The organism is Acidimicrobiales bacterium (genome assembly GCA_035316325.1).
In the GTDB taxonomy this organism is placed as follows: Bacteria; Actinomycetota; Acidimicrobiia; order Acidimicrobiales; family VFJN01; genus DASXTK01.
Genome location: DATHJB010000015.1, coordinates 1 through 56,611, shown reverse-complemented (window position 1 = coordinate 56,611; position 56,611 = coordinate 1). Strand labels below are relative to the sequence as shown.

The 56,611-nt window shown below is 73.4% G+C and carries 55 protein-coding genes (1 of these 55 cut by a window edge); 29 read left to right on the top strand and 26 right to left on the bottom strand.

Going from position 1 to position 56,611, the window contains the following annotated elements; all coding sequences use genetic code 11:
* The 3 genes in view from VK611_02105 to VK611_02095 are tightly spaced (at most 37 nt apart) and all read right to left on the bottom strand, a layout consistent with a single transcriptional unit that may run on beyond the window.
* Positions 1-1,009, bottom strand: partial view of an AMP-binding protein gene (locus tag VK611_02105; GenBank protein ID HMG40084.1) — the 5' portion only. Its footprint begins 635 nt before the window's first position; 1,009 of the gene's 1,644 nt are visible here — the first part of the coding sequence; the start codon lies at positions 1,007-1,009; its stop codon lies off the left edge, out of view.
* A 37-nt stretch (positions 1,010-1,046) separates the two neighbouring features.
* Positions 1,047-1,628, bottom strand: coding sequence for a nuclear transport factor 2 family protein (locus VK611_02100; GenBank protein HMG40083.1), 582 nt, complete (start codon positions 1,626-1,628; stop codon positions 1,047-1,049).
* Entirely contained in the window at positions 1,625-2,545 is a 921-nt protein-coding gene (locus tag VK611_02095) for a helix-turn-helix domain-containing protein (GenBank protein HMG40082.1), read from the bottom strand. The genes VK611_02100 and VK611_02095 overlap by 4 nt, the downstream gene beginning before the upstream one ends.
* 250 nt (positions 2,546-2,795) lie before the next feature.
* Here VK611_02095 and VK611_02090 point away from each other — a divergent pair, with 250 nt between their 5' ends.
* From VK611_02090 to VK611_02030, 13 genes are all read left to right on the top strand, one after another.
* Positions 2,796-4,058, top strand: a complete 1,263-nt coding sequence (locus tag VK611_02090; protein ID HMG40081.1) for a PLP-dependent aminotransferase family protein — start codon at positions 2,796-2,798, stop codon at positions 4,056-4,058.
* A gap of 53 nt (positions 4,059-4,111) precedes the next feature.
* Complete coding sequence (locus tag VK611_02085; GenBank protein ID HMG40080.1) at positions 4,112-5,308, top strand: amidohydrolase family protein; 1,197 nt, start codon at positions 4,112-4,114, stop codon at positions 5,306-5,308.
* On the top strand, positions 5,305-5,697 hold the full coding sequence (locus VK611_02080; protein ID HMG40079.1) for a RidA family protein: 393 nt from the start codon (positions 5,305-5,307) through the stop codon (positions 5,695-5,697). Before VK611_02085 ends, VK611_02080 begins: the two co-directional genes overlap by 4 nt.
* A complete protein-coding gene (locus tag VK611_02075; protein HMG40078.1) occupies positions 5,694-7,853 on the top strand; it encodes an acetate--CoA ligase family protein in 2,160 nt (719 codons plus the stop codon). The genes VK611_02080 and VK611_02075 overlap by 4 nt, the downstream gene beginning before the upstream one ends.
* The gene (locus tag VK611_02070) at positions 7,850-8,281 is read left to right on the top strand and encodes a nuclear transport factor 2 family protein (protein HMG40077.1); all 432 of its coding nucleotides are present in this window, start codon (positions 7,850-7,852) and stop codon (positions 8,279-8,281) included. Before VK611_02075 ends, VK611_02070 begins: the two co-directional genes overlap by 4 nt.
* A 53-nt stretch (positions 8,282-8,334) precedes the next feature.
* Positions 8,335-9,426, top strand: a complete 1,092-nt coding sequence (locus tag VK611_02065) for an ABC transporter permease (GenBank protein ID HMG40076.1) — start codon at positions 8,335-8,337, stop codon at positions 9,424-9,426.
* Positions 9,423-10,334, top strand: a complete 912-nt coding sequence (locus VK611_02060) for an ABC transporter permease (protein ID HMG40075.1) — start codon at positions 9,423-9,425, stop codon at positions 10,332-10,334. Before VK611_02065 ends, VK611_02060 begins: the two co-directional genes overlap by 4 nt.
* Positions 10,327-11,340 carry an ABC transporter ATP-binding protein gene (locus VK611_02055; GenBank protein HMG40074.1) on the top strand — a complete coding sequence of 338 codons (1,014 nt, stop codon included), beginning with the start codon at positions 10,327-10,329 and terminating at the stop codon, positions 11,338-11,340. Before VK611_02060 ends, VK611_02055 begins: the two co-directional genes overlap by 8 nt.
* Positions 11,337-12,131, top strand: coding sequence for an ATP-binding cassette domain-containing protein (locus tag VK611_02050; protein ID HMG40073.1), 795 nt, complete (start codon positions 11,337-11,339; stop codon positions 12,129-12,131). The genes VK611_02055 and VK611_02050 overlap by 4 nt, the downstream gene beginning before the upstream one ends.
* Complete coding sequence (locus tag VK611_02045; GenBank protein ID HMG40072.1) at positions 12,115-12,996, top strand: SMP-30/gluconolactonase/LRE family protein; 882 nt, start codon at positions 12,115-12,117, stop codon at positions 12,994-12,996. The genes VK611_02050 and VK611_02045 overlap by 17 nt, the downstream gene beginning before the upstream one ends.
* 29 nt (positions 12,997-13,025) lie before the next feature.
* Positions 13,026-13,946 (top strand): cyclase family protein, encoded by a 921-nt coding sequence (locus tag VK611_02040; GenBank protein ID HMG40071.1) that lies wholly within the window; start codon positions 13,026-13,028, stop codon positions 13,944-13,946.
* Positions 13,947-14,005: 59 nt separating this feature from the next.
* Positions 14,006-15,586, top strand: coding sequence for an ABC transporter substrate-binding protein (locus VK611_02035; protein ID HMG40070.1), 1,581 nt, complete (start codon positions 14,006-14,008; stop codon positions 15,584-15,586).
* Between the two features lie 87 nt (positions 15,587-15,673).
* Entirely contained in the window at positions 15,674-16,921 is a 1,248-nt protein-coding gene (locus VK611_02030) for a CaiB/BaiF CoA-transferase family protein (GenBank protein ID HMG40069.1), read from the top strand.
* Between the two features lie 31 nt (positions 16,922-16,952).
* On the opposite strand, the gene VK611_02025 is transcribed toward VK611_02030, so the two are convergent.
* Both VK611_02025 and VK611_02020 read right to left on the bottom strand, forming a co-directional pair.
* The gene (locus VK611_02025) at positions 16,953-17,639 is read right to left on the bottom strand and encodes a DUF4389 domain-containing protein (protein HMG40068.1); all 687 of its coding nucleotides are present in this window, start codon (positions 17,637-17,639) and stop codon (positions 16,953-16,955) included.
* 98 nt (positions 17,640-17,737) lie between these two features.
* Entirely contained in the window at positions 17,738-18,754 is a 1,017-nt protein-coding gene (locus VK611_02020; protein ID HMG40067.1) for a DUF3048 domain-containing protein, read from the bottom strand.
* A 99-nt stretch (positions 18,755-18,853) separates the two neighbouring features.
* Here VK611_02020 and VK611_02015 point away from each other — a divergent pair, with 99 nt between their 5' ends.
* Positions 18,854-19,414, top strand: coding sequence for an SRPBCC family protein (locus VK611_02015; GenBank protein HMG40066.1), 561 nt, complete (start codon positions 18,854-18,856; stop codon positions 19,412-19,414).
* Here the strand turns inward: VK611_02015 and VK611_02010 are convergent.
* Positions 19,348-19,719: a VOC family protein gene (locus tag VK611_02010; protein ID HMG40065.1), complete on the bottom strand. Its 372-nt coding sequence runs from the start codon at positions 19,717-19,719 to the stop codon at positions 19,348-19,350. The two genes, VK611_02015 and VK611_02010, sit on opposite strands and share 67 nt — an antisense overlap.
* A gap of 45 nt (positions 19,720-19,764) precedes the next feature.
* The gene (locus tag VK611_02005) at positions 19,765-20,358 is read right to left on the bottom strand and encodes a DUF1269 domain-containing protein (protein HMG40064.1); all 594 of its coding nucleotides are present in this window, start codon (positions 20,356-20,358) and stop codon (positions 19,765-19,767) included.
* Positions 20,359-20,483: 125 nt separating this feature from the next.
* Between VK611_02005 and VK611_02000 the strand changes: the two genes are divergently transcribed.
* Positions 20,484-20,915, top strand: a complete 432-nt coding sequence (locus VK611_02000; GenBank protein HMG40063.1) for a MarR family transcriptional regulator — start codon at positions 20,484-20,486, stop codon at positions 20,913-20,915.
* A complete protein-coding gene (locus VK611_01995; protein HMG40062.1) occupies positions 20,905-21,402 on the top strand; it encodes a hypothetical protein in 498 nt (165 codons plus the stop codon). Before VK611_02000 ends, VK611_01995 begins: the two co-directional genes overlap by 11 nt.
* Here the strand turns inward: VK611_01995 and VK611_01990 are convergent.
* The 11 genes from VK611_01990 to VK611_01940 form a co-directional block, all read right to left on the bottom strand.
* Positions 21,399-23,438 (bottom strand): copper-translocating P-type ATPase, encoded by a 2,040-nt coding sequence (locus VK611_01990; protein ID HMG40061.1) that lies wholly within the window; start codon positions 23,436-23,438, stop codon positions 21,399-21,401. The two genes, VK611_01995 and VK611_01990, sit on opposite strands and share 4 nt — an antisense overlap.
* Before the next feature lie 17 nt (positions 23,439-23,455).
* Positions 23,456-23,740, bottom strand: a complete 285-nt coding sequence (locus tag VK611_01985; protein ID HMG40060.1) for a metal-sensitive transcriptional regulator — start codon at positions 23,738-23,740, stop codon at positions 23,456-23,458.
* An 8-nt stretch (positions 23,741-23,748) separates the two neighbouring features.
* Complete coding sequence (locus VK611_01980) at positions 23,749-26,016, bottom strand: heavy metal translocating P-type ATPase (protein ID HMG40059.1); 2,268 nt, start codon at positions 26,014-26,016, stop codon at positions 23,749-23,751.
* On the bottom strand, positions 26,013-26,948 hold the full coding sequence (locus tag VK611_01975; GenBank protein ID HMG40058.1) for a hypothetical protein: 936 nt from the start codon (positions 26,946-26,948) through the stop codon (positions 26,013-26,015). The genes VK611_01980 and VK611_01975 overlap by 4 nt, the downstream gene beginning before the upstream one ends.
* Positions 26,945-27,151 (bottom strand): heavy-metal-associated domain-containing protein, encoded by a 207-nt coding sequence (locus tag VK611_01970; protein HMG40057.1) that lies wholly within the window; start codon positions 27,149-27,151, stop codon positions 26,945-26,947. Before VK611_01970 ends, VK611_01975 begins: the two co-directional genes overlap by 4 nt.
* A gap of 57 nt (positions 27,152-27,208) precedes the next feature.
* Entirely contained in the window at positions 27,209-28,744 is a 1,536-nt protein-coding gene (locus tag VK611_01965; protein ID HMG40056.1) for a cell wall-binding repeat-containing protein, read from the bottom strand.
* 46 nt (positions 28,745-28,790) lie between these two features.
* A complete protein-coding gene (locus tag VK611_01960; protein ID HMG40055.1) occupies positions 28,791-29,003 on the bottom strand; it encodes a hypothetical protein in 213 nt (70 codons plus the stop codon).
* A complete protein-coding gene (locus tag VK611_01955; GenBank protein HMG40054.1) occupies positions 29,000-30,229 on the bottom strand; it encodes an MFS transporter in 1,230 nt (409 codons plus the stop codon). The genes VK611_01960 and VK611_01955 overlap by 4 nt, the downstream gene beginning before the upstream one ends.
* 41 nt (positions 30,230-30,270) lie before the next feature.
* A complete protein-coding gene (locus VK611_01950) occupies positions 30,271-30,855 on the bottom strand; it encodes a hypothetical protein (protein ID HMG40053.1) in 585 nt (194 codons plus the stop codon).
* 7 nt (positions 30,856-30,862) lie between these two features.
* A complete protein-coding gene (locus tag VK611_01945) occupies positions 30,863-31,723 on the bottom strand; it encodes a hypothetical protein (GenBank protein HMG40052.1) in 861 nt (286 codons plus the stop codon).
* A 64-nt stretch (positions 31,724-31,787) separates the two neighbouring features.
* Complete coding sequence (locus VK611_01940) at positions 31,788-32,582, bottom strand: hypothetical protein (GenBank protein ID HMG40051.1); 795 nt, start codon at positions 32,580-32,582, stop codon at positions 31,788-31,790.
* Positions 32,583-32,701: 119 nt separating this feature from the next.
* Here VK611_01940 and VK611_01935 point away from each other — a divergent pair, with 119 nt between their 5' ends.
* Complete coding sequence (locus VK611_01935; GenBank protein HMG40050.1) at positions 32,702-33,238, top strand: hypothetical protein; 537 nt, start codon at positions 32,702-32,704, stop codon at positions 33,236-33,238.
* On the opposite strand, the gene VK611_01930 is transcribed toward VK611_01935, so the two are convergent.
* Positions 33,219-34,064, bottom strand: coding sequence for an amidohydrolase family protein (locus tag VK611_01930; protein HMG40049.1), 846 nt, complete (start codon positions 34,062-34,064; stop codon positions 33,219-33,221). The two genes, VK611_01935 and VK611_01930, sit on opposite strands and share 20 nt — an antisense overlap.
* A 133-nt stretch (positions 34,065-34,197) precedes the next feature.
* On the opposite strand from VK611_01930, the gene VK611_01925 reads away from it, so the two are divergent.
* The 4 genes from VK611_01925 to VK611_01910 all read left to right on the top strand — a co-directional run bounded on the left by VK611_01925 (position 34,198) and on the right by VK611_01910 (position 38,314).
* Positions 34,198-35,403 carry an amidohydrolase family protein gene (locus tag VK611_01925; GenBank protein HMG40048.1) on the top strand — a complete coding sequence of 402 codons (1,206 nt, stop codon included), beginning with the start codon at positions 34,198-34,200 and terminating at the stop codon, positions 35,401-35,403.
* On the top strand, positions 35,400-36,587 hold the full coding sequence (locus VK611_01920) for an amidohydrolase family protein (protein HMG40047.1): 1,188 nt from the start codon (positions 35,400-35,402) through the stop codon (positions 36,585-36,587). Before VK611_01925 ends, VK611_01920 begins: the two co-directional genes overlap by 4 nt.
* Positions 36,588-36,589: 2 nt before the next feature.
* Positions 36,590-36,787, top strand: a complete 198-nt coding sequence (locus tag VK611_01915) for a ferredoxin (GenBank protein ID HMG40046.1) — start codon at positions 36,590-36,592, stop codon at positions 36,785-36,787.
* 117 nt (positions 36,788-36,904) lie between these two features.
* Positions 36,905-38,314, top strand: coding sequence for a right-handed parallel beta-helix repeat-containing protein (locus VK611_01910; GenBank protein HMG40045.1), 1,410 nt, complete (start codon positions 36,905-36,907; stop codon positions 38,312-38,314).
* A 59-nt stretch (positions 38,315-38,373) separates the two neighbouring features.
* Here the strand turns inward: VK611_01910 and VK611_01905 are convergent, their stop codons facing one another.
* Together VK611_01905 and VK611_01900 are read right to left on the bottom strand one after the other, a co-directional pair.
* Positions 38,374-39,345, bottom strand: a complete 972-nt coding sequence (locus tag VK611_01905; protein HMG40044.1) for an NAD(P)-dependent oxidoreductase — start codon at positions 39,343-39,345, stop codon at positions 38,374-38,376.
* A 46-nt stretch (positions 39,346-39,391) separates the two neighbouring features.
* A complete protein-coding gene (locus VK611_01900) occupies positions 39,392-40,648 on the bottom strand; it encodes a zinc-binding dehydrogenase (protein ID HMG40043.1) in 1,257 nt (418 codons plus the stop codon).
* Between the two features lie 42 nt (positions 40,649-40,690).
* Here VK611_01900 and VK611_01895 point away from each other — a divergent pair, with 42 nt between their 5' ends.
* The 4 genes from VK611_01895 to VK611_01880 are packed head-to-tail and all read left to right on the top strand — an operon-like array spanning position 40,691 to position 45,765.
* The gene (locus tag VK611_01895) at positions 40,691-42,052 is read left to right on the top strand and encodes an FGGY-family carbohydrate kinase (protein HMG40042.1); all 1,362 of its coding nucleotides are present in this window, start codon (positions 40,691-40,693) and stop codon (positions 42,050-42,052) included.
* Positions 42,049-44,220, top strand: a complete 2,172-nt coding sequence (locus VK611_01890; GenBank protein HMG40041.1) for an acyl-CoA dehydrogenase — start codon at positions 42,049-42,051, stop codon at positions 44,218-44,220. Before VK611_01895 ends, VK611_01890 begins: the two co-directional genes overlap by 4 nt.
* Before the next feature lie 46 nt (positions 44,221-44,266).
* Positions 44,267-45,316: an alcohol dehydrogenase catalytic domain-containing protein gene (locus VK611_01885; GenBank protein ID HMG40040.1), complete on the top strand. Its 1,050-nt coding sequence runs from the start codon at positions 44,267-44,269 to the stop codon at positions 45,314-45,316.
* Positions 45,313-45,765 (top strand): hypothetical protein, encoded by a 453-nt coding sequence (locus VK611_01880; GenBank protein HMG40039.1) that lies wholly within the window; start codon positions 45,313-45,315, stop codon positions 45,763-45,765. The genes VK611_01885 and VK611_01880 overlap by 4 nt, the downstream gene beginning before the upstream one ends.
* 15 nt (positions 45,766-45,780) lie before the next feature.
* Here the strand turns inward: VK611_01880 and VK611_01875 are convergent, their stop codons facing one another.
* Positions 45,781-46,533, bottom strand: coding sequence for an SDR family oxidoreductase (locus VK611_01875; GenBank protein HMG40038.1), 753 nt, complete (start codon positions 46,531-46,533; stop codon positions 45,781-45,783).
* A gap of 112 nt (positions 46,534-46,645) precedes the next feature.
* Here VK611_01875 and VK611_01870 point away from each other — a divergent pair, with 112 nt between their 5' ends.
* Entirely contained in the window at positions 46,646-47,245 is a 600-nt protein-coding gene (locus VK611_01870) for a type IV toxin-antitoxin system AbiEi family antitoxin domain-containing protein (protein ID HMG40037.1), read from the top strand.
* Complete coding sequence (locus tag VK611_01865) at positions 47,242-48,135, top strand: nucleotidyl transferase AbiEii/AbiGii toxin family protein (GenBank protein HMG40036.1); 894 nt, start codon at positions 47,242-47,244, stop codon at positions 48,133-48,135. The genes VK611_01870 and VK611_01865 overlap by 4 nt, the downstream gene beginning before the upstream one ends.
* 12 nt (positions 48,136-48,147) lie before the next feature.
* On the opposite strand, the gene VK611_01860 is transcribed toward VK611_01865, so the two are convergent.
* Entirely contained in the window at positions 48,148-49,752 is a 1,605-nt protein-coding gene (locus VK611_01860) for a hypothetical protein (GenBank protein ID HMG40035.1), read from the bottom strand.
* Positions 49,745-50,686 (bottom strand): ABC transporter ATP-binding protein, encoded by a 942-nt coding sequence (locus VK611_01855; GenBank protein ID HMG40034.1) that lies wholly within the window; start codon positions 50,684-50,686, stop codon positions 49,745-49,747. Before VK611_01855 ends, VK611_01860 begins: the two co-directional genes overlap by 8 nt.
* A gap of 50 nt (positions 50,687-50,736) precedes the next feature.
* Here VK611_01855 and VK611_01850 point away from each other — a divergent pair, with 50 nt between their 5' ends.
* Positions 50,737-51,231: a helix-turn-helix domain-containing protein gene (locus VK611_01850; GenBank protein HMG40033.1), complete on the top strand. Its 495-nt coding sequence runs from the start codon at positions 50,737-50,739 to the stop codon at positions 51,229-51,231.
* Between the two features lie 16 nt (positions 51,232-51,247).
* Here VK611_01850 and VK611_01845 read toward each other — a convergent pair whose 3' ends face one another.
* Together VK611_01845 and VK611_01840 are read right to left on the bottom strand one after the other, a co-directional pair.
* Positions 51,248-51,832, bottom strand: coding sequence for a hypothetical protein (locus VK611_01845; GenBank protein HMG40032.1), 585 nt, complete (start codon positions 51,830-51,832; stop codon positions 51,248-51,250).
* Positions 51,833-51,935: 103 nt separating this feature from the next.
* The gene (locus VK611_01840) at positions 51,936-53,531 is read right to left on the bottom strand and encodes a serine/threonine-protein kinase (protein ID HMG40031.1); all 1,596 of its coding nucleotides are present in this window, start codon (positions 53,529-53,531) and stop codon (positions 51,936-51,938) included.
* Between the two features lie 95 nt (positions 53,532-53,626).
* On the opposite strand from VK611_01840, the gene VK611_01835 reads away from it, so the two are divergent.
* The coding region (locus VK611_01835; GenBank protein ID HMG40030.1) for a DUF6531 domain-containing protein at positions 53,627-56,611 on the top strand (2,985 nt) is incomplete at its 3' end.

Here is a 56,611-nt window from a genome sequence, read left to right as displayed (position 1 = left end):
AGGTCTCGGTCATGCCGTAACAGATGGTCACCTCGTCCATGTGCATCCGCTCGATGCACTGCTTCATCACCTCCACCGGGCACGGTGAGCCGGCCATGATCCCGGTGCGCAGCGTGCCCAGGTCGAACCGCTCGAAGTCCGGCAGGTCGAGCTCGGCGATGAACATGGTGGGAACGCCGTAGAGGCTCGTGCACCGCTCGGACTCGACCGCCTGGAGGGTGGCCACCGGCTCGAACGCCGGGGCCGGCACCACGATGGTGGCCCCGTGGGTGGTGCAGGCCAGGTTGCCCAGCACCATCCCGAAGCAGTGGTAGAAGGGCACGGGGATGCAGACGCGGTCGTGCTCGGTGTAGGCGCAGCCCTCGCCGACGAAGTAGCCGTTGTTGAGGATGTTGTGGTGGGTGAGCGTGGCGCCCTTGGGGAAGCCGGTGGTGCCGCTCGTGTACTGGATGTTGATGGGGTCGTCGAAGGCCAGCTCGGCCTCCCGGTCGCGCAGGGCCTGGTCGCCGACCGACTCGCCGCGGGCCAACAGGTCGTGCCAGCCGGGGGTGCCGAGGTAGACCACCTCTTCGAGCGCCGGCAGCTCGGGGCGGACCTCGTCGAGCATCGCCCGGTAGTCGCTGGTCTTGAAGTCGGTGGCGGCGATCACCGCCCGGCAACCGGACTGGCGCAGCGCGTACGCCACCTCCGACGTGCGGTACGCGGGGTTGAGGTTGACCAGGATCACGCCGACCTGGGCGGTGGCGTACTGGACCAGCACCCACTCGGCGTTGTTCGGGCTCCAGATGCCGACCCGGTCACCGCGCCGGAGGCCCGACGCCAGCAGGCCCCGGGCCACGCGCTCGACCTCGTGGGCCAGCTCGGCGTAGGTCAGCCGCACGTCCTGGAACGGCACCACCAGCGCCTCGCGGTCGCCGCACCGCTCGACGGTGGCGGCCAGGTTCTGACCGATGGTCTGGCCGAGCAGTGGCACGCTCGACGCACCGGATGCGTACGCGATCTCCGTCATGCTGCAGTTCCCCCTTGCCCGGAGTATCGCAGCTGAGTCAGGTGGGCGGCTCGGCCGCTCGGGGTGCGCCGACCAGGTCGGCGACCTCGGGGACCAGGGTCCACACCGGGTCGGTGGCGTCGCGGGTGCCGTGGCGCAGGCGGTCGGACACGGGCCACCGGCCGGCCTCGTCGTCGATCCGCGACCACTCGGTGGTGGCGACCCGGGCGGCGATCCGCCACTCGCCGGCGCGGCGCTCGAACCGGTCGACGAAGCGGAACCCGGTCATGAGGTTCCTGGTCGGGTCGAACCCGCCGTCGCGCCCCGGCGCCGAGCCCCGGTGGTAGGCGACCCCGTACGACTCCGCCAACGCCACGTCGCCGCGGTCGGCCACGTCGACCAGCTGGTTGGCCACCAGGTGGAACGTGGAGTCGTAGCGCTCCAGCAGCCCGAACACCCAGCTCACGTAGGCGTCGACCCCGCCCTCGAACGAGCCGTGCTCGTCGGTGGCGTCGGGGTGGTAGCAGGAGCTGACGAGCTCGGCGTCGAGCCGGTCGATCCCGCGGCAGTAGCGCAGCACCACCCGGCGGATCTCGCGCTCGTCGGCCAGCAGCCGCAGGATGTCGGACGGCGCGGTCACGGCGACAGCTGGATGGGGACGGGCGGGACGCCGAGCACCCGCTTGCTGACCGCCCGCGCCGTGCGGGTGACGGTCTCGGCGTACTCGACCACCACGGCGGCTTCGAGGTGCCGCGGCAGCCCCGCCAGCGTGATGGCCACCGCCACCCGGCCCTGGGGGTCGAACACCGGGGCGCTGATCATCGAGATGTCGTAGATCTCGCCGGAGCCCAGCGTCTCGAGCTGGTACTCGGCGTTGCCGAGCCGCTCGAAGAGGGCGTTGATGTCGCGCTTGAGGTCCTCGCGGCCGGGGGCGTCGGTGAGGCTCTCGGACATCCGGTTGACGTCGATGTGGGCGGACCCGAGGTCGAGCCCCACCGCGTAGCCCCGGGCCCGCACGGCGTCGAGTATCCCCAGCTGCTTGGTGCGCTGCTCCGGCGTCAGGACGGTCGGCGCGCCCTTGAGCCAGTCCTCGATCTCGTCGGGCGACGACCAGGCCATGTGCACGGTGCCGTAGGGCGGCACGCAGGGCACGCGCTGGCCGACCCGGAACTGGGGGGCGCTCAGCTGCGGGCGTCCGGCGCTGCCCACGTAGACCATGTCGGCGCCCACCAGCGCGGTGACCACCACCTCGAGGTCGAGCTGCTTGCTGAGGGCGTCGATCTCGGTGGTGGCCTCGGTGATCGCCCGGTGCTGGGAGAGCGCCGCCTGCCCGACCACCACCAGACCGGGACCGAGCCGGTAGGTGCGGTGCCGGGGGTGGCGCTCGACGTAGCCGGCCTTGGTGAGGGCCCCGAGGACGGCGTGCACGGAGGCGTTGTTGATGCCCAGCAGGCGGCTCAGCTCGCTCATCGAGAAGGCGTCGGTGGGGTGGGCGGCCAGGTAGTTGAGGATGTCGACGGCCCGGTCGACGGCCGGTGCCCGGCGCGGTCCACTCACGGGCGGGTGGCGGCGCGACGGGGCCGATCCGGTCGTCCCGGCAGTGGCTGTTGGCCCCTGTGCCTCATCGGATCGTCCTCCCCTGCCCGTGCGATCTGTCCGGGCTGCGCCTCCGAGAGGACCCTAACCTAGCTCCAGTGAGTTGTACATATACGTAAGAGATCGTCGTTATTGCGATGAACCCTTGCGCCAACGTGCACGTGGTGTTAGACCGCAGACCCGTCAGGCGTCGTTAAGAGGGGGGACCTCGATGGGCTTGCAGATCGCCAAGTTGACCTCGGAGCTGGCCGCCAACGGGCCGCCGCTGTTCTTCCCGGACCCGACCGTCCCGGTCACGTTCAACTTCGACCAGGGCCTCGCCGCCGAGGAGACCTTCCCCCTCGACGACTTCAAGGCGCTCGCCCCGGCGATCCTCGACCGCGACGGCGCCCGTGCCCTCGAGTACATCTCGTTCGACCACGACGCGGGCCGCCTCTTCTACTCACCCACCTACGTCGAGCTGGTGCTGGGCAACACCGACCTGCGCCACGAGATCGCCGCCTGGGTCGGCCGCCTCCAGCAGCGCCCCGACCTGCGTGCCGACAACGTGATCCTCTGCTCGGGCTCGGTCCAGGGGATCTCGCTGGCCGTCAACGCCTTCGTCGAGCCGGGCGACGGCGTGATCGTCGAAGCGGCGTCGTTCCCCTACGCGCTGCGCTACATCGAGATGCGCGGCGGCGACATCCGCACGGTGCCCGTCGACGACGACGGCATCGATGTCGACGCCGTCGAAGCGCAGCTCGTCGCGCTGCGCGACCAGGGCGTCCGCCCGAAGATGATCTACACGATCCCCACGTTCCAGCTGCCCACCGGGGTGTGCACCAGCCTGGAGCGCCGGCGCCGGCTGCTGGAGCTGGCCGAGGAGCACGACGTGATGGTCCTGGAGGACCACGTCTACGCCGACATCCGGGTCGAGGGCGAGCACATCCCCAGCCTCCTGCAGCTCGACACCACCGGCCGGGTGATCCAGGCCCACAGCTTCTCCAAGATCGTCGCCCCCGGCATCCGCCTCGGCTGGATGACCGCCGGCGCCGAGGCCATCGGGGCACTCGCCGCCGTCCGCCAGGACCTGGGCGTCAGCCAGTGGTTCGCCCGGATGATGACCGAGTTCATGCGGCAGGGGAAGCTCGACCCGCACATCGAGCGGGCCAACGTCGTCTACCGCCGCCGGCGCGACCTGGCGGTCGCCGCCATGCGCGAGCACTGCGGCGAGTTCGTCGACTTCCGGGTGCCCGACGGCGGCTTCTACCTGTGGATCGAGATGACCTCCGACCGGGTCGACTGGGAGCGGGCCGGCAACCAGGCCGCCGCCAACGGCGTGTTCTTCCGCCCCGGCGAGGTCTTCATGGGCGAGGAGCAAGGGCGCCGCTTCCTGCGCCTGGCCTTCAGTCACGTCGCCGAGGACGAGCTGGCCCGCGGCATCGAGGTGCTGGGCCAGGCCATGCGCGACGCCCGCCACGATCCCGTCCGCTGACGCCTTCCGCCCTCGACCGACCGTTCGACCGTCCGAGCCAAGGGGAGCACCGCATGACCGTCACCGAGCTACCGAAGATCGTCAGCGTCGACGACCACGTCATCGAGCCGGCGCACCTCTTCGACACCTGGCTGCCGGCCAAGTTCCGCGACCGCGGGCCGAAGATCCAGCGCAAGGGCATCGCCGGCACGAGGTTCGAGGGCGGCAGCACCTTCGTCTACGACTTCGACGACGCCGGCCCGCCCGCCGACATGTGGTTCTACGAGGACCTGATCTTCCCGTTGCGCCGCAACATCGCCGCCGTGGGCTACCCGCGGGAGGAGATGTCGATGCAGACGGTCACCTACGACCAGATGCGGCCCGGCTGCTTCGACCCCAAGGCCCGCCTCGAGGACATGGACGCCAACTGGGTGGAGGCGTCGCTGTGCTTCCCGACCTTCCCCCGCTTCTGCGGCCAGACCTTCTCCGAGGCCCAGGACAAGGAGCTCGCGCTGGCCTGCGTCCGGGCCTACAACGACTGGATGGTGGAGGAGTGGTGCGGCGACTCCGGCGGCCGCCTCATCCCGCTCACGATCATCCCGCTGTGGGACGTCGACCTCGCCGTCGAGGAGATCCACCGCAACGCCGCCCGGGGCGTCCGGGCCGTGTGCTTCAGCGAGATCCCGGCCAAGCTCGGCCTCCCCTCGATCCACACCGGCTACTGGGACCCGTTCTTCTCGGCCTGCGCGGACACCGGCACGGTGGTCAACCTGCACATCGGCTCGTCGTCGGCGATGACCAGCACGTCGGTCGACGCCCCGCCGGCGGTGCAGATCACGCTGAGCTTCAACTACGCGCTGGTGTCGATGTCGGACTACCTGTTCTCCGGCCTCTTCGTCCGCTTCCCGAACCTGACCATCGCCTACTCCGAGGGCCAGATGGGCTGGATCCCGTTCGTGCTCCAGCGGGCCGACGACGTGTGGGAGGAGCACCGGGGCTGGGCCGGGGTGGCCGACACCATCCCCGAGCCGCCCTCCACCTACTTCCACCGCAACATCTACGCCTGCTTCTTCCGTGACGCCTTCGGCATGCAGGTCATCGACGCCATCGGCCCCGACCGGGTGACTTTCGAGACCGACTACCCCCACACCGACTCGACGTGGCCGCACACCAAGGACGTCGCCACGTCGATGCTGGAGGGGGTCCCGGACGACATCGTCCACAAGGTGCTGCGGGGCAACGCCATCACGATGCTCGGGCTGGACCTGTGATCCGGATCGGCGCCACCACCGGGATGTCGCAGGCCACCGCCCGCTCCGGCGTGGTTCACGTGGCCGGCCAGGTGGCGTGGGGCGACGACGGCGAGGTGGTGGGCGAGGGCGACAGCCGGCGCCACGCCGACCAGGTGTTCGCCAACCTGCGGCGGGTGCTGGCCGAGGCGGGGTGCGGGTTCGACGACGTCGCCAAGCTCACCTGCTACCTCACCGACCCGGCCGACTTCCCCGGGTACGCGGCGGCCAAGGCCGCGGTGTTCGGCGACCAGGCACCGGCCAGCACCACCGTGGTCGTGGCCGCGCTGCTCGACCCGCGGCTGTCGATCGAGGTGGAGGCCGTGGCCATCCGCACCGCCGCCGGCTCGACCGCCGGGGTTGCGTCGTGACGGTGCTCGACCACGAGGCCGTCCACCAGCTGCTGCACCCGGTGGGGGTGGCGATCGTCGGCGGCATCGACCGGAGCGCCAGCGAGGCCGCCGCCCGCGCCCGCTACGACCCGCTCTACGGCGCCGGAAGCTGGCACCTCGTCAGCCCCCGGGGTGGCGCCATCGGGTCGCTGCCCGTGCACGAGACGCTCGACGCCGTGCCGGGTCGCCTCGACCTGGCCATCCTCACCACCCCGCCCGAGGCCTGCCCGGAGATCGTCGAGCAGTGCGGGGCCCGGGGCATCCGCCATGTGGTGGTGTTCAGCTCGGGCTTCCGCGAGGTCGGCGGCCGGGGCGTCGAGATCGAGGAGCAGCTGGCGGTGGCCGGTCGCCGTGCCGGCGTGCGGATCCTGGGGCCCAACACCAACACGAACGCCTTCGAGCCCCAGCCCGAGATCCCCGGCTACCGCTACGGGAAGATCGGCGTGGTCACGCAGTCGGGCCACAACGGCCGGCCCATCGTGCAGGGCGCCGAGGTCGGCATCGGGTTCAGCCGCCAGGTGCCGTGCGGCAACGAGGTCGACCTCGACGTCTGCGACTTCATCCACTACTACGCCCACGACCCCGACACCGCGGTGGTGGCCGGCTACATCGAGGGCTTCCGGTCGATCGACAAGCTGCGGGTCGCCCTGCAGGCCTGCAACGACGCCGGCAAGCCGGTCGTGCTGCTCAAGATCGGCTCGACCGACGCCGGGTCGACGATGGCCCAGTCGCACACCGGGCACCTCACCGGCGCCGATGCCGCCATCGACGGGCTGTTCGAGCAGTACGGGGTGGTGCGGGTGCGCGACCTCGACGAGCTGCTGGAGACCGCGGCGCTGCTGGCCAAGATCCCGCCCGGCACCGGCTCGAACGTGGCGCTGTACTCGATCTCCGGCGGCTCCGGCACCCTCATGGCCGAGCAGGCCCAGCTCGCCGGCCTGCCCATCCCCGAGCTGAGCGCCGCCACCCAGGCCAAGCTGCACGAGCACCTGCCGGGGTACCTCACAGTGCGCAACCCGGTCGACAACGGCGGCACCTTCATCATGCGGGCCGGGCCCGAGGCGCGGCGCGAGGTGCTCACCGCCATCCTCGACGACCCGGCCGTCGACATCCTCGTGGTCGGCATCACCGGCGCCATGGGCCTCACCGGCGACCCGCTGTGCGAGGACCTCCGTGACATGGCGGCCGAGGGGCTGGCCAAGCCGGTGGTCACCACCTGGAACTCGCCGAAGGTCGACGAGCGGGGCTACGACCTGCTGCTCGAGTCGCAGCTGCCGATGTTCCGCAGCTTCCGCAACTGCTTCGCCGCCATCCGCCGGCTCGGCGACCGGCGCGACCAGGTCACGCGGCTCCGCCCCCGCCCACCCCTCGGCAAATTGCGTTCGTCGGCCCGCTCCATGCGGGTTCTGGAACGCAATTTGGAGGGGTTGGAGGGGTTGGAGGGGCTGGAGGGGGTGCTCGGGGCGGATCGGAGCCGGGAGCTGCTGGAGGCCGCAGGTGTACCGGTCACCGCCGAGCGGGTGGCCGCCGACGCCGACGGCGCGGTCGCCGCGGCCACCGCCATCGGCTTCCCCGTGGCGCTCAAGGTCGCCTCGGCCGACATCCCCCACAAGTCCGACGAGGGGCTGGTGCGCCTCGACCTGGCCGATGCCGTGGAGGTCCGCCGGGCCCACGACGAGCTGCGGGCGCTGGTCGCCGCGGCCCGCCCCGATGCCCGGGTCGACGGCGTCCTCGTGCAGGCGATGGTCAGCGGCGCCCAGGAGATGATCGTCGGGATCTCCCGCGACCCCGCCCTCGGCCCCGCGCTGCTGGTCGGCCTGGGCGGCGTCTACGCCGAGGTGTTCGCCGACACCGCCGTGCGCCCGCTGCCGGTCGACGAGCAGGACGTGCGCGAGATGATCCGCAGCCTCGCCTGCTTCCCCCTGCTCGACGGCGCCCGGGGCCGGCCGAAGCTGGCCGTCGACGCCCTGGTCGCCACCGCCATGGCCACCGCCCGCCTGGCCTCCGAGCTGGGCGACCGCCTGGTCGAGCTCGACGTCAACCCCGTGGTCCTCACCGAGGACGCGGCGGTGGCCGTCGACTCGCTCGTCGTGCTGACCGAGACCGAGACCGAGAACCCGAGGAGAGAACCTTGACCACGATCGACCGCACGGTCGTCGACCGCTTCTGGCAGGGCATCGACACCCACGACTGGGACCTGGTCGCCTCGACCCTGGCCGACGACTTCACCCGCATCGGCATGCGCGACGACGAGGACGACACCGCCCGCAACAAGGCCGACTACCTCGACTTCGTCGCCAAGGTCACCGGGAAGATGGACCACCACGACCTGAAGGTCGAGCGGATCTTCTGGTCGGAGGACGGCCGGTCCGTGATCGCCGAGTGCATCGAGACGATCCGCCCGCCGGGTGAGGACACCCTGGTCATGCGGTTCATCAACGTGATGGAGGTCAACGACGCCGGGCTGTTCACCAAGCTCGACATCTTCTGGAAGACCCCGCCCCGCATGCCACCGGCGTGGATCACCCCCGAGGCGCTCAAGGACGACGGCCCGGCCGCCTGAGCCGGGGCACACGGACGCGCCCGCGGCGGGCCGCACACGAGGAAGGGGGGACCATGAGCTTGCACGACATGCGGGAGGACGCAGCCGACGTGGCTACGGTCGTCTCCCTCGTGCCCGAGGGGAACGACGGAGGCGCCGCCGTACCGGCACGCCCGGTGTCGCGCGGCGCGGCCGCCTGGCGGGTCGGCCGCTTCGTGGTGCTGCGGCTGGCCGCCGCGGTGCTGGTGCTCGTGCTGGTCTCGGTGATCGTCTTCGGGCTGGTGCTGCTCATCCCGGGCGACCCGGCGGTGACCCTCAGCGGCGAGCTCGCCTCCGAGACCACGGTCGCGGCCACCCAGGAGCGGCTCGGCCTCGACGAACCCCTGGTCGAGCAGTACCTGGACTGGGCGACGGCGGCGCTCCGCGGCGACCTCGGAACGTCGCTGCGGAGCGGCACGTCGGTGTCCGACGCACTCGGCAGCCGGCTCCCCGCCACCCTCTCGCTGGCGGTGGGCGGGCTGATCGTCACCGTGGTCCTCTCGGTGGGCCTGGGGACGCTCGCCGGGATGCGCCGCGGTACCTGGGTCGACCGGGTGGTCACGGCGGTGTCGTCGGCGGGCATCGCCATGCCCCCGTTCTGGGTGGCTCTGCTGCTGGTCGTGTTCGTGGCCGAGGGCAGCTCGTGGTTCCCCGCCACCCGCTACACGCCGGCCACCGAGGGCCTGGGGCCGTGGTTCCGGAGCCTGGTGCTGCCCTCGATCGCGCTCGGCCTGGCCCCGGCCGGGGAGGCGACCCGGCAGGTGCGGGGCGTCGTCGCCACCGTGGTCGACCGCGACTACGTGCGGGCCGCCCGGGCCAAGGGCCTGCGAGGCCGCACCGTGGTGGCCCGGCACGTGCTGCTCAACGCGGCCACCACGATCGTGGTGGTCATCGGCCTCCAGGCCACGATCCTGCTGGGCGGGACGGTGCTGGTCGAGCAGGTCTTCAACTTCCAGGGCATCGGGTCGTACGCCTTCCGGGCGGTGCAGGACCGCGACCTGCCCGCCATCCAGGCCGTGGTGCTCCTGCTGGCGGTGTGCGTGCTGCTGGTGAACCTCGTGGTCGACCTCGCCACCGTCGTGCTCGACCCCCGCCGCCGGGCGGCCCTCGTGGGAGGTGGGCGATGACCCTCGTCCCGGCGCCGGCCGAGATCCCCGTCCTGCCCGCTGCCGCTGACCGGGCCGTCGGCCCGGTGCGCCGGGTGGCGTCGGCGCTGTGGCGCCAGCGGCTGGCCCGGATCTCGGGTGCTGTGCTGCTGCTGATGATCGTGGTGGCGGTGCTGGCCCCGCTGGTGGCGCCGTCCGACCCGCTGGCGCAGGACCTCGACGCCAGCCTCGCCTCGCCCAGCTGGTCGCACCCGCTGGGCACCGACCAGCTGGGGCGCGACATCCTCAGCCGGCTGATCTTCGGGGCCCGGCTGTCGCTGGGCGCCGCCGCCATCGCCGTGGCCGTGGCCACGCTGCTGGGCGTGCTGCCGGGCCTGGTCGCCGGCTACGTGGGCGGGTGGGTCGACGCCGTGGTCATGCGGATCACCGACGCGCTGATGAGCTTCCCGCCGCTGATCCTGGCCCTGGCCATCACCGGCGTGCTCGGTCCGGGGCTGGGCAACGCCATGGTGGCGGTGGGTGTGGTGTTCGCCCCGCGGTTCGTGCGCCTGGCCCGGGCCGCGGTGATCGACATCCGGGAGGCCGACTTCGTGCAGGCGGCCCGGTCGATCGGGGTGTCGGAGCGGGCGATCCTTGGTCGCCACGTGCTGCCCAACGCCCTGGGGCCGCTGGTGGTGCAGGTGACCGTGACTGCCGGGTTCGCCATGCTGGCCGAGGCGAGCCTGAGCTTCCTCGGCCTGGGGGTGCAGCCGCCCGAGGCGAGCTGGGGGTCGATGATCGGCGAGGCGGCCCGGCTGATCAGCCAGACGAAGCTGCTCGTCGTGTGGCCCGGCCTGGCCATCACGATCACGGTGCTGGCCCTCGGGTTCCTGGGCGACGGCCTGCGCCAGGCCCTCGGCCTCGAACAGGGGAGCGGCGACGATGCCTGATCCCTCGGTGCTGGAGGTGCGTGACCTGACCGTGGAGGTGCGGGTCGGCGGGGCGTGGCTGCCGGTGGTGGAGGACCTGTCGCTCGACATCGGTCGCAACGAGATCCTCGGCCTGGTGGGCGAGTCGGGGTCGGGCAAGTCGGTGACGGCGCTGGCCGTGATGGGCCTGCTGCCCGAGGGACGGGTGCGGGTGGCCCGCGGTGAGGCGTGGTTCGACGGCCGCGACCTGCTGGCCCTGCCCGCCCGGCGGCTCAACGCCGTGCGCGGCGCCGAGATCGCCATGGTGTTCCAGGACCCGCTCACCAGCCTGAACCCCCTGCTCCGGGTGGGTGCCCAGGTGGCCGAGCCGCTGCGCCGCCACCGTGGGCTGTCCCGCCGGGCCGCCGCTGAGGAGGCCACCCGCTGGCTCGACCGGGTGGGGCTGCCCGAGCCCGAGCGGCTGAGTGGCTGCTACCCGTTCGAGCTCTCCGGCGGCATGCGCCAGCGGGTGGCCATCGCCACGGCGTTGGCCTGCGGGCCCAAGCTGCTGCTGGCCGACGAGCCGACCACCGCGCTCGACGTGACCGTGCAGTCGGGGATCCTGCGACTGCTGGGGGAGCTGCAGGCCGAGGGCGATCTGTCGATCCTGTTCGTGTCCCACGACCTGGCGGTGGTCGCCGAGCTGTGCGACCGGGTGGCGGTGATGTACGCCGGGCAGGTCGTGGAGCTGGCGCCGGCCGCCGACCTGTTCGAGCGGCCGCGGTCGCCCTATGCCGAGGGCCTGCTGCGGGCCATGCCCCGGCTGGTGAAGACGCCCGGCAGCTACTGGATCGAGGGCCGACCGCCCACCGCCGTCGACCTGGCGCAGCTCTCCGGGTGCCGCTTCGCGCCCCGCTGCGACCACGCCGTCGCGGCGTGCGCCGAGGCGGTGCCCCCGCTGACGGCGACCGCCTCCGACGGCGACGTCGACCGCTCGGTGCGCTGCATCCGCGCCGATGAGCTCCAGCTCGAAGGAGCCGACGGGTGACCCCGGTCCTGGACATCCGGGGGCTGACCGTGAGCTACGGGTCGGGGCCGCCCGAGCGCCGCCGGCTGGTGGTGCGCGGGGTCGACCTGGCGGTGCCGCCGGGCGAGGTCGTGGCGCTGGTGGGGGAGTCGGGGTCGGGGAAGTCGTCCACCATCCGCGGGGCGCTGGGTCTGGTGCCCGTCGACGCCGGCGAGTCGTGGATCGGCGGGGTCGACCTGCTGGCGGCGTCGCGGCGGGAACGGCAGCGCCTGCGGTCCCGGGTGCAGATGGTGTTCCAGGACCCGTACTCGTCGCTCGACCCGCTGATGACCGTCGCCGACCTGGTGGCCGAGCCGCTGAAGGTCCACACCGACCTGTCCCGCCCCGAGCGCGTCGAGCGGGTGGCCGGGATGCTGGAACGGGTCGGCATCGGGCGCGACGCCCTGCGCCGCCTGCCGGCCGACTTCTCGGGCGGGCAGCGCCAGCGCATCGCCATCGCCCGGGCGCTCGTCGTCGGTCCCCAGGTGCTGGTGTGCGACGAGCCCGTCTCCGCCCTCGACGTGTCCACCCAGAACCAGGTGCTCGACCTGATCCGGTCGACGTGCGACCGCGACGGCGTCGGCGTGCTGCTGATCGCCCACGACCTGGCCGTGGTCCGGCAGGTGGCCGACCAGGTGGCAGTGATGTGCCGGGGTGAGATCGTCGAGGAGCGGAGCTGCGACGAGCTGTTCGACGCACCCCGGCACACCTACACCCGCGAGCTCCTCGACGCCGCGCCCCGGATCGGGGGTCGCCGTGCTCGCCGAGCGTGAGGCCGAGGTGCTGGTCACGGGGCTCTGCTATCCCGAGTGCCCGCGCTGGCACGACGGGCACCTGTGGCTGTCCGACCAGTACGACCGCACGGTCTGGCGGATCGACGAGCAGGGCGCCCGGACGGTCGCCGCCCGCCTCGACGGTCCGCCCAGCGGGCTCGGCTGGCTGGCCGAGGGTGACGGCGATAGCGACAGTGACCTGCTGGTGGTCTCGATGCACGACCGGACCGTCCGGCGCGTCGGCGCCGACGTCGACGGTACGCCGACGGTCTTCGCCGACCTCTCCGCCCACCACCGCGGCCCCAGCAACGACATGGTCGTGGTGCCGCCCGACCTGGTCTACGTGGGCAACATCGGGTTCGACTTCTACGCCGGCGAGTCGCTGGCCGAGACCGTGCTGCTGCGGGTCGATCGCGACGGCCGGGTGTCGGTGGCCGCCGACGGGCTGGTGTGCCCCAACGGCATGGCCGTCTCGCCCGACCGCGACCGGCTGTACGTCGCCGAGTCGCTGGCCGGCCGCATCACCACCTTCGCCATCGCGCCCGACGGCACCCTGCACGACCGCACGGTGTTCGCCGAGCTGCCCGGCCGCCGCCCCGACGGCATCTGCCTCGACGCCGACGGCGCCGTGTGGGCGGCCTGCGCCCGCACCCCCGAGGCGGTGCGGATCGCCCCCGGCGGCGAGGTGGTCGACGTGGTCCGCAGCCGCGACAACCACGTCTACGCCTGCGCCCTCGGCGGCACCGACCGCCGGACGCTGTTCCTCTGCACCGCCCCCTCCGACGTCCCCGACGAGGCCCTCGCCCGCCGGGGCGGGCAGGTCGAGACGTGCCGCGTCGAGGTCCCCGGGGCGGGCTGGCCGTGAGCACCCGAACCCCCGATGGAGGGCCCGAGATGACGCAGGCACCCCTGCCCCTGACCGACGACGGGAGCATCGCCGCGGTCTTCGAGGCGTCCAAGAACTGGGGGCGCTGGGGCGACGACGACGGCAAGGGCACCCTCAACCTGATCACCCCGGCCAAGCGCGTCGAGGCCGCCGGGCTGGTGCGCAGCGGCCGGTCGCTGAGCCTGGCCCAGCCGCTCTCCAAGCACGCGTCGGTGAAGAACCCCCGGCCGATCACGCACCTCACGGCGTTCGAGTCGCACCAGCCCCGGGCGATGATCGACTACTTCGGGATGGTGCCGCACGGCTTCTCCGTGACGCACCTCGACGCCATCGGCCACGTCTTCTTCGAGGACACCCTCTACAACGGGCACCGGGCCGCCGACGTCTGCTCGAAGAGCGACGGGCTGCTCGAATGCTCGATCTACGCCCAGCGGGAGGGCATCTTCACCCGCGGGGTGCTGCTCGACGTGGCCGCGGCCCGGGGCGTCGAGTGGCTCGAACCCGACGCCTACGTGACCGTCGCCGACCTGGAGGCGGCCGAGGCCCACGGCGGCGTCGAGGTGTCCTCCGGCGACGCGCTGCTGGTCCGGGTGGGACGGGACGCGTGCGAGGAGGCGCGGGGCGTCGGCGACCAGGCGCAGCGGGCCGGGCTCGACGCCGCCGCCGTGGGCTGGCTGCACGAGCGTGACATCGCGGTCTTCGGCGGCGACTGCATCGAACGCATGCCCTACCCGAGCGAGCGCTTCCCGGTGCCGCTGCACCAGATCGGCTGCGTGGCCATGGGCCTGGTCCTGCTGGACACGCCGCTGGTCGAGGACCTCGCCCGCGCGTGCGCCGAGCAGGGCCGCTTCGAGTTCCTGCTCACGTGCGCCCCCCTCCCCATCCCCGGCGGCACCGGCTCGCCGGTCAACCCGCTGGCGGTCTTCTGATGCCACAGAGGCGGACAGACGCGACAGATGCGATCCATGAATCGAAGGGAAGTCATCCGATGAACCAGTTCACGGCTACAGGGAGCAGGCGGCGCCGTCGCTCGCTGCTGGCGCTCACGCTCGCGCTGGCACTGCTCGGCGGGGCCTGCGGTGGAGGCGACGACGACACGTCGTCGACGCCGGCCGACGAGGACGACGGGGGTGCGGGTGGCGGCGAGCCCGCCGGCGTCTTCCAGTGGGGCGCCGACCTGGCGTTGACCCGCTGGGACCCGCACAAGGCGACCCTCGGGCAGGACGGCGTGTGGCTGTTCCCCGTCTACGACCGCCTCGTGCACCTCGACCCCGAGGGTGAGCCGATTCCCGGCCTGGCCGAGTCGTGGGAGTTCGACGCCGACGGCACGGTGCTCACGCTGCAGCTCCGGCCCGAGGTCACCTTCCACGACGGCGAGCCGCTCGACGCCGAGGCCGTCAAGGCCAACATCGAGCGGGCCAAGACGCTGGAGGACTCGTCGGTCGCCGGCGACCTGGCCACGATCGAGACCGTCGAGGTGGTCGACCCGCTGACCGTGGCGCTCAACCTCAGCCAGGCCGACGCGGCGCTGCCCCGGCGGCTGTCGGACCGGGCGGGGGCGATGGTGTCGCCGGCCGCGTTCGAGTCCGACCTCGACACGCAGCCGGTGGGGGCGGGCATGTTCCGGCTCACCGACTACGTCGAGGGCGACAAGGCGACCCTGGAGGCCTACGACGGCTACTGGGACCCCGACGCCGTCCAGGTCGAGGGCATGGAGATCTACGCCATCACGGACCCTGTCACCCGGCTCAGCGCCCTGAGCGACGGTCAGCTCGACGCCACCGTGCTGGCCGCCGGCGACGCCGCCACGGCCGAGGGCCAGGGGTTCACGGTGACCCCGTACGAGTCGCTGGAGGTCTGGTACCTGGGCCTCAACTCGTCGAAGGGCGAGCTGGGGACGCTGGAGGCCCGCCAGGCGATCATGCGCGGCATCGACCGCGAGGCGATCATCGAGGCGGTCTGGTTCGGGTTGGGCACCCCGGCGGTGCAGATGTTCCCCGAGGGCTACTTCGCCACCGACCCGGCCACCACCGCGGAGGACTGGGGCTACGACCCCGACGCCGCCCGCGACCTGCTCGACGAGGCCGGCCTGGCCGACGGGTTCCCGCTGGAGATCATCGTCCCCGGTCCCGGCCCGGTGCCGACGGCCGAGGCGGTCGCCGCCCAGCTCGGCGAGATCGGCATCGACACCACGCTGCGCCAGGTGGACGCCACCCAGGCGTCGGCCATCTTCAACACCAACCAGGAGGGCTCCGCGATCATCGGGCCCTGGTCCGGCCGGCCCGACCCGACGCAGGTGTCGGGCACGCTCTACATCGCCGACGGGTTCTTCAACGTCAGCGGCGAGTCGACGCCCGACCTCGAGCGGCTGCACACCGAGGGCCTGGCCACCTCCGATCCCGATGCGCGGGCCGGGATCGTGCAGGAGCTGTCGGCCGAGATGACCCGCTCGGCGTTCCAGATCCCGCTGTTCTTCCCGGAGAAGCCGCTGGCCGCGGCCGAGGGCGTCGACGGCCTGGTGCCGTACGCCGGGAAGCTGGAGTTCCGCGGGGTGTCGGTGAGCGACTGACCCCTTGCGGGTCCCGGCCGGCGTCGCCCCCTGTGCGCCGGCCGGGACCTCGTCCTGTCCTGTCCTCGCTTCCGGAAAGGAGCCCGCGTGTCCCCCGACGCGGCGACCACCCTCAACTCCCCACTGGCCGGTCTTCGGATCCTCGACGTGTCGATGCTCGGTCCCGGTGCCCTCGGCACGCACCTGGCCGATCTCGGCGCCGACGTCGTCAAGGTGGAACCACCCGGCGGCGACTACGTCCGGAACATGTCGTGGCCCATCATCGACGGCGCATCGCTGCTGCACTGGCACATCAGCCGGGGCAAGCGATCGATCACGCTCGACCTGAAGGCGCCCGCCGGCGTGGCCACGTTCCTGCAACTGGCCGAGCGGGTCGACGCCGTGGTGGAGGCCATGCGCCCCGGCACCCTCGAGCGCCTGGGGGTCGGCTACGACGACCTGCGCGCCGTCAACCCGGGGATCGTCATGGTGTCGATCTCGGGCTTCGGCATGACCGGGCCGTACGCGCCGATGCCGACCCACGGGATCGCCTACGACGCCTGGGCGGGCCTGGTGCAGCCGGCCTACGACGACGAGGGCTTCTGCTTCATCCCCGAGCACCCGTCGGTGGGGATGCACGCCGGTCCGCTCTACGGGGCGCTGGGACTGCTCGCCGGTGTGCACCGCGCCCGCGAGACCGGGGTCGGGATGCACCTGGAGGTGGCCCAGTCCGACGCCGCCGCGGCCATGGACTGGGTGCGCAACGCCGCCTGGCGGGCCTACGAGCGCCCCGACGACGAGGTCACCGGCAACGCCGCCGACGGCTACGAGCGGCGGGCGCCGGGCACGGCCGGGATGGAGGAGGGCGTGCGCTACCAGATGTACGACTCCTCCGACGGCGTGGTGCTGCTCATGGCGTCGGAGCGGAAGTTCTGGCGGAACTTCTGCACCGCGATCGGGCGGCCCGAGCTGTTCGAGGCCCACCCCGGCGCCGAGTTCGCCGACCACGCCCGGGGCGACAAGGCGCTGCGGGCGACGCTGCGGGACGTGTTCGGGACCCGCACCTCGGCCGAGTGGGTGGCCCTGGGCATCGACCACGACGTCCCGATCGTGCCGGTGAACACACCCCGGACCATCGCGGAGGACCCCCAGTTCCAGGACCGCCTCCCCTGGACGCGACCCGCGGCGCAGGGCGCCGACCTACTTCCGTCACCCGTCCGGGTGGTCGGCGGCGACCCACTCCCGGTGGGCCGGGCCCCCGACGCCGGCGAGCACACCGAGGAGGTGCTCCGCGACCTGCTCGGCTGCGACTCCGATCAGCTCGCGACCCTGCGGTCGACCGGCGCCTTCGGCTGACGTCGATACGACCGGGAGGCCGGTCGGGGCTTCACGTTGGATCGTCGGCGACGGCGGGCGGGGCGGGCGGAGCAGCCGGGGCGGGCTCGGTCGGGCCGAGGTCGATGCGGAAGGGCGGGTAGTCGTCGCGCATCAGGGCGGCGTAGGCGACGACGCGCCACTCCCAGCGGTGCATGCCCATGATGAAGTCGAAGATCGACATGGGGTAGCGCTGCTTGACGGCGAGGGTGACGCCGGCGACGAGGGCGAGGATGCCGGTGAGGCCGAAGACCCGCGGGCCGCCGTCGAAGAAGCTGACGATCGCGTAGTGGGGGATGGCGAGCAGCCACCACTTGATCCACACGAGGCCCCGGGAGAGCTGCTCGGGGTACTCGACCTCGAGCTCCGCCGGGTAGCTGGGGTCGCGCTGGAGCGAGAAGGGCGGGTAGCGGTCGGTGGCCAGGCTGAAGGCGTAGAGCTGCACCCGCCAGGTCCAGCGCATGACGCCGACGTTGAAGTCGAAGATGCTGCGGGGGTAGCGGCCGGTGACCACGATGTTCACCCCGGCGACCACCGTCAGGATCACGAACACGATCCACAGGAGCACCAGCACGACGATGTGCGGGATGGCCAGGAACCACTTCACCAGCCACAGCCAGCGGTTGAGGGGCTCGTCGAGCCGGGCCTCGACGGTGACGGGGTAGCCGGGCGCCGGAGCGTCGGCCGGGGTGAGATCCATGTCGTTTCTCCGTCTCGTCAGTTGTCTCCTCCCATCATCAGGCCCACGACCCGAGATGAACAGGGCCGAATGACCCCGGTGCGCCGGGGCCGGCTCGACTACCCGACGACGTCGCCGGTGCCGGGAGGGAGCACCTCGACCCAGGTCGAGCCGGGGGTCAGGCGCAGAGGGGCACCGTCGAGGTCGGTGAAGACGGTGGGGGCGTCGTCGTCGGACTTCTGCCAGCGGGCGGGCAGCGCGTGGCCGTCGGCCAGCAGCCAGGCGTCGCCCTCGCCGGCGGTGACGGCCTCCGGCACGACCGCACCCCGGGAGTCGCGGACGCCGCTGTCGCGGTACTCGGTGGTCCGCACCACCACGTTGGTCGCCGCGACCCGGTCGCCGTCGGCGTCGACGTGCGGCGTCCCGTTCTGGGTGCGCAGCCAGGCGCGCGCCTCGGCGTCCCAGGTCCACTCGATGGCGGTCGCCGCCGTCGACGCCTGGTAGCCGGTCACGGTCCGCAGCTCGGGCCCCGTCAGCTCCTCGCCATCGGCCCGGTAGGTGAACAGCGCCGGGGGAGGGGTGCCGTCGTCGTCGCCTGCGGAGCGCAGCTCGTCCGGCGTGGCGAACAGGTTGTACGGCGCTGCCCGCCCCGGCTCACGCCGGTACGCGTCGGGCACGGCCGAGAAGCCGACGTCGACCAGGTCGGCCGCCGCCACCGCCGCCCCGAAGGTCGGGTTGGCGCCCGACCAGGCGAACAGCGGCCGGCCCAGCTCGGCCAGCAGCGAGATGTCGGTCGACCGGGCCGAGCGGACCGGCCCGACGGCAGCGGGGTCCGTCGAGTGGTAGACGGCCAGCAGGCGGGTGAGCCCGCCTTCGACCACCTCCTCGAACACGACGTCCGCCGCCCGCAGGCCGGCCTGGGGTCGACCCCGGTCGGTGTCGTCGATCTTGACCCCGAGCGCGGGCCGGTCCGTGGCCTCGCCGGGTGTACCCAGCAGGGGCCAGGTGGCGGAGGGTGAGGTCGAGTCGGACCCCGACTCCGTGTCGTCGCCCCTCGTCAACACGACGGCGGCGGCGCCTCCCAGCAGGGCCGCGACGGCGATCGCCACGACGCCCCGTCGCCCGGCCCGGCTCATCGCCCTTCTCCCGGCATGATCATCCTCATGGTTGGACGATGCCGCACCCCGGGCCCGCGTGGAAGCCCAACCTGGGGCGGGAAGATCCGCGACGGCCGGGTGACCGGTAGTGCTGGTGTGGGAGCGGACCGGTCACGGATCAGCTCGGCGCGGTCGTACCGCTTCTCGGCCGGCCCGGAGGAGGTCTGGAGCCGCCTCGGCCGGGTCGGCGACTACACCCGCTGGTGGCCCTGGCTGCGCCGCTTCGACGCCGTCGGCCTCGTCCCCGGCGACGTGTGGCGATGCACGATCCGGCCGCCGTTGCCCTACGTGCTGCGGGTGCTGGTCCACGTCGAGCACGTCGCTCAGCCGAGCCTGGTGGTCGCTCGGGTGTCGGGCGACATCGCCGGACGGTGCCGCGTCGAGCTCCACGACCACCCCGAGGGCACCGAGGTCCGCGTGACCTCGGAGCTCACCGCCGAGCGCGGCCTCGTCACTCGGGTGTCCCGGGCGCTGCCGTCGCTCGCCCGCTGGGGCCACGACTGGGTGCTCGACGCCGGGGCCCGGCAGTTCGCACGCACCCTGTCCGCCCGCCCCTCCGTGACCGCGAGGGTCTACTCGGGCTTGTGGCAGACGGCCTCGACGTTGTTGCCGTCGGGGTCGCGGACGAAGGCGCCGTAGTAGTTGGGGTGGTACTCGGGCCAGACCCGGGGCTCGTGCAGCACCTCGGCGTGCGCGGCGACGGCCGCCTCGAAGAACGCCCGCACGGTGGCGCGGTCGGGTGCCGAGAAGGCGATGTGCGACTCGCGGAACCCCTCGCCGGTGTTCTGCGGGCCGATCCAGAAGTTCGGGAACGGCGGCACCCCGTAGCCGATGACGTCGCCGTACTCGAGGAGCCGCTTCCCGCCGACCGTGGCCAGGACCGTGTCGTAGAACGCCGCGCTCGCCTCGATGTCGGCGCACTGGATCGAGAGGTGGTCGAGCACGGCGACATCATGGCACGGTCGCGGCACGAGGCCGCCGGAGGTGGGTCAGCCGGTGGTGGACGGGTCGTCGTCGGGGGTCGGGTCGCCGGCGGGGGGTGTCGCAGGAGGCTCGCCCAGGGCGGCGTGCATGCGGTCGAGCCAGAGCGGGTCGACGTTGGCGTAGACGAGGTTCGCGCCGGCGAAGCGCTCGAGCTCGCCGACGAGAGCGTCCCGGTCGAGGTCCTCGACCAGCAGGACCAGTGTCGTCGTGCCGGCCTGCACGGACTCACGGAACCACGCCACCCACTCGTCCGACACGCCGTGGTCGATGATCCGGGCGGCGAGCGCGCCGGTGCCGGCGCCGACCCCCGCGCCCACGACCCAGCCCACGGGGCCACCGAGGATCAACCCGAACAACCCGGTCCAGAGGGCGCCGGACACGGCGCTGCGACCCGGCTGGGGATCGACCGTCTCGCGCACGACCGTCTTGCCCGAGTCCTCCTTCGCGACGAACACGGCGTCGAGCAGGCGCAGCCGTCCGTTCGACGCCAGCCGCGTCGCCGCGCTCAGGAACTCCTGGGCCCGGAACACGTCCCCGAACGAGATGCCGACAAGCGTCCGTTCCTTGCCCTCGGTCACATCGTCCGGCTTCTCGGTCATACCGACAGGCTCCCACACCTGGCCTCGACGGGTGGACGCTCGACCGGTGCGGGGCGGGACGTCGTGTGGGCTGGCCGCGGCGGCGATGGTTGCAGGGTCGAACCAAATGGTTGTACAGTCGAACCATGTCGAGGGAAGCGGAGGCGTTGCAGCGGCGGGTCGCGGAGTTCGTGCGGGCCTTCGGGTTGCACCGACCCGACGAGACGCCGTGTGGCACGCCGGTGCCGGTGTCGGAGGCCCATGCCCTCGGCGTGCTCGACGAGGCGGGGCCGCTCAGCCAGAACGAGCTGGCCAAGCGCCTGCAGCTGACCAAGTCGACGGTGAGCCGCCTGATCGACCAGCTGGCCCGGCGGGGTTGGGTCGAGCGCCGCCCGGCGGACCACGACGGTCGGCAACGCCTGGTGGAGCTGACAGCCGCCGGTCGCAAGGCCGCCGGCCAGCTGGCGTCACGCCGCGCCGACCGCATGCAGCGCCTGCTCGACCGCATCCCCGAGGCCGAACGAGCCGCCGTCCTCGCGGCGCTCGATGCCCTGGTGGAGGCCGCCGGTGAGGACTGACCGCCTCGCCGTGGCCGTCGCCGTCGCCCTAGTCGTGGCGGTGGCGGTTGCCGGCTGCACCGACGACCCCGACGCCGTCAGGGATCGCCAGGAGGAGGTGGCGGAGCGGGGCGCCGACGTGATGCCGTTCGACCTCGACGCCACGACGCACCGGTTCGAGCCGACCGACCGCGGGCTGGTCCAGACCGTGGTCGCCGACCGGCCCGACGACGCCGAGCAGGTCGAGCTGGTGCAGGAGCACCTGGCGGAGGAGGCCGAGCGGTTCCGGCGCGGCGACTACGGCGACCCGGCCGCGATCCACGGCGACGACATGCCGGGCTTGGCGACGCTCGAGGCGAGGGCCGCGTCCGTCGACGTCGAGAGTGTCCGGCTGCCCGACGGCGCCCGCCTCACGTTCTCGTCCGACGATCCCGAGGTGGTCCAGGCCCTCCACGACTGGGGCGAGGCCCAGACCTCCGACCACGGCGACCACGCCGAGATGGGCTAAGTCGGGGTGAGGTCGAGGCGGCGGAGGAGCTGGGCGTTGAGGGCGACGACGATCGTGGAGAGGCTCATCAGGATGGCGCCGACGGCCGGCGACAGGGTGATCCCCGCCCAGGCCAGCACGCCGGCGGCCAGGGGGATGGCGACCACGTTGTAGCCCGCCGCCCAGCCCAGGTTCTGCACCATCTTGCGGTAGCTGGCCCGGGAGAGCCGGATGATGCCGGTGACGCCCCGCGGGTCGCTGGCGGCCAGCACCACGCCGGCCGACTCGATGGCCACGTCGGTGCCGGCGCCGATGGCGATGCCGACGTCGGCCCGGGCCAGCGCCGGGGCGTCGTTCACGCCGTCGCCCACCATGGCGACCGACAGCCCCCGGGCCTGGAGCTTGGCGACCGTCGTGTCCTTGTCCTCGGGGAGCACCTCGGCGAACACCTCGTCGATGCCGAGATCGGAGGCCACGGACTCGGCGACCTGGCGGGCGTCGCCGGTGATCATCACCACCCGCACGCCGAGCCGCTGCAGGTCGGCGACCGCCTGGCGGGCCTCGGGCCGCACCTCGTCCTCCAGGGCGAACGCCCCGACCACCTCGTCGCCCCGCACCAGGTGGAGCACCGAAGCGCCCCGCGACCGCCACGCATCGACCGCGGCCGGCGCCTCCAACCCACGCTCCCGCAGCAGGGCGGGCCCACCGACGGCGTAGGCGATGCCGTCGATCGTCGCCTCGACGCCCCGACCCGTGAGCGACCGGAAGCCCGAAGCCGCCGCGACGTCACCCTCGCCCCGCTCCCGGGCCGCGGCGACGATGGCCCGGGCCAGGGGGTGCTCGCTGTCGGACTCCACGCCGGCGGCCAGGCGCAGGACCGCAGCCTCGTCGAGGTCAGGATCGACGGCGGCGACACCCGACACCACGTGGGCGCCCCGGGTGAGCGTGCCGGTCTTGTCGAACAGGACGGCGTCGATGGTGCGCATCCGCTCCAGCGCCAGGCGGTCCTTCACGAGGATGCCGGCCCGGGCGGAGACGGCGGTCGACAGCGAGATGACCAGCGGGATCGCCAGGCCGAGGGCGTGGGGGCAGGCGATGACCAGCACGGTGACGGTGCGGACCACGGCGTCGTCGAGGTCGCCGAGGCCCCACCAGGCCAGGAACGTGACGATCCCGGCCCCCGTGGCGACGTAGAAGAGCAGGGCGGCGAAGCGGTCGGCCAGGGCCTGGGCCCGGCTGCGGCTGGCCTGGGCGTCGGCGACCAGGCGCTGGATCCCCGCCAAGGCGGTGTCGTCGCCCACGGCGTCGACCCGCACCCGGATGGCGGAGTCGGTCGACACGGTGCCGGCCACCACCTTGTCGCCGGGCGACTTGGCGACGGGGCGCGACTCGCCGGTGATCATCGACTCGTCCAGCTCGGCCTCGCCCTCGACGATCCCGCCGTCGGCCGGCACGCGGGCGCCGGAGCGCACCAGCACCACGTCGCCGACCTGCAGGTCCGCGAGCGACACCGTGGTGACAGCGCCGTCGGGCCCGACCCGCTCGGCGTCGTCGGGCAGCAGCTCGGCCAGCGCGGCGAGCGCGCCCTGGGCCTGGCCGATCGCCTTCATCTCCTGCCAGTGCCCCAGCAGCATGATCGTGACGAGGGCCGCCAGCTCCCACCAGAAGTCGAGGTCGAAGCGGTCGAGGCTGCTCGCCATCGAGGCGACGTAGGCGACCGTGATCGCCATCGAGATCAGCAGCATCATCCCGGGCTGGCGGTCCCGCACCTCGTCGACGCCGCCCTTGAGGAACGGCCAGCCACCCCACCAGAACACGAACGACCCGAGCACCGGGCCCAGCCAGCTCATCCCGGCGAAGTCGAGCTCGTAGCCGAACCAGTCCATGACCATCTCGCTGGTCACGACCAGGGGGACCGTGGCCGCCAGGCTCAGCCAGAACCGCCGCCGGAAAGCCTCCGGATCGTGCCCCGCGTGTTTGTCGTGCCCGCCGTGCCCGTTGGGGCCCTCGTGAGCAGCGTGCGAATCGTGGTCGTGGGCGGCGTGGTGGTCGGACATGGCGGAACCTCGGTTCGTCAGGACTTGACGAGGCGTTCGATCGCTCGAGTGGCCTCGGTGACCATCTCGGCGGCGTGGTCGGCGTCGTCGCCGCGGGCGGCATCGCTGACGCAGTGGCGGATGTGCTCGTCGAGCAGGCCCACCGCGACGCTCTGCAGCGCCTTGGTGACGGCGCTGACCTGGGTGAGGACGTCGATGCAGTAGTCGTCCTCGTCGATCATCCGCTGCAGGCCCCGCACCTGGCCCTCGATCCGGCGGAGCCGCTTGCCGTAGTCCTCTTTGTTCATCGTGTAACCGCGCATGGAACCTCCTAGGGAGTGGACGACGACCGGGCCCGGAAGCGGCGCAGTCGCAGGCTGTTGGAGACGACGAAGACGCTGGACAGCGCCATCGCGGCCCCCGCGATCATCGGGTTGAGCAGCCCCGCGGCGGCCAGCGGCAGGGCGGCGAGGTTGTAGGCGAAGGCCCAGAACAGGTTGGTCCTTATCGTGCCGAGCGTCCGGCGGGACAGGCGGATGGCGTCAGCCGCCACCCGCAGGTCGCCGCGCACCAGCGTCAGGTCGGAGGCCTCGATCGCCACGTCGGTGCCGGTGCCCATGGCCAGGCCCAGGTCGGCCTGGGCGAGCGCCGCGGCGTCGTTGACCCCGTCGCCGACCATGGCGACGACCCGGCCCTCGTCCTGGAGTCGCCGGACGACGTCGACCTTGTCCTGGGGCAGCACCTCGGCCACGACCTCGTCGATACCCACCTGGCCGGCGACCGCGTCGGCGGCCCGCCGGTTGTCGCCGGTGAGCAGCACCGGCCGCAGCCCGAGCGCCCGCAGCTCGCGCACCGCCTCGGCCGACGTCGGCTTCACCGTGTCGGCGACCACCAACACGGCCCGGACCGCGCCGTCCCAGCCCGCCAGCACGGCGGTCCGCCCCTCGGCCTCGGCATCGGCTCTCGCCGAGGCCAGCTCGGCCGGTAGGTGGAGTGCCCAGTCGGCGAGGAACTGCTCCCGGCCGGCCAGCACGGCGTGGCCGTCGACGACGCCCTGCACACCCAGGCCCTGGGTGTTGGCGAAACCCTCGACCGGCACGAGCGCTACGCCCCGGTCCCTGGCACCACTCGCGACGGCCCGGGCGACGGGGTGCTCGGAGGCGTCCTCCAGCGAGCCGACGAGCCGCAACGCCTCCTCGACGGACGTGTCGCCGGTGGTGGCGACGTCGACCAGGGCCATGTGGCCGGTGGTGACGGTGCCGGTCTTGTCGAGCACGACGGTGTCGACCCGCCGCGTCGCCTCGAGGACGTCGGGCCCCTTGACGAGGATGCCCAGCTGGGCACCCCGGCCCGTGCCGACCATGAGCGCGGTCGGGGTGGCGAGCCCCAGGGCGCAGGGGCAGGCGATGATCAGCACCGCCACTGCGGCGGTGAAGGCCGCGGCGGCGTCGCCGTCGGCACCCAGCCAGAAGCCCAGCGTGGCCGCCGCCAGGGCGATCACGACCGGGACGAACACCGCCGCCACCTGGTCGGCCAGGCGCTGCACCGGCGCCTTCCCGGACTGCGCGTCCTGCACCAGCCGGGCGATCTGCGCCAGGGCGGTGTCGGCGCCGACCCGGGTGGCCCGCACGACCAGTCGGCCGCCGGCGTTGACGGTCGCCCCGACCACCTCGTCGCCCGGCCCGACCTCGACCGGCACGCTCTCGCCGGTCAGCAGCGAGGCGTCGATGGCGGAGGAGCCCTCGACGACGACGCCGTCGGTGGCCACCTTCTCGCCCGGCCGGACGACGAACTCGTCGCCCACCACCAGCTGGTCGACCGGCACCCGCACCTCCTCGCCGTCGCGACGGACGGCGACGTCCTTGGCGCCGAGCTCCAGCAGGGCCCGCAGCGCCGCGCCCGACCGCCGCTTGGCACGGGCCTCGAAGTAGCGGCCGGCCAGGAGGAACACGGTGACGCCGGCGGCGACCTCCAGGTAGATCTGACTGTCGCCCATGCCCCGCTCCGGCCGGAGCGAGAACCCGTGGGTCATGCCGGTCACGCCGGCCTCGCCCAGGAACAGGGCGTAGAGCGACCAGCCGAAGGCCGCCAGTGTGCCCACCGAGACCAGCGTGTCCATGGTGGCGGTGGCGTGGCGCAGGTTGAGCCAGGCGGCCCGGTGGAAGGGCGCCGCGCCCCAGATCACGACCGGCGCCGCCAACGTCAGCGACAGCCACTGCCAGTAGTCGAACTGCCAGCTCGGCACCATCGCCAGCACCACGACGGGGACCGTGAGCACGGTCGACCACAGCAGCCGGCCGAGCAGCGACCGGGTGGCGATCTCGGCCTCGTCGGGCTGGTCGGCGTCGGTCCCGCTCGCCGCTCCGGCGGGGCCGGTGGGTTGCGGCAGGCGGGCCGTGTAGCCCGCCGCCTCGACCGCGGCGATCAGGTCCTCCGGGGCCACGGCGTCGCCCGCCACCTCGACGCGGGCCTGCTCGGTGGCGTAGTTGACCGACGCGGTCACGCCGTCGAGCCGGTTGAGGCGCTTCTCGACGCGGGCTGCGCAGGAGGCGCAGGTCATCCCGCCGATGGCGAGGTCGACGCGGGTGGCGGTGGTCATGGCACCTCCACGGTGAAGGCCGCGGTGCGGACCTCGTCGCCGTGCGAGAAGTCGAAGAACAGCCGGTAGTCGCCCGGCGAGGGCACCTCGAGGGCGAAGCGGACCGACGGCCCACCCCGGGCCGATCCGTCGTGCACGGCCTCGCCCACCGGGTGCACGTGCAGGTAGGCGAGGTCGCCGCCGCGGATGGCGACCAGGTGCCCGAACGCTCCGAGGTAGGGCTGCAGGTCGGTGACGGGCCGGCCGTCCTTGGTGACGGTCAGCTCGACCTCGCTGGTGGCGCCGGCCTCGGGTGCGCCGGCGATCGTCACCTCGTAGCCGTCGGCGACGGCGGCGGTCGGGTCCGGGGCGGGCAGCGCGGCGAACGTCGCCGTGCCGGGCACCGCCAGGTCGACGCCGAGGGTCAGCTCGGGGCCGTCGGCCACGGCGAAGTCGGCGAAGGCCCGGTAGGTCCCGGGCGCCAGCGCCGGCAGCTCGATGCTCCAGGTGCCGTCGTCCGCCCGCGAGGGGTGCAGGTGGGCGTAGGTGCCCAGGTCGGAGCCCACCACGATGAGGTGGAGCTCGCGCTCGTGGTCGTCGACGAACCCGTGCACCGGCGCGCCGTCGGGCCCCGTGATGCGGAACGTGAACGGCTGGGCCGACCCGGCCGCCAGGATCGTCTCGTCGGCCTCGATCCGGTAACCCTGGTCGGCGACCAGGACGCCGCCGGGCAGCGGCTGCTCGTCGCCCGCGTGCTCGGCGTCGGTCGGGCCTGCCTCGTGCGCCGCGGCGTCCGTGTCGGCATCGGCGCCCGATTCGTGCGCGTCGTCGTGTGCGGGTGCCTCGTCGGCGGCGTCGTCGATCGGCCCGACGGCGTTCCCGACGGCCGCCCCGCCCCCGACGACCGTGCCCAGCACGACCACGTAGGCGGTGAGCTTCGCGAGCGGCGTCATCCGCCGACCTCGTAACCGGCTTCCTCGACCGCGGCGTGCACCGCCACGTCGTCGAGGGGCTGGTCGCTGGCGACCGTCACCCGGCCGCTCCTCATGTCGACCGCGACGCCGGTCACGCCCGGCAGGCTCGCCACCTCGGCCTGCACTGCGGCGACGCAGTGGTCGCACGTCATGCCCGTCACGGTGAAGGTGCGCTCGCTCATGGCGACACCATATAGGGGTGGGGGGTATCTGACAACCGACGACCGCCGGCCCGGGCGTCACTGGTAGGAGACGAACAGCACCGATGGCTGGATGGCGGCGGTCTCGGCCGGGGTGAGCATGGGCTGGTCCTCGTCGTAGAAGTTCTTCCAGCCCCACCAGACCCCGGGCGGCGGGTCGACCAGCATCCGGCCCCAGGTGGCGAGCTTCTGGGCGTGGGTGCCGAAGCCGTCGGCGTGGACGAGGACCGCCAGCTCGTCGTGGCCGGTGTCGACCAGCGGGCGGTGGGTGATCATGCGGGTCTGGAACTGGTGCAGGAGCAGCAGCTTCTGGGGGAGGTGGTGGGTGCGGGTGAGCTGCGCCAGCCAGGCGGCGACGGCGTTCACCTCGGCGGCGTCGACCGTGCCGATCTGCTCGAGGTGGCGCTGCTGGGGCCCGAGCCGCCACTCGGGGTCGAGGGCCAGGCCGACGTGGGGTTGGCGCAGGAGCTCCTCGTAGCGCTGGGCCTGGGTGAGGAAGTCCGTGCGGCCGGGCTGGATGTCGAGGACGACGTAGACCCCCGCTCGCCCCGCGGCGTCGACCCAGGGGCGCAGCTCGTCGACGCTCGACTCGTTGGCGTAGTTGCCGTCGGGCCCGGGCGCGCTGGAGGCGACGGTGGCGATGATCTCGAACGCCGGCACCACGGGCTGGGCGACGAGGCCGTCGTAGCTGCCGGCCAGCTGGCGGGCGCGGGCGACGCTGGCGTCGAGCGGCTGCTCGCCCAGGACCCCGAGGGCGGGCGCGCCGGGGTGACCGTAGAGAGCCGCCATGCGCCGGTGCGGGAAGAGCACCTGGCCGCCGCCGGGGAGCTGGACCCCGGTGGCGGCGACGTCGAGCCGGCGACGGAGGATCTCGGCCGGGCCGAACTGCTTGCCGACGGCCAGCACCCGATCGGGTGGGTCGGCGGCGAGGGCCTCGATGGCGGCCGGGTCGGCGCGGGGATCGCCGCCGGCGACGGTGACGACCCGGGCGCCGCTGCTGCGGGCGGTGGCCGTCGCCGCGGTGGCGGTCGGGTCGTTCCCGACGACGACCAGCACGTCCTCCAGCGGTGCGTCGAGCTCGGTCGCCGGCAGCTCGCCCTCGCCGGCGGGAGCGACGACGACCTCGGGCCCGTCGTCGATCTCCCCGGCCCAGTCGGCCACCTCCTCACCGAACGCGACGACGGTTTCGGTCCCCAGCCGGGTCAGCTCGTCGGCTACCGGGTCGGTGGCGGCTCCGATGGTGAGCAGCAAGGGGGCCGAGAGGTCGACGGCGGTGACGGCGGCCCGGGCCTGGGCATCGGGGTCGTCGGCCGGGGCCACGACCACGATCGGGGCCGCCTCGAACACGGCTTCGCTGGTGGCGAGGGCCAGGTCGGCCGCCGTGTCGCCCACCACCACGACCGTCGGCTCCGTCGGGCCGGTGACCTCGACGGCGAGGGGCTTCGGGGGACCGGCGTCGTCCTCCCCGTCCGGTGCGTCGTCCGGTGCGTCGTCCGAGCCGGGGGCCACAGCCCACAGGAGTGCGACGGCCACGACCGCCCGCCACGTCGTCCCGGGACTCCTCCGCTCTCGCACCAGGGGGCGACGCTAACCCCCGGGCCCCGGGCCCCGGGCCCCGGGCTCAGCCGGAGCGAGGTCGGGACGGCGTGCGGCGGAGGCGCAGGTCGGCCAGGGCGAGGCCCAGGTAGACGAGGCCGGCGACGATCGAGACGACGTCGTCCTCGCGCTCGCTGAGCACCAGCGGCAGGTACACGATGTGCACCGCGGCCAGGACGACGAACAGCGGCCAGTGGAAGACCTGCCGCCACCAGGGAGTCGGGCGTGGAGGGCTCATCGAGGTCCACCGTCGCGCACGTCGCTGAACCGGGCCTGAACGCGGGTGGCGCCCGGCTGCTCGGGGACGTGGCGGTAGAGCACGACGAGCAGCAGGTCGTAGGTCAGCTTCGTCGTGCCGGCGATGACCAGGGGCCACCCGAACGTCGAGGCGCCGAGCAGCGACCCGGCGAGGAGCGGGGTGGCCGCCGAGGCGAGGCTGCGGGGCACGTTGGTGATGCTCGAGGCGGCCGGCCGTCGCTCCTCGGGGATGACGGTCATCACGAAGGACTGTCGGGCCGGCACGTCCATCTGGGAGAACAGCGACCTCGTGAGCAGGAGCGCCACGGCGACCGGGCCGCTCGGGGCGAACGCCGCCAGCACCAGCAGGGCGTTGGCGGGCATGTGGGTGTACGCCATGGTGCGGATGAGCCCGATCCGCGCCGCCAGGCGGGGTGCGAGGAGCTGCGAGCACGCGCCGAGCAGGCCGGTCGCGAAGAAGATCGTGCCCGTCGCCCCGGCGCCGAGGTCGAAGCGCAGGTGCAGCCACAGCACCAGGATCGACGTCACCACGAACCCGCTGCCGGCGGAGTCGAGGCTGAACAGCGCGGCCAGCTCCAGGACCGTGCGCCGCGACGAGCCCAGCGCCTTCCGCCGCTCCGGCGGTGACGAGCCCGGGTCCCCGTCTGTCGCCACCGGGTCCTGGTCGACGCGGAGGCCGCGGTACAGGGCGAACACCACGACCCCGACCACGGCGTAGCCGACGAAGCCCAGCCGTTGGGCGCTCAGGACCGACCACCCGAACCGGTCCGCGGCCAGCTGCGGCAGCCCGGAGAAGAGTGCCCCGAAGGCGCCGGCGAGCAGCCCGGCCAGGTTGTAGCGGGCGAACACCCGGGGCCGGGCGGTGGCCGTGACCTGGTTGGCGACGAGCGCCTGCTCGGTCGGGAGGAACACGCTGACGTCGCCGGAGCTCGGGTTGAGCGTGCCGACCGCGGCGACCACCAGCAACGGCCAGTAGCCGGTGAGCGAGGCAAACCCGAGACCGGTGGCCGCCATCATCACCGACGCCGCCAGCAGGAGCGTCCGCAGGCGCAACCGGTGGGCGGTGAGGCCGAACGAGAGCGTCAACGCGGCGCTGCCGACCAGGGTCGCGGTGACGACGGCGCCGATCTCGACCGGCGAGAAGCCCAGCTCGGCGAGGTACTGGGCGAGGAGGACGCTGACGAACCCGTCCGCGAACCCGCGCAGGGTGCGGGAGGTGAGGATGCGACCCAGGTCGCGAGATGTGCTCAGAGGGTGTCGAGCATGGCCTCTGCGGCCGACCGAACCTGCTCCGGCGTCGCATCCGGGGCCGACACGTAGAGGACGGCCGACTCGGCGTCGCCCACCTCGATCGGGGCCGCGGCGGCGGGTCCGTCGGCGCCGAGGTCGAGCAGCTCGCCGGTCTCGGCGTCCTCCGCCCGTTCCGCGACGTCGAGCAGGACGTCGCTGGCCAACCCGAGGTCGGCCGACATCTGGGGGAGCAGCAGGTTGACGGCGCTGGGTCGCTCGGTGGCGAACACGATGGCGGTCGCCTCGCCGTCGTCGACCGCCACGGTGCACTCGACGAGGGTGCCGCCGAACTGGTCGATCGCCGAGTCGTCCTGGCCGCCGTCGCCGGAGCCCTCGGTCACCTCGACGGCGACGTCGCCGGCGTCGTCGGTCATGCCGGCGTCGACCACGGCGGCGCCCAGGTCGACCGGGCAGGTGTCGCCGGCGTCGCTCAGGCTGCCCATGGAGAGCCCCCCGCCGCCATCGCCGTCGTCGTCGCCACCGCAGGCGCCCACCGTCAGGAGCAGGACCGGGACCGTCGCGAGCCAGGCTCGGGTGCGCACCGCGGGCCTACGCGTTCAGGCCGACGAAGGCCTGCAGCTCGTCGAGCGACCGGAGCGGGGTCACGTCGGGCGTGATGTAGGGCGCCACGGGGATCTCCACCTCCTGGGGTTGGTTGTAGTCCGCGTAGTAGTAGGTGATGATCGCGGTGGTGTCGCCGGCGGTGAGCTCGAACTCGAGCGACGCCAGCTGCTCGGGGGCCTCGGGGTCGTAGGCCGCGGTGAGCGTGACGGTGTCGGCGGGCTCTTCGGTGGCGGCCTCGGGTGGGGCGTTGTCGGCGAGCTCGTCGGGGTCGATCTCGAAGGTGACGGTGTCGTCGTCGACCTCCTCGACCCCTGTGGCGCCGGACTCCACGAGGGCGGCGAGCTCCGCGCCCGCGTCGGAGTCGAGGGCCGTCAGCTCGTCGACGAGCTCGGGGGTGGTCTCACCGACCCGCGACAGCAGGCCGTTCGACGTGCCGGGGGCGGGCTCGTCGGTGTGGGCGTAGACCCGGGTGCCGTCGACGGTGAACGTGCTGCCGAGCAGGCAGCCGTAGTTGGCGTAGTCCTCGTGGGGGGTGCCGAAGTTCATGTGGGCACGCTCACCGGTCTCCGTGGTGGCGGCGGGCTCGAACGACGCCGCCATGCAGGTGGCCTGGTCGGGCTCGGCGCCGGTGCTGTCGCTCTCGCCGCCCTCGTAGAGGACGAACCGCATCTCGACGTGCAGGCCGTCGGCCGCCTCGATGCCCTCGGCTGCCGTCGCCAACCGGTCGGTGACCTGGGCGTCGACCTCGGCGCCGCCGTCGTCGTCCGACGAGCAGGCGGCGGCGAACAGGGCCACCAGGCCCGCGATCGCGACCGAAGACGACCTCTTCAGGCACTTTCCGCACATTCGGACCACAGTAGGTGACGCCAGTGGTCGGCAGCAGTCACCTGGTGGGGTACGCCGCCGGCCGTCAGAGGCGCCGGCCACCGCGCCCGCGACGGGACCCGCTGGACGACCTGCGGCTCGACCCGCCGCTCGAGCTGCGGCGGCTGCTGGAGGACCGGCGGAACGACGACCGGCGCAGGCGGCGGGCTCGGGACGAGCCACCGTCGTCGTAGGAGTCGCCGTAGCTGTCGTCGTAGCCGTCGCCACCCGTCGAGCTCGACCAGTAGCGGCTGGCCAGCGCCACGCCGCCGAGCGCGACGACGCCGAGCGCGATCAGGCCGGTGTTCGGGCCGCTGTCGTCGTCGCCCGTGTCGCTCCCGCCGTCGTCGAACCCGGACGGCGCGGCCGCCAGGGCGTCGGCGAGGGCTTCGAGGCCGTCGGTGGGGTCGGCGCGCAGGTCGTCGATCGTCTCGTCGAGGGCGTCGTCGATCGCCTGGTCGCTCCAGAAGTCGCTGACGACGCCCACGTCGGCGTCCGACAGCACCACGACCGTGCGGACGCGCTGCCCGGGCTGGGAGGGCAGGGCGTCGAGCACGTCCTCGGCATACGCGGGGCTCGACCCGGGCGGCTCCTCGGCCAGCAGCGCGAACCCCATCGGCTCGCCCTGGTTCGCCAGCCGCTCGGCGACCTGGTCCAGCTGCTCCCGATCCCCGACCGACTCGGGATCGGCGTACCACCCGTCCTCGACGATCGCCGCGGCGACGTCGCCCGGCAGCGGCGTCAGCTCGACGGCAGGTTCCTGGGCGGCCGCCTCCGACCCGCCGACCAACCCCACCCCGACCACGGCGCCGAGGGTCGCCATCCGTTTCAGCCGCCGCACGGCGCCGACCCTAGACCGCCCCCTCGCCCCCCGAACCGTCACCCCCGTCCCGTCACCCCACCGGGAACCGGGGGCCAGCCCGGGTGGGCCGGGGCGTCCCGGAGGCGGATGGTGGAGGCATGGGAGACGGGGCAGGGGGACGAGGGGTCGGATACGTGGTGGCGACGGTGGTCGGCATCGCCGTCGGTGTGGTGCTGGGGTACACGGCGCTGGTCTCGGGGCTGTGCGCCACCTGGGGCGAGGAGTGCTCGACGGAGGAGAACGCCCACATCGCCCGGCTGTGGAAGATGGCGTTCGCGGCGCCGTTCGTGGTGGTGGGCCTCTACACCGCGGTCGACCTGCTCCTCTCCGCCGCCCTGCGGGACCGCCCGCCCAGCAGCTCACCGCAACGCCCGGGCCAGCACACCGCCGGGTTCGCGAAGGCCGACCAGCGGGGCCCGGTCGACGGCCGGGTGGTGGCCTGGCACGACGAGACCGGCTGGGGCGTGCTCGCCTCGCCTGAGCTCGCCGGCGACGTGTTCGCCCACGAGTCGAACGTCCCGAACAGCATCCGGCGACCCCTGCCGGTCGGGCTGGCGGTGCGCTTCAGCTACGAGAGCCCCGGCCCGGAGGGCTACCTCTACCAAGCGATCTGGGTCACCCCGAGCCGCGGGTGAGGGCGCGGCGGGCGGAGGTGTCGAGGAACTCGGCCATCGAGTCGGGGGAGAGGGGGAGCTTGCGGGCGGCGTCGAGGGCGCGGCCGGCGGCGATGACGGGGTGGTCGGAGGCGAACCACACCCGGCCCCGCCCCCGGGAGGAGTCCATGAACCGCACCAGCGCCGGGTCCATGTAGGTGGCCAGGTAGGCCGACGTCATCAGGAACAGCTCTGGCCACTTGAGCATGTACTGGATCAGCAGCCCCTCGTACGGGTGCCCCATGTGGGCGCCGACGACGGTGAGGTCGGGGAAGTCGATCAGCAGGTCCTCCAGCAGCACCGGGTCCTGGCAGCGCGACCGCACCTGCGGCCCCGGCACGCCCACGTTCACCGACACCGGCAGCCCCAGCTCGGCGCACGTGGCGTACACGGGGTAGTAGAGGCGGTGGTTCAGCTCGTACTGCTCGACCAGCGGCGTCACCCGCACGAGGGCGAACCGGTCGTGCTGGGCCAGCTCCCGGATGCGGCGGCAGTTCTCGACGGGCCGCGTCGCCCGGTCGACCACGGCCGACACGAGGAACCGGCCCGGGTGCGCGTCGGCCAGGGCCAGGAGGTCCTCGGCGGCATGGGCACCCCGCCGGTGCATCCGCTCGGGGTCGCCGAGGCCGCCGGTGAGCACGGCGGTGTCGACGCCGGCTTCGTCCATGGCGGCGAGCAGCTGCTCGACCGTGCGGTCCTGGGCCAGGTCGTCGCCGAACAGGCGGGCGACGGAGGCGTTCTCCTCCCGTGCTCCCCACGCCTCGGCGAAGCCTTCGGGCAGGAGGTTGACCCACGCGTCGAGCACCATGACGGCGAGCCTAACCTGACGTGAGCGTCAGAAACCGGCGCACCACGGTAGGGCGGTGGGCGCCACGCGCGGGCCTCCTCCTGACGAGCCAGTTCTCTAACACTCACGTCACGACTGCGGGTAACATCGCGACGTGGCCGCACTGGACTTCAAGGCGTTCGACGCCGACAACCACTACTACGAAGCCGAGGACGCGTTCATCCGCTACATCGAGCCGGCGATGGCCAAGCGGTGCATGCAGTGGGCCGAGGTGGGCGGCAAGCGACGCCTCCTCGTCGGGGGGAAGGTCAACAAGTTCATCCCCAACCCGCGCTTCGACCCGATCGCCAGGCCCGGCAGCCTCGAGGACTACTTCCGGGGCCGCAACACCGACGGGCTCGACCTCAAGACGATGTTCGGCGACCTCGACCCGCTGTCCGAGCACCCCGGCTACCGCGACCGCGCCGCCCGCCTCCGCCTCATGGACGAGCAGGGCCTCGAGGGCGCACTGCTGTTCCCGACCCTCGGCGTCGGCATGCAGGAGGCGCTCAAGCGCGACGTCCCCGCGCTCCACGCCGCCTTCACCGCCTTCAACCGCTGGCTCGACGACGACTGGGGCTTCGACCGCGGCGACGGTCGCCTCTACGCCGCGCCCATGATCACGCTCGCCGACCCCGCCCTGGCCGCGCAGGAGGTCGAGCGGGTGCTCGCCGCCGGCGCCCGCATCCTGGTGATGGTGCCCGGCCCGGTGCCCGACGGCGAGGGCTACGTGTCGCCCGGCCACCCCCGCTTCGACCCGGTGTGGGCGCAGCTCGACGAGGCCGGCGTCCCCATGGCGCTGCACGCCGGGCTCAGCGGCGTGCAGCAGTACGGCAAGGTCTGGCGCACCACCGACCCCGGCTCGGGCTCGGGCGGCGGCGACTTCGAGGGCTTCAAGCACGCCGTGTTCCCACTGGTCGCCTTCCAGGAGCGGGGCATCTCCGACACCTTCGCCGCGCTGATCTGCCACGGCGTCCTCGAGCGCTTCCCGCACCTGCGCCTGGCGTCGATCGAGAACGGCGCCATGTGGGTGCCCTCCCTGCTGCGCGCCCTCACCGACGGCTACGGGAAGATGCCGTTCTCGTTCGAGGAGCATCCGGTCGAGCAGTTCAAGCGGCAGGTCTGGGTGGCGCCCTACTACGAGGACGACATGGCGCTCCTGAAGGACGTGCTGGGCATCGAGCGGCTGCTGTTCGGGTCCGACTTCCCGCACGCCGAGGGGCTGCCCGAGCCCACCGACTACGTGAAGGACATCCCGACCTTCGACGACGCCGAGGTGCGCAAGGTGATGCGCGACAACGTCCTGGAGCTGATGGCATGACCCGGCACGACATCGACTACACGGTGGTCGACGCCGACAACCACCTCTACGAGACCCCGGAGGCCTTCACCCGCTACCTCCCGGAGGAGCACCGCAAGGCCGTCCAGTACGTGCAGATCAACGGGCGCACCAAGATCGCCATCCGGGGCACGATCAGCGACTACATCCCCAACCCCACCTTCGAGGTGGTGGCCGCGCCCGGCGCCCACGAGGAGCTGTACCGGCGGGGCAACCCCGACGGCAAGACGCTGCGGGAGCTCACCGGCGACCCCATCCGCTGCCCCGACTGGGCCCGCGAGCCCGTGAGCCGGCTCGCCAAGCTCGACGACCTGGGCATCGACGCCGCGCTGATGTTCCCCACGCTCGCCAGCCTGCTGGAGGAGCGGATGCGCGACGACCCGGACCTCGCCCACGCCGCGGTCCACGCCTTCAACCGCTGGCTCCACGACGAGTGGACGTTCAACTACGAGGACCGCATCTTCGCCACGCCGGTGATCACCCTGCCCATCGTCGAGAAGGCGGTCGAGGAGCTGGAGTGGTGCCTGGAGCGCGGCGCCCGGGCCGTGCTCATCCGCCCGGCGCCGGCGTGGGGCCTGCGGGGGCCGCGGTCGCCCGGGATGCCCGAGTTCGACCCGCTGTGGGCCCGCATCCAGGAGGCGGGGGTGCTGGTGGCGATGCACGCGTCCGACTCCGGCTACGCCGACATCGCCGGCATGTGGGAGGGGCGGGGCGAGTTCCTGCCGTTCAAGCCGAACCCGTTCCGCTCGATGGTGATGGGCAGCCGCCCGATCATGGACACGATGGCGGCGCTGGTGTGCCACGGGGCGCTCACCCGCTTCCCCGACGTGCGCATCGCCACGGTCGAGAACGGCGGTGCCTGGGTGCGGCCGCTGATCGCGAACTTCGCGGGCACCTACAAGAAGATGCCCCACGAGTTCCCCGAGCACCCGGTGGAGACCTTCAACCGCAACGTCTACGTCAACCCGTTCTGGGAGGACGGCCTGGCGGGGCTCATCGAGGCGATCGGCAGCGACCGGGTGCTGTTCGGCTCCGACTTCCCGCACCCCGAGGGGATGGCGGACCCGCTGTCGTTCGTCGACGACCTGCCCGACGGCCTGCCCCGTGCCGACGTCGCCCGCATCATGGGCGGCAACCTCGCCGGGCTGCTGGGCATCGCGGCCTGACCATGCGGATCACGCTCGACCGGGAGCGGTGCACGGGGCACGGGCGCTGCTACATGCTCGCCCCCGAGGTGTTCGACGCCGACGACGAGGGCTACGGGGCCGTCCGCGTCGACGACGGCGACGTGCCGCCGGGCCTCGAGGCGGCGGCACGCAAGGCCGCGGCCAACTGCCCCGAGGAAGCGATCACCACCGGGGACTGACGGAGCGATGTCGGGTCGGTGACCAGGCGATGACGGATCGCGCCGGGCGGTGGCTCCCGGAGGCGGCCCACGTACGCTCACCGCCGCAGCAGCAGGTCTCGTGAGGGAGGGCGCGGGGTGGGCAGGAACCGGTCGTGGGGGACGGGGCTGGTGGTCGGCATGGCGCTGGTGGGCGTGGTCGCCTGCGAGCCGGAGCCGCTGCCGCCGCCCGGCGAGGGCTCGGTGCTGGTCGGCTGCGACCGGGCCGGCGAGCGGGTGCAGGTCACCGTCACGTCGCACCTCGACCCGGCGTGCGACTACACGCGCGGCCTCGACGTCACGGCGTCGGACGTCACCCTCGACTGCCAGGGCGCGGCGATCCGCACGACAGGAACCCCCGGCGGGAGCGGGATCCTGGTGTCGACGCCGATCGACACGCCGCTGCACGACGTGACCATCCGGAACTGCCACGTGGAGGGCGGCTTCACGAACTCGCTGCGGGTCACCCGGGTCGGCTTCCGCACCCTGCCCGAGGGCGTGGAGTACGAGAACGGGACGTCCGACATCGTGATCGAGCGCTCGACGTTCCGGGGCTCGCGGGGCGTGGGGGTCTTCGTCGACGGCTACGTGGAGGGCGTCACGATCCGTGACAGCCAGGTCCACGGGGCCGGCAGCAGCGGCATCTACCTGGAGACCGGTTCCCGGCGCAGCCGCGTCGAGGGCAACGTCATCGTCGACAACGGCTACCGGGAGAACGGCCCGGGCGGCCAGCCGTTCACGTTCGCCGGGGTCGACCTGTGGTTCTGGGGGATCGGCCGGGAGGGCATCTCGGTGGACGGCTCCTACGAGAACACGATCGTCGGCAACGCCTTCCACGGGAACTCGGCCGGCGGGATCTTCCTCTACAAGAACTGCGGCGAGTACCCGGAGCGGCCCCAGTACTTCGAGCGCCGCTACCCGTCGGAGCACAACCTGATCGAGGGCAACGAGTTCTTCGGCGGCACCAACGGCGTGTGGATCGGGTCCCGGATGGGCGAGAACACCCTGCCGATGAGCTGCACCGACGAGGCGTACGTCGACGAGCCGCTGCGGCGGATGGTGCTCGACCGGGCCGACGACAACACGGTGCGGGCCAACCGGTTCCACGACGTCGTGTACGGGATCCGGGTGGAGGACGACGGCAACACTGTCGAGGCCAACGTGTTCACGGGCGCGGGGCCGGACCGGCACGCCGTCGTCGTGGGGACGCCGCTGCGGACCACCGTGCTGGAGCGGCCGGTCACCGGTACGCAGCTGGTCGACAACGTGGCCGACATCGCCGGCAACCCGGACCCCTACCGGTGGGTGACGGGCCACGCCTCCACGGTCGACTCGGGCAACCTGGCCGACGGCGCCCCGGCCCCCTTGTGCGAGGGCGTCGAACCGCCCCGGTCGCCGTTCGTGTTCGTGATCGCCGTCGCCCCCGCCGGCCCGGGCGGCGGCCCGCCCGCCGAGACCCCCGACCTCACGCTCCCGGTCCTCGGCCCGCTCCCGCCCTGCGTGCGGTGACGAAATGTGCACCGGAACGCACGGTTTCCGTGCGTTTCCGTGCACATTTCGCTTGCCGGTTACCCGAGGACCTCGGGGTTGACGATGTGATCGGGCCGGGTGCCGGCGAGGATCCGGACCAGGTCGTCGGCCAGCAGCGCCGTGTGGTTCGCCTCGGTGTCGTAGGTGGCGCCGCCGATGTGCGGGGTGAGCACGACGTTGGGGAGCTTGACGAGTGGGTGGGCCGTGTCGAGCCGCTCGCCCTCGAAGTGGTCGAGGCCGGCGCCGGCGAGCCGCCCGTCGACCAGCGCCTCGGTGAGGGCGTCGAGGTCGTGCAGCACCGCCCGGGCGGTGTTCACGTAGACCGCGCCCTCCCGCAGCTTCGCCAGCGCGGCCCGGTCGATCAGCCCGGTCGTCTCGGGCGTCACCTTGGCGTGCATCGACACGACGTCGGCCTCGGCCAGGAGGTCGTCGAGCGAGTGGGTGGCGTCGGGGGCGTAGGGGTCGGCGGCGATCACCCGCATGCCGAGGCCTTCGAGACGCCAGCGCGTCGCCCGGCCCACCGCCCCGAGGCCGACGAGCCCGACGGTGCGGCCCTGCAGCTGCCAGGCCCGGAACCGCTGGTAGGGGATGGTGCCGTCGCGGTAGACCTCGCCGTCGCGCACGTCGCGGTCGGCGGGGACGATCCGCCGGGTGACCGCCAGCAGCAGTCCGACGGTCAGCTCGGCGACGGCGTCGGCGTTGCGCCCCGGGGCGTGCAGCACGGGGATGCCCGCCGCCGTCGCCGCGGCGACGTCGACGTTGGTGGGGTCGCCCCGGGCCGAGCCGATCGCGACCAGCGGGCGCTCCAGCACCGGGCCGGCCACGGTGTCGCCCTCGCAGACGACGATCGTGGCGCCTTCCTCGTCGATGCGCCGGGCGAGCCCGGCGGCGTCGTAGAGGCGGAGGGGCCGGTGGTCGAGCCACGGGTCGATCACCAGGTCGGCGACCTCCCGCAGCCGCTCGACGCCCGGCCCCCGGAACGGGGCGGTGATCAGCGCCTTGGGTCGCATGCCGCCGGAGCTTAGGTGGTGGTGACGCAGAATGCTGACGTGAGCGTTAGAAGCTGCGGAGGTCGAACGCGCACTTGATCGCGCCGGTGGAGCCCTGGTCGATCAGGGTCCGGAACGCCTCCCGCCAGGCGTCGAGGCGGAAGGTGTGGGTGAGCAGCCCGGTGAGGTCGACCCGCTCGGCGGCGACGAGGTCGAGGTAGTGGGCGATGGCGTGCTGTCGCACACCGTCGACCTCCTCGATGCCGAAGGCGTTCGACCCCACCAGCCGGGCCTCCTTCAGGTACCAGGGCGTCCACTCGCAGCGGGCCGGCGACGACACCCCCAGCTGCACGATCGTCCCCCGGGCCCGCAGCACCCGCAGCCCGACCTCCAGCGTGTCGGGCGCACCGACCGTGTCGTAGACCACGTCGACCCCGCCGGGCCAGGCGATCGGCAGCCCCTCCCACGGCTGCCGCAACACGCCACCCGACCAGCGGGCCAGCGCCTCGACCACCTCGGCCTGGGGTTCGTGGCCGACGGTGACCGCCCCGAGGCGGCGGGCGAGGTCGGCCTGGGCGTCCCAGCGGGCGACGACCGCCACCTCGACGTCGGGGTGCAGGGCACGGAGGATCGCGGTGGCGCAGGTGCCGAGTGCCCCGGCCCCGTACACGACGGCCCGCCCGGCGCCCGGTGGGGGCGGGTTCCTGGTGACGGCGTGCAGGGCGACCGAGAAGGGGTCGGCGAGGACGGCCACCTCGTCGGCGATGCCGTCGGGCACGGGGACGAGCATGCTGCGGTGCGCCGGGAGCAGCTCGGCGAAGCCGCCCGGGGCGTCGGACGAGTTGCCCGAGTGGATGCCGGGGGCCAGGGCGCCGTCGTGGAACCGCCAGCACAACGAGAAGTCGCCGTCGGCGCAGGCCGGGCAGACGGGGTCGAGGCCCCGCACGGCGCACGACAGCCACGGGTTGAGGACCACCCGTCGGCCGGGCTCGATGCCGGCGTCGTCCCCGGCCTCGGCGACGGTGGCGACCACCTCGTGGCCCAGCACCTGGGGGAACGAGATGAAGGCGGTCATGGGGGAGTCGGCGGAGCCCTCGAAGTCCATGAGCACCTGCTTGGCGTCGCTGCCGCAGATCCCCGTGAGCCGTGTCCGCAGCACCACCCACTCGGGGCCCCGCAGCTCGGGCTGGGGCACGTCGTGGAGGGCCATGGGCGTGGTGGCCAGGTGCCGCACCAGGCGGGGCGCGCCCGGCGCCGGCTTCTCGGGGCGCGGGTCGAGCGGCTCGCCCAGGCTCCCGTCGCCCCCGAACACCAGCGCCCTCATGGGCACCACAGTACTTCTAACGTCCGTGTCATACTCCGGGGCATGGCCGAGGTGACGGCAGGCATCGACATCGGGACGACCTCGGTGAAAGCCGTGGTCGCCGCCCCCGACGGCACCGTCCTGGCCCGGGCCCGCATCCCCCACGACCTGGTGGCCCCCGCGCCCGACCGGCTCGAGCACCGGCCCGACCAGGCCTGGCGGTCGGGCGTGCTCCAGGCGCTGCGGGAGGTCGCGGGCGCCCACGACATCGTGGCCGTCGACGTCGCCGCCATGGTCCCGTCGCTGTGCGCCGTCGACGGGGCGGGCGCGGCCCTCACCCCCGGCCTGCTCTACGGCGACGCCCGGGGCGGTCGGCCCGACGGCGCCGACCCCTCCGGCAGCGGCGAGATGCTGGGCTTCCTCGAGTGGTGTGCCAAGGAGGCGCCCGAGGCCCGAGGCTTCTGGCCGGCGCAGGCCGTGGCGAACCACGCCCTGTGCGGCGAGGCGGTGATCGACACGGTCACCGCGATGACCGGCGTCCCGCTGTTCGACTACCGGCGCTGGGACCCGGCGGTCGCCGCGGGCGCCGGTGTCGACGTCGAGCGGCTGCCCCGGATCGTCTCCGGCGCCGAGCCCGCCGGCCGGCTGCTCGACGGGCTGCCCGCGGCGGGGGCCCTGCTGGGCGGCGGCACCATCGACGCCTTTGCCGAGCAGCTCGTGGCCGGGGCCGACGAGGTCGGCGACGTGCTGGTGATCTGCGGCACCACGTTGCTCACCTGGGCGGTCGTCCCCGAGTGGCGGACGGTCGACGGGCTCTGGACCATCCCCCACAGCGCCCCCGGCCTCACGCTGATCGGTGGGGCCAGCAACGCCGGCGGCCTGTTCCTCGACTGGGTGCGGCGGCTGGTCGGCTCAGGTGACGGTGGCAGTGAGGGTGACGGTGGCGGGGCGAGCCGGGTCGGCGATCCCCACCGGGTGCCAGTGTGGGCGCCCTACGTCCGGGGCGAGCGGACGCCGCTGCACGACCCCGACCGCCGGGCCGGCCTCCACGACCTCGACCTCACCCACGACGCCACGGCCGTGCGGCGGGCGGCGTTCGAGGCGGCGGGCTTCGTGGTCCGCCACCACCTCGACCTGGCGGGCGTCGAGCCCCGGCGGATCGTGGCCACCGGCGGCGGGTCGCAGGTGGCGGGCTGGGTGCAGGCGCTGGCCGACTGCACCGGTGTCCCCGTCGACGTGGTGGCGGCCCCCGAGGGCGCGGCCCTGGGTGCCGCCTTCCTGGCCCGGGTCGTCGCCGGCCTCGAGTCCTCCACCGCCGAGGCCGGCCGCTGGTCGCGCACCTCCCACCGCATCGATCCCGACCCGGTGTGGGCGACCCCCACCGCCGCCCGCTACCGACGCTTCCGAGAGGTGACAGCGACATGACCATCGGCATCACCGACGAGCACCGGGCGCTGCAGGAGACGGTGGGGCGGTGGGCGACGACCCATTGCCCGCCGGCCGTCGTCCGGGCCGGCCTCGACGACGACGACGATGGCGACGTGCTCCCGCCGTTCTGGAGCGACCTCGGGGAGCGGGGCTGGATCGGGCTGGCGGTGGCGGAGGACGTCGGGGGAGAGGGGTTCGGACTCGCCGAGCTGGTCGTGGTCGTGGAGGAGCTGGGGCGGGCCTGCGCACCGGGGCCCTTCGTCCCGACGGCCCTGGCCACCCTCGTGATCGACCGCTTCGCCCCGGACCAGCTCCGCCACGAGCTCCTGCCGGACCTGGTGTCCGGACGCCGCATCGGCACCGTCGCGCTCCCGTCCCCGGGCGCCTCGTGGGAGCCGGTGCTGTCGGCCGGGGTGGCGGACCTCTTCGTGCTGCCGGCGGGCGACGGGACCTGGGCGGTGGTCGACGCGGCGGACGTGGTCGTCGAGCCGTGGGCGTCGCTCGACCGCACCCGCCGCGTCGGTCGGGTGACGGCCGACGTCGCGGTCGGACCGGAGCGGCGCTTCACCGCCCCGCCCGGTGCCGACGGGGTGGAGGGCGTGGTGGCGCTGCTGCTGGGGGCCGAGTCGGTCGGGCTGGCGGCGTGGTGCGTCGACACCGCCGCCGAGCACGCCCGGGTCCGCGAGCAGTTCGGCCGGCCGATCGGCCAGTTCCAGGCCGTCAAGCACCGCTGCGCCGACATGCTCTGCGCCCTGGAGCAGGCCCGGGCCGCCGTGTGGGACGCCGCCAACGACGGCGCCACCGACGGCGACGGCGACGATGACGACGGCGACGGCGCGGCCCTGGCCACGGCGGTCGCCGCCGCCCTCGCCCCCGAGAGCGCCTACCGCGCCGCCAAGGACTGCATCCAGGTGCTCGGCGGCATCGGCTTCACCTGGGAGCACGACGCCCACCTCTACCTCAAGCGGGCCACCGCCAACCGGGCGCTGCTGGGCGGTCCGCGGCCGTGGCGGGCCGACGTCGCCGAGCGGGCGCGGCAGGGCCAGCGCCGCCACGTCGCCATCGCCCTGCCGCCCGAGGCCGAGGCCCACCGGGACGAGGTCCGGGCCTTCCTCGCCGACCTCCGCAGCTACGAGAAGATCGAGTGGAACCGCCGGCTTGCCGATGCCGGCTACCTCGTCCCCCACTGGCCCCGCCCCTGGGGTCGGGACGCCTCGCCGCTGGAGCAGCTCGTGGTCGACGAGGAGTTCCGCCGGTCCCGGGTCCGCCGCCCGAACCTGGCGGTCGGGGCGTGGGCGCTGCCGGCGCTCATCGGCCACGGCACCCCGGAGCAGCAGGAGCGCTGGATCCCGCCCACCCTGCGCCGCGAGATCAGCTGGTGCCAGATGTTCAGCGAGCCGGGCGCCGGCTCCGACCTGGCGTCGCTGTGGACGAAGGCCCGCCGGGCCGACAGCGAAGGCGGCTGGCTGCTCACCGGCCAGAAGGTGTGGACGTCGCTGGCCCAGACCGCCGACTGGGGCATCTGCCTGGCCCGCACCGACCCCACGGCCCCCCGCCACGACGGCATCGGCTGCTTCCTCGTCGACATGCGCAGCGAGGGCCTCGACGTGCGGCCGCTGCGGGAGCTGACCGGGATGGCGATGTTCAACGAGGTGTTCCTGGCGGACGTCTTCGTGCCCGACGACTGCGTGGTCGGCGGCCCGACCGGCGGTTGGGCGGCCGCCCGTACCACGCTCGCCAACGAGAGGGTGTCGATGGGGCGGGGCTCGTCGATGGGGCCCGGCGTCGAGGCGCTGCTGGCCCTCGCCGCCGCCGCCGACGACGGCACCCCGGACCCGGTCGCGCTCGACACCCTGGGCGGCGTCGTCGCCGAGACGCAGGCGCTGGCGGCGATGGGCACCCGCATGACGCTGCGGGCGCTGGGCGGGGCCGCGCCGGGCCCCGAGGCCAGCATCCGCAAGCTGCTGGGCGTCGAGCTCGACCAGCGCGTGCAGGAGGTGGGTCTCGAGCTGCTGGGCCCGGAGGCCGTCACCGCCGAGGGCGCGGCCGAGGGGTGGATCACGGGCTTCCTGAGCAACCGCAGCCTGTCGATCGCCGGCGGCACCAGCGAGATCCAGCGCAACGTGATCGCCGAGCGCCTCCTCGGCCTGCCCCGCGACCCCTGACCGATGACCCTGTCGGGGAGCCAGAATGTGTTCTAACGTTGGCGTCATGTCCGGGGGGACGATGCGGGCGGCGGTGTTGCACGGGCAGGGCGACCTGCGGGTGGAGCCGCGCCCGGTCCCGACACCGACCGGTCGGCAGGTGCTCGTCGAGGTCAGCCACTGCGGCGTCTGCGGGACCGACCTGCACATGGTGCTCGACGGCTGGGGGCAGCCCGGGTCGGTCGGCGGCCACGAGTGGTCGGGGCAGGTGTCCGCGGTCGGGCCCGAGGCCCGGCGACGGTTCGCCCCCGGCGACCGGGTCGTCGGCGGTCCGGCACCCGGGTGCGGCCAGTGCCCGCCCTGCCGGGACGACCGCATCGCCCTGTGCGAGGCCCGCGCCACGCCCGGCACCGAGGGCGGCGACGGCGCCTTCGCCGACTACGTGTGCGTCGACGAGCAGGCCCTCGTGCCGGTGCCCGCCGGGCTCGACCTGCGCATCGCCGCGCTCGCCGAGCCCCTCGCGGTGGCGCTCCACGCCGTCACCCGCGCCGCCCCCGAGCCGGGGCAACGGGCCCTGGTGTGCGGCGCCGGGCCCATCGGGGCGCTGGCGATCCTCGCCCTCAGAGCCCGCGGCGTCGACCCCGCCGACATCAGGGTCAGCGAACCGAACCCCACCCGCCGCCAGCTCGCGGCGAGCCTCGGGGTCGCCGAGGTGGTCACGCCGGACCAGCTCGACGTCCCGAGCATCGCCGAACCGCGCCGACTCGTCGCCGACCGGGTCGACGTGGCCCTCGAGTGCTCGGGCCGGGCGTCCGCCATGTACGCGGCGTGCGCCCAGCTCGGGCCCGGGGGTCGGCTGGTGCTGGTCGGCTCGGGCATCGAGTCGCCCCGCCTCGACCCGAACCGCATCCTGCTCAACGAGCTGGTGGTCACCGGGGCGTTCGAGTACGACGCCGGCGGGATCGGCGAGGCGCTCGACCTGCTGGCGTCGGGCACGCTGGGCCGCGACGTCGACACGATCGTCGAGCCCGACGACGTCGACCTCGACGGCCTGCTCGGGGCCCTGGAGGGACTCGTCGCCGGCAAGATCGCAGGGAAGGTGTTGGTGCAACCATGAGCAAGCCGAGGTTCAACCACGTGGCCCTGAGCGTCCCGAGCGCCGCGCTCGACGACGCCGGCCGGGCCGACATCCTGGCCTTCTACGGCGAGGTGTTCGGCTGGGAGGAGATGCCGACGATGACGAAGCCGGGCCAGCAGCTGGTCCTGCAGGCCTACTCCTACGACCAGTTCGTGTTCGTCGTGGCCGAGGACGAGCCCATGGCCTGCCCCCGCACCGACCACTTCGGCATGTCGGTCGACAGCCTCGACGAGCTCACCACCTTCCACGACCGGGCCTCGGCGTACGCCACCCGTGACGACCGGGTGAGCGTGTCGGCCGTGGGCCTGGACGACTACGAGTTCCTGAAGCTCCACAACTTCTACGTCGGCTACCTCCTCCCCCTCAGCGTCGAGGTGCAGCACTGGGCGTGGACGCCGACGCCCGCCCTCGCATCGTCGTCATCCTGAGCGACCGACCGACCGTCAGCCGAGGCGGCGGCCGCCGTCGAGGACCAGTCGCTGCCCGGTGACGTACGCGGCGGCGTCGGAGGCGAAGAAGCTGACGGCGTCGGCGATCTCGTCCCTCGTGCCGAAGCGCCCGACCGGCACGGAGGCGACGTAGGCGGTGAGGACCTCGTCGGGCACGTCGGCGTGGCGCTCCACGGGGACGAAGCCCGGCGCCACCGTGTTGACCGTGATGCCGAGGGGTGCCAGCTCCCGGGCCCAGCTCAGCGCCAGGCCGACCTGGGCCGCCTTGGAGGTGGCATAGGCCGACCGGTGCGGCGGGGGCCGGTCGGCGACCTCGGAGTCGACGTGGACGATCCGGCCCCAGCCTCGCGCCCGCATCGCCGGCAGCACCGCCCGGCCCAGCAGCACCGGGCTCTTGACGAAGAAGTCGAGCTGCGCCAGGTGGTCGTCCCAGGTGGCGTCCTCGACGGCGATGTCGGGCTGCGGGCCCGTGGCGTTGACCACCAGCACCTCGACCGGCCCGAGCGTCCCGGCGACGGCTGCGACCAGCTCGTCGACCTGCCGCTCGTCGGTCACGTCGCCCGTGAACGCTTCAGCGGTGCCGCCGTCGGCCCGGATCGCCTCGACGGCCTCCGCCACCTGCCCGTCCCCGGGGAGCCCGTTGACGGCGACGGTCATCCCGTCCCGCGCCAGCCGCCCGGCGACGGCCCGCCCCAACCCCCGCCCACTCCCGGTCACCAACGCCACCCGCGCCCCACCCGTCGCCATCCCGCATCATGGCAAACGTCGCTACCGGCTTCTGACGTCCGCCGCTAGCCGACGTAGCGGTCGCTGTATGAGATCCTACCTTGGTATGGGCAATTGATGTAGAGTTTCATACGTGCCGACAGCCCGATCGCTCGAGCGCCTCCGGCAACTGGGTCCGGTGTTCCGGTCGAGGGATGCCGTGGCTGCGGGAGTTTCATGGCGAGACCTCTACGAGCTCAGAGACTCCGGCGCGGTCGTCGAGCTGTCCAGAGGCGTCTACCAGCTGGGCGACGTGGCCGGAGCGACGAGCATCGACTTCGTCGCCGTGTGTGTGCGCGCTCCCCGGGGGATGATCTGCCTGAACTCGGCACTGGCCCACTGGGACCTCAGCGACGAGATCTCTTCCGAAGTCCACCTGGCGGTGCCCCAGGATTCGCACCGACCTGCCATCGACTTCCCGCCAACTCGCGTTCATGTCTTCCGCTCGACGACCTTCGACCTGGGCCGCCTGGAGGTGACGTTGGAGGATGGGTCCCGATTCTCGATCACCGACCGGGAGCGCTCCGTCGTCGACGCGTTCCGGTTGCGCCACCTTGTGGGACAGGACGTGGCCTACGAGGCTCTGCGCAGGTACCTGAGCGACCGTCCCCGGCGCGCTCGCATCGTGGAGCTGGCCCGAAGCTTCCGGGTGTCGGCACCGATGACGGACGCGATCCGGTTGCTCAAGCCATGAGCCGTCCGACTCGCACGACCGCTGCCGGACGGGCGTACCTCGATCTCCAGGCGCGGGCGAGGAGCGAACGTCGCCCGACTGATGAGTTGTTGGTGCTCTATGTCCTGGAGCGCTTCCTCTACCGCCTGTCACGTTCGCCGCATCGGAGCCGCCTCGTGTTGAAGGGCGGGATGTTGCTGGCTGCGTTCGAGGAGCGCCGACCGACCCGGGACGTCGATCTGCTCGCCCGTGAGGTGTCGAACGACCTGGAGACGGTGGCGCGACTCGTGCACGACGTGCTGCTGGTCGGTGCCGACGACGGCGTCGAGTTCCGGCCGGACCGACTCGCCATGGACGTGATCCGTGACGGCGACGTCTACCCCGGTGCACGAGTCGTCGTGCCGGCGGCCGTCCACAGGGCTCGGCTTCGCCTGCGCATCGACGTCAGCGTCGGCGACCCCGTCACTCCCGGGGTCGTCGAGGTCGACTACCCCTCTCTGCTCGCGGAGTCGTTCCGCGTGGTCGGCTATCCCATCGAGACCGTCCTTGCCGAGAAGATCGTGACCATGGTCGACCGAGGCGATGCGACGACCAGGGAGCGCGATTTCGCTGATGTCGTGCTGCTCGCTCGACGCCACGAGATCGACGCTGTCCAGCTCTCGGCGGCGATTGGAGCGACCGGCGCACACAGGCAGTCGGAGCTGCGCCCACTCCGCCAGGTTCTGGTCACGCTCGGCGCCTCTCGGCAGACCGACTGGGCGCGCTTCGTCGACCGGGCCGGCCTGCGGACCAACGTCCCACCTGCCTACGAGGAGGCCATCGGCTTGGTTGTCGACTTCGCGGACCCGATCCTCGCTGGCGCGGTCGTGACCGGGACCTGGGATCCGACCACGAGGAGCTGGCGGTCCTAGCCTCGTGACCGGCTAACCGACGTCGCGGCGTTGGAAGCCGGCGAAGCCGGTGGCGAGGAGCGCGGCGGCCACCGCGAGGACGACCACGACCGGGACCAGCGTGAAGTCGCCCCCGGGCACCTCGGGGATGTGCCCGAACGGCGACAGGTCCTCCACCCAGGTCGGCAGGTTGAAGAGGTCGCCGAACAGCCCCACCACGAAGCAGGCGGCGAGCACGCCCCACGCAGCGGACACCGCCCGCGGGAACAGGCCGAACAACCCCAGCGCCACCCCGGCCAGCACCCACATCGCCGGCACGTAGGCCAGCGCCGCCGCGGTCACCCGCACGGCCTGGCCGAGGTCGTGGCTGGCGATGCCGTAGGTCAGGCCCAGGCCGAACCCCGCGAGCACCATCACGATCGCGCTGCCGGCGAGCGCCATCGCCAGGTGGCTGGCGACCCACCGGGACCGAGCCACCCGGGTGACCAGCACGGGCTCCGCCCGCTCCGCGGTCTCCTCGCTGCGCAGCCGCAGCACCGACGAGATCGTGTAGCCCGAGCCGATCAGGGCGATCATCAGCAGCGACGTCGCCAGGAACGAGTCGACCAGGCTCCCGCCATCGGACCGGGCGATGATGTCGCCGACGGTGTCGTTGTCGTTCACGAACTCCTCGATGTCGTTGGCCACCGACCCGTACGACACGCCGGTGAGCAGCAGCCCGGCGCCCCAGGCGATCAGGCTGCCCCGCTGGATCCGCAGGGCGAGGCCCACCGGGCGACCCAGCCAGCCGCTGGCGGTCGGCGGGCCGGGGCGGGGCGCCACCAGCCCGGAGCCGACGTCGCGTCGGCCGGCCAGCACCACGCTGACGGCGACCAGCCCGGCGGTCGCGGCGAGCGACAGCAGCAGCGGCCACCAGCTCTCGCCGGCGTACGGCCGCATCTTCTGCTGCCAGCCGATGGGGGAGAGCCACGACAGGGTGCCGTCGCCCACGTCGCCGGCGGCCCGCAGCACGAACGCCGCGCCCAGCACCGCACCCGTGACGCCGTAGACCACCCGGGTGTTCTCGGTCACCTGGGCGGCGACGAGGGTGATGCCGGAGAACACCAGGCCCATCGCGCAGAACCCGACGCCCATCACGATCGACCCCTGGGTGGGCAGGTCCTGCGAGAGCAGCCCGAGCGCCACCAGGGCACCCACGGTGACGTTCATGAGCGTGGCGACGACCAGCGCCGCGGCGGCCGGGGCGTGGCGGCCGACGGGCAGGGCCCGCAGCATCTCCATGCGGCCGGACTCCTCCTCGGCGCGCGTCGACCGGCCGACCATGAACAGGTTCATGAGGCCGACCATGATCAGCCCGAAGGAGGCGACCTGGAAGGCGATCTGGCCGCCCATGGTGTCGAGTGCCTGGTCGGGGCCGTTGAAGATGAGGGCGGCGGCGTTGTCGTGGCTGGCGGCGGCGGCCTCGTCGAGGTCGGCCTGGGTGGGGTAGAGGCCCTTGACGCTCGCCGCGGTGCTCACCACCAGCACCCCGATGGCCATGACCCACACGAGGATCCGCACCCGGTCGCGGCGCAGGACGAACCGGGTCAGCGCCCCGGCACCCGTGAGGTCGGACGTTCCCTGAGCGGCATCAGACATCGGCGTCGGCGGCATCGGTGACCTCGACCCCGTGGTCCTCGAGCTCGTCGCCGTAGTGGCGCAGGAACAGCTCCTCCAACGTGGGCGGCCGGCTGGAGAGGCCGCGGATGCCCAGCTCGGTGAGGTGGCGCATGACGTCGTCGAGGCGGTCGGTGTCGACGTCGAAGCGGGCCCGGTGGTCGTCGATGCGGGGGCTGTGGACGCCGGGGAGGTCGGCGACCCCGGTGGGCGGCTTGTCGGTGTGGACGTCGATCGCCGTGCGGGTGAGGTGGCGCATCTCGTCGAGCGTCCCGCTCTGCACCGTGCGACCGGCCCGGATGATGCTCACCCGGTCGCACAGCGCCTCGACCTCGGCGAGGATGTGGCTCGACAGCAGCACCGTGCGACCCTCGGCCTTCACCTCGCGGACGCACTCCTGGAAGACGGCCTCCATCAGCGGGTCGAGGCCCGATGTCGGCTCGTCGAGGACCAGCAGCTCGGCGCTCGACGCCAGGCCGGCGACCAGGGCGACCTTCTGCCGGTTGCCCTTCGAGTAGGTGCGGGCCTTCTTGGTGGGGTCCAGCTCGAACCGCTCGACCAGCTCGTCGCGGCGCGTGCGGTCGAGGTCGCCGCGCAGCTCGCCGAACACGTCGATGATCTGCCCGCCGGTGAGCTTGGGCCACAGGTTCACGTCGCCCGGCACGTAGGCGAGGCGCCGGTGCAGCTCGACGGCGTCGCTCCAGGGGTCGCCTCCGAGCAGCGTCACGTCGCCGGCGTCGCGGCGCAGCAGGCCCAGGAGCACCCGGATGGTGGTGGTCTTGCCGGCGCCGTTGGGGCCGAGGTAGCCGTGCACCTCACCCGGTGCCACGTGGAGGTCGAGGCCGTCGAGCGCTCGGGTGCTGCCGAACGTCTTCACCAGGCCGCTGATCGAGATCGCCTCGGTGGTCGTTGTCATCGCTCCCGATACTAAGCACATTTCACGAATTTGTGAATAGTATGTCGGGCATGACGGAAGACGGCGGCGACAGCGGCGGCGACGGCCGCGACGAGGCGCTGCTCCAGGCCGTCGAGCGCTTCGCCCTGCAGCTCACCGACGCCGGCATGCCACGGATGCCGGCGCGGATCTTCGCGTACCTGATCATCGACGACGCGGACGACGCCACCGCCGGCGAGCTGGTCGACCGCCTACGGGTCAGCCCGGCGGCCGTCTCCGGGGGGCTGCGCTACCTGGTGCAGGCGGGGCTGCTGGTACGGGAGCGCCGGCCCGGCGCCCGCCGCGACCACTACCGCCTCCACAACGACATCTGGTACGAGACCTACCTCCAGCGGATCGACGTGCTGCGGCGCTGGGAGGACCTGCTGTCCGAGACGATCGAGGCGGTCGGGCCCGACAAGGCGCCGGCCAGCCTCCGCGAGACCCGTGAGTTCATGGCGTTCGTGCGGGACGAGTACCCGGGGATGATGGAGCGCTGGCGCGCCCACCGCCGCACCCTCGACTGACGGCGCGGCGCGAGGGTCAGCCGGCGAAGTCGGGCTCGGCGGCGACCGGGTCGGCCGGCGGGGGTGGCGGCGTGGTGACCGGTGGGGTGGTGGCCGGGGGCGTGGGTGTCGGGGACGGGGTCGGCGACGGGCCGGGGCTCTGGGGCGCCGTGGTGGTGGGGCTCGTGGTCGTGCTGGTGGTGGTGCTCGTCGTGCTCGTCGTGGTCGTCGGCGGTGTCGGATCGTCGACGCTGAACGACCCGGGCTCGTAGTCCGCGTCGCCGCCCAGGCAGTCGGCGGTGATGGTGAGCTGGGCGCCGAACAGGTCGTCGTCGTCGTCGGGCACGGCGAGCGTGCCGGTCCAGTCGCCCTCGGTGCCGCGCGGGGCGGACGTGAGGTCGAGCGTGTCGGAGCCCTCGAGCAGCCGGAGGGCGACCTCCTGCCCCAGGCAGCCGTCGCCCGAGACCGAGATCGACGTGTCCGTCGGGCCGCTGCCCGGTGCGATCGTGAGGGGCAGGCCGGGTACCTGGGCACTGGCCAACGCCGCGCTGGCCGCCACCACGGCGACGACCCCGAGCGATGCGCCACCGACCACGCCACCACGCCGAAGCTGGAAAGACATCCGTCCGCCTCCCTGAGGTTGTCCGCTGCGCCCGGCACCCTACCTCGTTGCGGCGTGCGGGCGGCGCGCAGCGTAGTGAGCCGGGAGGCCCAGTTTTCGGGCGTTATTCGGCGGCGTCCTCCACCTCGATGCGGTCGCACTCGTCGCCCACGACCAGGGCCGCGCGACTCGCCGGATCGACGCGCTCGACGTCGTCGGGCCGGTACGGGCGGTTCTCGATCACCGGCCAGGAGTCGTAGTACTCGACCCGCCCGTCGGACCACCGGTAGAGGCCGGGGGTGTCGACGCCGTCGCAGTCCCAGTCGCCGAGGAAGAGCTTGTCGCCCAGCTCGCCGAGGCGGATCTGGCGCTCCACGTCGTCGACCGCGATCGTGAGCACCATGTCCTGCCGCTCCTCGGCCCCCTCCGCCAGGCCGTAGGTGCCGAAGGCCCGGCAGCCGTCGCCCTCGGGGTCGCCGGCCATCACCTGGGTGCGCTCGTCGAGCGACGGCAGCGGGGAATCGGGGCAGTCGTCGTCGGGCGACGGGCGGGCGAGCTGGTAGACGAGCCCCGCCGAGGCGGTGATCACCACGGCGAGGGTGATCCAGAGCCCCAGGCGTCGACTCTTCGGCGGCGGCTCCTCCGGCTGCGGCGGCCGCGGCCCGAACGTCTGGGTGGCCCCGGCGTGGACCTCCTCGTCCTCGTTGTTGCCGTTGTCCCCGGCGCCTTCCTCGATGGGGTCCGCCCACGGCGGGCTCGCCGGGCTCGCCGGGCTGACCGTGCTGACCGGGATGACCACCCGCACCGGCGCCGGCTCGGGCTTCGGTTCCGGCTCGGCCGCGGTGGGGAGGCGGATGTCGCCGAGGGGGACGGTGGCCCGGAGCGCCTGGGCGAACTGGTCGGCGGTGGCGGGGCGGTCGGCGGGGTCGCGGGACATCGCCTGCTCGACGACCCGCGCCAGCGCCATCGGCACGTCGGGCCGGCCCATGAGCGGCTCGTGCTGGCCCACGTCGGCGGCCCGCAGGACGGCCAGGGGCAGCGCGGCGTCGAACGGCCGCTTCCCGGTGAGCGCCTCGTAGCAGACCACCCCCAGGGAGTAGAGGTCGCTGCGGGCGTCGGGGTCCGCCCCGTCGAGCAGCTCGGGCGCCAGGTAGTGGGCCGTCCCCGCGATGGCCGAGTCTCCGCCCAGCACCGCGGTGAGCCGCCCCAGCGTGCGGGCCACGCCGAAGTCGCCGAGCAGCGGCTCCCCGTCGGACGTGAACAGGATGTTCGCCGGCTTCACGTCGACGTGGAGGATGCCCCGGCGGTGCGCGGAGCCGAGGGCGTCGGCGATCGGGGCGGCCAGCGCCACCACCTCGCCCGGGCCGAGCCGCCCCCGCCCCGCCAGCAACGCCTCCAGCGACCCGCCCGAGGCGTAGTGCATGCAGATGGCGAGGCCCTCGCCGTCGGGCAGCACCGCCAGCACCCGCACGATGTGGGGGTGGTCGAGCTCCATGAGGACGGTGGCCTCGCGCCGCAGCCGGACGATGTCGCCGGGCCCGGAGTCGGCGCCGTGCAGGCGCTTGACGGCCACGATCTGCGTGATCGGCCCGTGGCGCTGGGCCCGCCACACCGTGCCCGACGAACCGGCGCCGATCTGGTCCAGCAGCTCGTACTCGCCCAGCCAGGTCATGGCCGCCCCGGCCGCCTCGTCCGCATCCGCATGCCACCACGATCCCATAGCGGACACGTCGTGCCGCAGCCGCTACCGCCGACGCGATCGGTAGTGGCGGTGGTACTTTGCGAGAGGAACAGGTCGCAGGCGGAGGTGGGCAGATGCCGGAGCTCGGCGCGATCCACGAGGACGTCCAGTTCGACTGGCTCGCCGCGTCCGACCTGTCCGCGGAGCTGCGAGCGACGGCGGTGGTGTTGGAGACCCAGTTGGGGGACCGGGACGTGGCCCGGCGCGACGCCCGCCTCTGGTGGCAGGGGCGCTACGGCGACGAGTTCGACCAGCGGGTGGCCTCGTGCGTCGCCGATGCCGGGCGGTTCGTGCTGTCGCTGCGCGACGCCGCCGACCGCCTCGACGAGCTCGCCCGCCTGGCCCGGCAGGAGCAGGACCGCCGCACCCAGGCCCGCGAGTGGGAGGCGTCGCAGGACGACGGGGGCGGTGGGGGCCTGATGGGCACCATCAACGACGCCGTCGACACCGTGGACGACTTCCTCACCGGCGAGGACGACCTGCCGCCACCGCCCCCGCCGGTCGAGCCGCCGCTGATCCCGCTGTACGACCCGGGGCCGACGGTGCGGGAGGTGTCGCTGCCGCCCCTGGCCCCCTCGGGCTCGGGCGTGGGTGTGCCGGCGTCCGGGTTCGTCGGTGGCGGCCGCGGCGGCGGGGTGAGCTCGGGGGAGCCGGCCGCCCTCGATACGTGGGTCACGTCGAGCCGCGGGTCGGACGAGGCGGTGCTGACCCGCAAGGGCACCCTCGACGGCCTGCACGGCGACTTCACCGCCACGCTCGGGTGGGGGTCGTTCGACGCCTCGTCGCTGCTGGGCGGCATGGGCACCTGGCTGACCTGGAACGGGACCGACGCCCTGTGGGTCGCCACCGTCGCCCAGGCGTTCCGTGACGCCGGCACCGGCACGGTGTCCGACGCCGTGATCGCCGCCCAGGTCGACGCGGCGGGGCTCGACGGCACCCGGACGGCCGTCACCTACGACTCCCCGGCCGCCTGGGGCGAGCCGCCCACCAGCGGCTACGCCGACGACCCGGTCAACACGGCCAGCGGCAACTTCGTGGAGGCCGAGGTCGATCTGGAGGTGGGTGGCCTGGCGCGGTTGCTGCGGTTCACGCGCACCTACAACAGCCGGTCCGACCGGGTGGGCGCGTTCGGGCCGGGTTGGTCGTCGTGGGCGTCGGTGCGGCTGCGGGCCGAGCCCGACGGGGCCCACTGGGTGGGGCCGGACGGGCAGGAGGTGGTGGTGCCCCGGTCCTCGGCGGGGGAGTACCCGCGGGTCGTGGGGTTGGCGGGGCTGGTGGTGCCGGAGGGCGACGGGCTGGCGCTGGCGGCGCTGGGCGGGGGGAGCCGGCTGGTATTCGACGCCGCCGGGCACCTGCGGCGGGCCGATGCCGGGCCCGGCACCGAGGTGCGGTTCGTCCACGACGGCGACCGGTTGGTCGAGCTGCGGCACGAGGGTGGCCGGTCGGTGCGGCTGGAGTGGGAGGGCGACCGGGTGGTGGCGGTCAGGTGCTCCGACGGTCGTTCGGTGACGTACGCCTACGACGAGGGGCGGCTGGTGTCGGCCTCCGGTGGTGCCCGGGGGCTTCGTGGGTACGAGGTCGACGAGCGGGGTCGGGTCGTGGCGGTGACCGACGCCGACGGGGTGGTGGAGGTCCGCAACCGCTACGACGACGACGGCCGGGTGGTCGAGCAGCTGTCGCCGTTCGGTCGCCGCTCGCGGTACCGGTACCTGGGCGGACGGGTCACGGTCGTCGACGATGCCGAGGGTCCCGCCAACAGCTACGTGCACGACGATCGGGGCCGGCTGGTGGGTGCCATCGACGGGCACGGCCACGAGCTGCGGAAGGCCTACGACCGTTGGGGCAACCCGGTGCGGGTGACCGAGCGCGACGGCACCGCGACCCTCCTGGAGTGGGACGACCGCTCCCGGCTGGTGCGGCGGGAGGCGGCCGACGGATCGTGGTTCGCTTTCGACCACGACGACCAGGGCCGGTTGCTCGCCACTGCGGCGTCGACCGGGGCGACCACCCGGTTCCGCTACGAGGGCGTCGAGCGGACGCCGGTCGAGGTGGTCGACCCCGAGGGCGGCGTCACCCGGCTCGACGTGCACGACGGTCTGGTCCATCGGCTGGTCGACCCCGACGGCGTGGAGCTGCGGTTCGGCTTCGACGCCCACGGCGAGCTGACGTCGATCACCGACGGGCTCGGCAACACCGCCACCTTCGAGCGCGACGAGGCCGGGCGGGTCGTCGCCACCGAGTCACCGACGGGTCACCGCACGGAGCAGGCGTACGACCCGGCCGGCCGCATCGTCGCCCGACGTGATGGCGCCGATGGCGCCGACGGGGCCGAGTGGCGCTACGAGTGGAGCGCCGCCGGCCGGCTGCGGGCGGTGGTCGACCCGCTGGGCGCCCGGCGCGAGCTGCGCTTCGGGAGCCACGGCGAGGCGGAGCAGGTGGTCGATGAGCTGGGCCACGCCACCACCCTCCGGTTCGACCCGCTGGGCAACCTCGTGGGCGTCGTGCTGCCCGGCAGCGCCAAGTGGGCGTTCGAGTACGACGGCCTGTGCCGCCTGACCGGCGTCGACGACCCGGCGGGAGCGACCTGGCTGCGGGAGTACGACGTGGCCGGCCGGCTCGTCGGCACCGTCGATCCCGTGGGTGCCCGCCGGGGCGTGGCCCTCGACGGCGTGGGCCGGATCGCCGCCGTCGACGACAGCCTCACGTCGGTGGCGTTCGCCTACGACCCGCTGGGCCGGGCCGCCGTCCACCGTCGCCCCGACGGCACCGAGGCCCGGGCCACCTACGACCGCTGCGGCCGGGTCACGTCGGTGACCGACCCCGACGGCGGGGTCACCCGCTACGAGCACACGCCGGCCGGGAGGCTCGCCGCGGTCACCAGCCCGCTGGGCCACACCACCCGTTGCGAGTACGACGCTGCCGGCCGCCGGGTCGCCGTGGTCGATCCGTCGGGGCGGCGCTGGGTGCAGCGCCACGACGGCGACGGGCGCGTCACCCGGGTCGTCGCGCCGACGGGGGACACGGTGCGCTTCCGCTATGGCGGGGGCGGCCGGCTCGTC

Coding starts and splice junctions, on each gene's coding strand:
- VK611_02090 (HMG40081.1), top strand. CDS start 2,796: ATGGGCTTGCAGATCGCCAAGTTGACCTCGGAGCTGGCCGCCAACGGG.
- VK611_02085 (HMG40080.1), top strand. CDS start 4,112: ATGACCGTCACCGAGCTACCGAAGATCGTCAGCGTCGACGACCACGTC.
- VK611_02065 (HMG40076.1), top strand. CDS start 8,335: ATGAGCTTGCACGACATGCGGGAGGACGCAGCCGACGTGGCTACGGTC.
- VK611_02060 (HMG40075.1), top strand. CDS start 9,423: ATGACCCTCGTCCCGGCGCCGGCCGAGATCCCCGTCCTGCCCGCTGCC.
- VK611_02055 (HMG40074.1), top strand. CDS start 10,327: ATGCCTGATCCCTCGGTGCTGGAGGTGCGTGACCTGACCGTGGAGGTG.
- VK611_02040 (HMG40071.1), top strand. CDS start 13,026: ATGACGCAGGCACCCCTGCCCCTGACCGACGACGGGAGCATCGCCGCG.
- VK611_02035 (HMG40070.1), top strand. CDS start 14,006: ATGAACCAGTTCACGGCTACAGGGAGCAGGCGGCGCCGTCGCTCGCTG.
- VK611_02025 (HMG40068.1), bottom strand. CDS start 17,639: ATGGATCTCACCCCGGCCGACGCTCCGGCGCCCGGCTACCCCGTCACC.
- VK611_02020 (HMG40067.1), bottom strand. CDS start 18,754: ATGAGCCGGGCCGGGCGACGGGGCGTCGTGGCGATCGCCGTCGCGGCC.
- VK611_02005 (HMG40064.1), bottom strand. CDS start 20,358: ATGACCGAGAAGCCGGACGATGTGACCGAGGGCAAGGAACGGACGCTT.
- VK611_02000 (HMG40063.1), top strand. CDS start 20,484: ATGTCGAGGGAAGCGGAGGCGTTGCAGCGGCGGGTCGCGGAGTTCGTG.
- VK611_01990 (HMG40061.1), bottom strand. CDS start 23,438: ATGTCCGACCACCACGCCGCCCACGACCACGATTCGCACGCTGCTCAC.
- VK611_01985 (HMG40060.1), bottom strand. CDS start 23,740: ATGCGCGGTTACACGATGAACAAAGAGGACTACGGCAAGCGGCTCCGC.
- VK611_01980 (HMG40059.1), bottom strand. CDS start 26,016: ATGACCACCGCCACCCGCGTCGACCTCGCCATCGGCGGGATGACCTGC.
- VK611_01975 (HMG40058.1), bottom strand. CDS start 26,948: ATGACGCCGCTCGCGAAGCTCACCGCCTACGTGGTCGTGCTGGGCACG.
- VK611_01970 (HMG40057.1), bottom strand. CDS start 27,151: ATGAGCGAGCGCACCTTCACCGTGACGGGCATGACGTGCGACCACTGC.
- VK611_01960 (HMG40055.1), bottom strand. CDS start 29,003: ATGAGCCCTCCACGCCCGACTCCCTGGTGGCGGCAGGTCTTCCACTGG.
- VK611_01945 (HMG40052.1), bottom strand. CDS start 31,723: ATGTGCGGAAAGTGCCTGAAGAGGTCGTCTTCGGTCGCGATCGCGGGC.
- VK611_01935 (HMG40050.1), top strand. CDS start 32,702: ATGGGAGACGGGGCAGGGGGACGAGGGGTCGGATACGTGGTGGCGACG.
- VK611_01930 (HMG40049.1), bottom strand. CDS start 34,064: ATGGTGCTCGACGCGTGGGTCAACCTCCTGCCCGAAGGCTTCGCCGAG.
- VK611_01920 (HMG40047.1), top strand. CDS start 35,400: ATGACCCGGCACGACATCGACTACACGGTGGTCGACGCCGACAACCAC.
- VK611_01915 (HMG40046.1), top strand. CDS start 36,590: ATGCGGATCACGCTCGACCGGGAGCGGTGCACGGGGCACGGGCGCTGC.
- VK611_01905 (HMG40044.1), bottom strand. CDS start 39,345: ATGCGACCCAAGGCGCTGATCACCGCCCCGTTCCGGGGGCCGGGCGTC.
- VK611_01900 (HMG40043.1), bottom strand. CDS start 40,648: ATGAGGGCGCTGGTGTTCGGGGGCGACGGGAGCCTGGGCGAGCCGCTC.
- VK611_01895 (HMG40042.1), top strand. CDS start 40,691: ATGGCCGAGGTGACGGCAGGCATCGACATCGGGACGACCTCGGTGAAA.
- VK611_01890 (HMG40041.1), top strand. CDS start 42,049: ATGACCATCGGCATCACCGACGAGCACCGGGCGCTGCAGGAGACGGTG.
- VK611_01885 (HMG40040.1), top strand. CDS start 44,267: ATGTCCGGGGGGACGATGCGGGCGGCGGTGTTGCACGGGCAGGGCGAC.
- VK611_01880 (HMG40039.1), top strand. CDS start 45,313: ATGAGCAAGCCGAGGTTCAACCACGTGGCCCTGAGCGTCCCGAGCGCC.
- VK611_01875 (HMG40038.1), bottom strand. CDS start 46,533: ATGGCGACGGGTGGGGCGCGGGTGGCGTTGGTGACCGGGAGTGGGCGG.
- VK611_01865 (HMG40036.1), top strand. CDS start 47,242: ATGAGCCGTCCGACTCGCACGACCGCTGCCGGACGGGCGTACCTCGAT.
- VK611_01860 (HMG40035.1), bottom strand. CDS start 49,752: ATGTCTGATGCCGCTCAGGGAACGTCCGACCTCACGGGTGCCGGGGCG.
- VK611_01855 (HMG40034.1), bottom strand. CDS start 50,686: ATGACAACGACCACCGAGGCGATCTCGATCAGCGGCCTGGTGAAGACG.
- VK611_01850 (HMG40033.1), top strand. CDS start 50,737: ATGACGGAAGACGGCGGCGACAGCGGCGGCGACGGCCGCGACGAGGCG.
- VK611_01845 (HMG40032.1), bottom strand. CDS start 51,832: ATGTCTTTCCAGCTTCGGCGTGGTGGCGTGGTCGGTGGCGCATCGCTC.
- VK611_01840 (HMG40031.1), bottom strand. CDS start 53,531: ATGGGATCGTGGTGGCATGCGGATGCGGACGAGGCGGCCGGGGCGGCC.